General features: G+C 74.6%; 48 protein-coding genes (1 of these 48 only partly in view). 19 read left to right on the top strand and 29 right to left on the bottom strand.

Features of this window, described 5'->3' with window-relative positions; all coding sequences use genetic code 11:
• Positions 1-328 precede the first annotated feature (328 nt).
• Entirely contained in the window at positions 329-2,593 is a 2,265-nt protein-coding gene (locus tag BMY04_RS23600; protein ID WP_198410325.1) for a hypothetical protein, read from the top strand.
• Positions 2,594-2,702: 109 nt separating this feature from the next.
• On the opposite strand, the gene BMY04_RS20955 is transcribed toward BMY04_RS23600, so the two are convergent.
• From BMY04_RS20955 to BMY04_RS20935, 5 genes are read right to left on the bottom strand one after another with little or no spacing between them, the layout of a single operon-like run.
• Complete coding sequence (locus BMY04_RS20955) at positions 2,703-3,194, bottom strand: EVE domain-containing protein (RefSeq protein WP_091186435.1); 492 nt, start codon at positions 3,192-3,194, stop codon at positions 2,703-2,705.
• Between the two features lie 40 nt (positions 3,195-3,234).
• Entirely contained in the window at positions 3,235-3,924 is a 690-nt protein-coding gene (locus BMY04_RS20950; protein WP_091186431.1) for a DUF11 domain-containing protein, read from the bottom strand.
• A gap of 29 nt (positions 3,925-3,953) precedes the next feature.
• Positions 3,954-15,635, bottom strand: coding sequence for a DUF7927 domain-containing protein (locus BMY04_RS20945; RefSeq protein WP_091186429.1), 11,682 nt, complete (start codon positions 15,633-15,635; stop codon positions 3,954-3,956).
• The gene (locus BMY04_RS20940) at positions 15,628-16,668 is read right to left on the bottom strand and encodes a DUF4352 domain-containing protein (protein ID WP_170854260.1); all 1,041 of its coding nucleotides are present in this window, start codon (positions 16,666-16,668) and stop codon (positions 15,628-15,630) included. The genes BMY04_RS20945 and BMY04_RS20940 overlap by 8 nt, the downstream gene beginning before the upstream one ends.
• A gap of 20 nt (positions 16,669-16,688) precedes the next feature.
• Positions 16,689-17,264 carry a hypothetical protein gene (locus BMY04_RS20935; protein ID WP_091186422.1) on the bottom strand — a complete coding sequence of 192 codons (576 nt, stop codon included), beginning with the start codon at positions 17,262-17,264 and terminating at the stop codon, positions 16,689-16,691.
• 220 nt (positions 17,265-17,484) lie between these two features.
• Here BMY04_RS20935 and malQ point away from each other — a divergent pair, with 220 nt between their 5' ends.
• Positions 17,485-19,650, top strand: a complete 2,166-nt coding sequence (gene malQ, locus BMY04_RS20930; RefSeq protein ID WP_091186418.1) for a 4-alpha-glucanotransferase — start codon at positions 17,485-17,487, stop codon at positions 19,648-19,650.
• Between the two features lie 128 nt (positions 19,651-19,778).
• On the top strand, positions 19,779-20,429 hold the full coding sequence (locus BMY04_RS20925; RefSeq protein ID WP_170854259.1) for an NADPH-dependent F420 reductase: 651 nt from the start codon (positions 19,779-19,781) through the stop codon (positions 20,427-20,429).
• 540 nt (positions 20,430-20,969) lie between these two features.
• Here BMY04_RS20925 and BMY04_RS20920 read toward each other — a convergent pair.
• Positions 20,970-21,833 (bottom strand): DUF3097 domain-containing protein, encoded by an 864-nt coding sequence (locus BMY04_RS20920; RefSeq protein WP_091186505.1) that lies wholly within the window; start codon positions 21,831-21,833, stop codon positions 20,970-20,972.
• A 131-nt stretch (positions 21,834-21,964) separates the two neighbouring features.
• Positions 21,965-22,987, bottom strand: coding sequence for a LacI family DNA-binding transcriptional regulator (locus BMY04_RS20915; protein ID WP_170854258.1), 1,023 nt, complete (start codon positions 22,985-22,987; stop codon positions 21,965-21,967).
• Between the two features lie 131 nt (positions 22,988-23,118).
• Here BMY04_RS20915 and BMY04_RS20910 point away from each other — a divergent pair, with 131 nt between their 5' ends.
• Together BMY04_RS20910 and BMY04_RS20905 are read left to right on the top strand one after the other, a co-directional pair.
• Positions 23,119-24,330, top strand: coding sequence for a Gfo/Idh/MocA family protein (locus BMY04_RS20910; protein WP_091186502.1), 1,212 nt, complete (start codon positions 23,119-23,121; stop codon positions 24,328-24,330).
• A 165-nt stretch (positions 24,331-24,495) separates the two neighbouring features.
• Positions 24,496-25,110 (top strand): LON peptidase substrate-binding domain-containing protein, encoded by a 615-nt coding sequence (locus BMY04_RS20905; RefSeq protein ID WP_232506553.1) that lies wholly within the window; start codon positions 24,496-24,498, stop codon positions 25,108-25,110.
• A 114-nt stretch (positions 25,111-25,224) separates the two neighbouring features.
• Here BMY04_RS20905 and BMY04_RS20900 read toward each other — a convergent pair whose 3' ends face one another.
• Together BMY04_RS20900 and BMY04_RS20895 are read right to left on the bottom strand one after the other, a co-directional pair.
• Positions 25,225-26,265: a LacI family DNA-binding transcriptional regulator gene (locus tag BMY04_RS20900; RefSeq protein ID WP_091186408.1), complete on the bottom strand. Its 1,041-nt coding sequence runs from the start codon at positions 26,263-26,265 to the stop codon at positions 25,225-25,227.
• A 93-nt stretch (positions 26,266-26,358) separates the two neighbouring features.
• Entirely contained in the window at positions 26,359-26,700 is a 342-nt protein-coding gene (locus BMY04_RS20895; protein WP_091186404.1) for an SHOCT domain-containing protein, read from the bottom strand.
• 159 nt (positions 26,701-26,859) lie between these two features.
• Here BMY04_RS20895 and BMY04_RS20890 point away from each other — a divergent pair, with 159 nt between their 5' ends.
• The gene (locus BMY04_RS20890; RefSeq protein WP_198410323.1) at positions 26,860-28,137 is read left to right on the top strand and encodes a sensor histidine kinase; all 1,278 of its coding nucleotides are present in this window, start codon (positions 26,860-26,862) and stop codon (positions 28,135-28,137) included.
• A complete protein-coding gene (locus tag BMY04_RS20885) occupies positions 28,134-28,826 on the top strand; it encodes a response regulator (protein WP_269766242.1) in 693 nt (230 codons plus the stop codon). The genes BMY04_RS20890 and BMY04_RS20885 overlap by 4 nt, the downstream gene beginning before the upstream one ends.
• A gap of 15 nt (positions 28,827-28,841) precedes the next feature.
• On the opposite strand, the gene BMY04_RS20880 is transcribed toward BMY04_RS20885, so the two are convergent.
• From BMY04_RS20880 to BMY04_RS20840, 9 genes are all read right to left on the bottom strand, one after another.
• A complete protein-coding gene (locus BMY04_RS20880; RefSeq protein ID WP_091186393.1) occupies positions 28,842-29,258 on the bottom strand; it encodes a DUF3592 domain-containing protein in 417 nt (138 codons plus the stop codon).
• Positions 29,259-29,496: 238 nt separating this feature from the next.
• Positions 29,497-30,342, bottom strand: coding sequence for an SDR family oxidoreductase (locus BMY04_RS20875; protein ID WP_091186389.1), 846 nt, complete (start codon positions 30,340-30,342; stop codon positions 29,497-29,499).
• 41 nt (positions 30,343-30,383) lie between these two features.
• Entirely contained in the window at positions 30,384-31,097 is a 714-nt protein-coding gene (locus BMY04_RS20870; protein WP_139210063.1) for an anti-sigma factor, read from the bottom strand.
• Positions 31,085-31,822, bottom strand: a complete 738-nt coding sequence (locus tag BMY04_RS20865; RefSeq protein WP_232506550.1) for an RNA polymerase sigma factor — start codon at positions 31,820-31,822, stop codon at positions 31,085-31,087. Before BMY04_RS20865 ends, BMY04_RS20870 begins: the two co-directional genes overlap by 13 nt.
• Positions 31,819-32,517 (bottom strand): sortase domain-containing protein, encoded by a 699-nt coding sequence (locus BMY04_RS23175; RefSeq protein ID WP_198410322.1) that lies wholly within the window; start codon positions 32,515-32,517, stop codon positions 31,819-31,821. The genes BMY04_RS20865 and BMY04_RS23175 overlap by 4 nt, the downstream gene beginning before the upstream one ends.
• A gap of 45 nt (positions 32,518-32,562) precedes the next feature.
• Positions 32,563-33,402, bottom strand: a complete 840-nt coding sequence (locus BMY04_RS20855) for a DUF4397 domain-containing protein (protein WP_091186386.1) — start codon at positions 33,400-33,402, stop codon at positions 32,563-32,565.
• A gap of 91 nt (positions 33,403-33,493) precedes the next feature.
• Positions 33,494-34,078: a GAF domain-containing protein gene (locus tag BMY04_RS20850; protein WP_091186381.1), complete on the bottom strand. Its 585-nt coding sequence runs from the start codon at positions 34,076-34,078 to the stop codon at positions 33,494-33,496.
• Positions 34,075-34,311: a hypothetical protein gene (locus BMY04_RS20845; protein ID WP_091186377.1), complete on the bottom strand. Its 237-nt coding sequence runs from the start codon at positions 34,309-34,311 to the stop codon at positions 34,075-34,077. The genes BMY04_RS20850 and BMY04_RS20845 overlap by 4 nt, the downstream gene beginning before the upstream one ends.
• Before the next feature lie 126 nt (positions 34,312-34,437).
• Positions 34,438-35,358: an MBL fold metallo-hydrolase gene (locus BMY04_RS20840; protein WP_170854257.1), complete on the bottom strand. Its 921-nt coding sequence runs from the start codon at positions 35,356-35,358 to the stop codon at positions 34,438-34,440.
• Positions 35,359-35,454: 96 nt separating this feature from the next.
• Between BMY04_RS20840 and hrcA the strand changes: the two genes are divergently transcribed.
• The 3 genes from hrcA to BMY04_RS20825 are packed head-to-tail and all read left to right on the top strand — an operon-like array spanning position 35,455 to position 38,463.
• Positions 35,455-36,450, top strand: coding sequence for a heat-inducible transcriptional repressor HrcA (gene hrcA, locus BMY04_RS20835; RefSeq protein ID WP_232506549.1), 996 nt, complete (start codon positions 35,455-35,457; stop codon positions 36,448-36,450).
• A 58-nt stretch (positions 36,451-36,508) separates the two neighbouring features.
• Positions 36,509-37,678, top strand: coding sequence for a molecular chaperone DnaJ (dnaJ, locus tag BMY04_RS20830; RefSeq protein ID WP_091186369.1), 1,170 nt, complete (start codon positions 36,509-36,511; stop codon positions 37,676-37,678).
• A 53-nt stretch (positions 37,679-37,731) separates the two neighbouring features.
• On the top strand, positions 37,732-38,463 hold the full coding sequence (locus tag BMY04_RS20825; protein ID WP_091186365.1) for a 16S rRNA (uracil(1498)-N(3))-methyltransferase: 732 nt from the start codon (positions 37,732-37,734) through the stop codon (positions 38,461-38,463).
• Between the two features lie 34 nt (positions 38,464-38,497).
• On the opposite strand, the gene BMY04_RS20820 is transcribed toward BMY04_RS20825, so the two are convergent.
• From BMY04_RS20820 to BMY04_RS20810, 3 genes are read right to left on the bottom strand one after another with little or no spacing between them, the layout of a single operon-like run.
• On the bottom strand, positions 38,498-39,466 hold the full coding sequence (locus tag BMY04_RS20820; RefSeq protein ID WP_091186362.1) for an ABC transporter ATP-binding protein: 969 nt from the start codon (positions 39,464-39,466) through the stop codon (positions 38,498-38,500).
• Positions 39,466-40,317: an ABC transporter permease gene (locus tag BMY04_RS20815; protein ID WP_091186358.1), complete on the bottom strand. Its 852-nt coding sequence runs from the start codon at positions 40,315-40,317 to the stop codon at positions 39,466-39,468. The genes BMY04_RS20820 and BMY04_RS20815 overlap by 1 nt, the downstream gene beginning before the upstream one ends.
• Positions 40,314-41,120 carry an ABC transporter permease gene (locus BMY04_RS20810; protein ID WP_091186356.1) on the bottom strand — a complete coding sequence of 269 codons (807 nt, stop codon included), beginning with the start codon at positions 41,118-41,120 and terminating at the stop codon, positions 40,314-40,316. The genes BMY04_RS20815 and BMY04_RS20810 overlap by 4 nt, the downstream gene beginning before the upstream one ends.
• Positions 41,121-41,247: 127 nt before the next feature.
• Between BMY04_RS20810 and BMY04_RS20805 the strand changes: the two genes are divergently transcribed.
• Positions 41,248-42,477 (top strand): ROK family transcriptional regulator, encoded by a 1,230-nt coding sequence (locus BMY04_RS20805; protein WP_198410321.1) that lies wholly within the window; start codon positions 41,248-41,250, stop codon positions 42,475-42,477.
• 235 nt (positions 42,478-42,712) lie between these two features.
• On the opposite strand, the gene BMY04_RS20800 is transcribed toward BMY04_RS20805, so the two are convergent.
• The 6 genes from BMY04_RS20800 to BMY04_RS20775 form a co-directional block, all read right to left on the bottom strand.
• Positions 42,713-44,098: a GH1 family beta-glucosidase gene (locus BMY04_RS20800; protein ID WP_091186351.1), complete on the bottom strand. Its 1,386-nt coding sequence runs from the start codon at positions 44,096-44,098 to the stop codon at positions 42,713-42,715.
• 99 nt (positions 44,099-44,197) lie between these two features.
• Complete coding sequence (locus BMY04_RS20795) at positions 44,198-45,160, bottom strand: aldo/keto reductase (protein WP_170854256.1); 963 nt, start codon at positions 45,158-45,160, stop codon at positions 44,198-44,200.
• A complete protein-coding gene (locus BMY04_RS20790; protein WP_091186348.1) occupies positions 45,157-45,966 on the bottom strand; it encodes a VOC family protein in 810 nt (269 codons plus the stop codon). The genes BMY04_RS20795 and BMY04_RS20790 overlap by 4 nt, the downstream gene beginning before the upstream one ends.
• A 119-nt stretch (positions 45,967-46,085) precedes the next feature.
• The gene (locus BMY04_RS20785) at positions 46,086-46,985 is read right to left on the bottom strand and encodes a carbohydrate ABC transporter permease (protein ID WP_091186346.1); all 900 of its coding nucleotides are present in this window, start codon (positions 46,983-46,985) and stop codon (positions 46,086-46,088) included.
• Entirely contained in the window at positions 46,982-47,950 is a 969-nt protein-coding gene (locus BMY04_RS20780; RefSeq protein ID WP_139210059.1) for a carbohydrate ABC transporter permease, read from the bottom strand. The genes BMY04_RS20785 and BMY04_RS20780 overlap by 4 nt, the downstream gene beginning before the upstream one ends.
• 4 nt (positions 47,951-47,954) lie before the next feature.
• Positions 47,955-49,328 carry an ABC transporter substrate-binding protein gene (locus tag BMY04_RS20775; protein ID WP_091186339.1) on the bottom strand — a complete coding sequence of 458 codons (1,374 nt, stop codon included), beginning with the start codon at positions 49,326-49,328 and terminating at the stop codon, positions 47,955-47,957.
• 203 nt (positions 49,329-49,531) lie between these two features.
• Between BMY04_RS20775 and BMY04_RS20770 the strand changes: the two genes are divergently transcribed.
• Entirely contained in the window at positions 49,532-50,644 is a 1,113-nt protein-coding gene (locus BMY04_RS20770; RefSeq protein WP_198410320.1) for a Gfo/Idh/MocA family protein, read from the top strand.
• Positions 50,645-50,722: 78 nt separating this feature from the next.
• Here BMY04_RS20770 and BMY04_RS20765 read toward each other — a convergent pair whose 3' ends face one another.
• Positions 50,723-51,826 carry a carboxylate-amine ligase gene (locus BMY04_RS20765; RefSeq protein ID WP_091186336.1) on the bottom strand — a complete coding sequence of 368 codons (1,104 nt, stop codon included), beginning with the start codon at positions 51,824-51,826 and terminating at the stop codon, positions 50,723-50,725.
• A 38-nt stretch (positions 51,827-51,864) separates the two neighbouring features.
• Here BMY04_RS20765 and BMY04_RS23170 point away from each other — a divergent pair, with 38 nt between their 5' ends.
• Positions 51,865-52,335 carry a DUF5709 domain-containing protein gene (locus BMY04_RS23170; protein ID WP_232506548.1) on the top strand — a complete coding sequence of 157 codons (471 nt, stop codon included), beginning with the start codon at positions 51,865-51,867 and terminating at the stop codon, positions 52,333-52,335.
• Complete coding sequence (pip, locus tag BMY04_RS20755) at positions 52,332-53,360, top strand: prolyl aminopeptidase (protein WP_091186334.1); 1,029 nt, start codon at positions 52,332-52,334, stop codon at positions 53,358-53,360. The genes BMY04_RS23170 and pip overlap by 4 nt, the downstream gene beginning before the upstream one ends.
• 62 nt (positions 53,361-53,422) lie before the next feature.
• Here pip and BMY04_RS20750 read toward each other — a convergent pair whose 3' ends face one another.
• Entirely contained in the window at positions 53,423-53,974 is a 552-nt protein-coding gene (locus tag BMY04_RS20750; RefSeq protein WP_091186330.1) for a dihydrofolate reductase family protein, read from the bottom strand.
• 255 nt (positions 53,975-54,229) lie between these two features.
• On the opposite strand from BMY04_RS20750, the gene BMY04_RS20745 reads away from it, so the two are divergent.
• The 5 genes in view from BMY04_RS20745 to era are tightly spaced (at most 25 nt apart) and all read left to right on the top strand, a layout consistent with a single transcriptional unit that may run on beyond the window.
• Positions 54,230-55,165: a PhoH family protein gene (locus BMY04_RS20745; RefSeq protein WP_232506552.1), complete on the top strand. Its 936-nt coding sequence runs from the start codon at positions 54,230-54,232 to the stop codon at positions 55,163-55,165.
• A gap of 25 nt (positions 55,166-55,190) precedes the next feature.
• Entirely contained in the window at positions 55,191-55,679 is a 489-nt protein-coding gene (ybeY, locus tag BMY04_RS20740; protein ID WP_091186323.1) for an rRNA maturation RNase YbeY, read from the top strand.
• The gene (locus BMY04_RS20735; RefSeq protein ID WP_091186320.1) at positions 55,676-57,001 is read left to right on the top strand and encodes a hemolysin family protein; all 1,326 of its coding nucleotides are present in this window, start codon (positions 55,676-55,678) and stop codon (positions 56,999-57,001) included. Before ybeY ends, BMY04_RS20735 begins: the two co-directional genes overlap by 4 nt.
• Positions 56,998-57,378: a hypothetical protein gene (locus tag BMY04_RS20730; protein ID WP_091186317.1), complete on the top strand. Its 381-nt coding sequence runs from the start codon at positions 56,998-57,000 to the stop codon at positions 57,376-57,378. The genes BMY04_RS20735 and BMY04_RS20730 overlap by 4 nt, the downstream gene beginning before the upstream one ends.
• Positions 57,375-57,671, top strand: partial view of a GTPase Era gene (era, locus tag BMY04_RS20725; protein ID WP_091186313.1) — the 5' portion only. 660 nt of this gene lie beyond the right edge of the window; only the first 297 of its 957 coding nucleotides appear in the window; the start codon lies at positions 57,375-57,377; the stop codon falls past the right edge of the window. The genes BMY04_RS20730 and era overlap by 4 nt, the downstream gene beginning before the upstream one ends.

The following is a 57,671-nucleotide window of genomic DNA, read 5'->3' as shown; positions in this document are numbered from 1 at the left end:
TGGTCGCGAAGGTTCTCGGAGTTGACGAGGCCGCAAATTTGGTGAGCGCAGAAGACGTATTGCTTTTCGGGCCCTTCAACAACTCTCGGGGTGGGTCGTGAACGTCCTGGTCACCTGGGCCGACGGCGCTTGCGGTGCACCCGTCCCGCATCCGCCGAGGAGCTCGGACCGGGTGAGCGACGCCGTGCGCTGATGTCGAACGACGCGCAGCTGGGGGAGAGGCAGGGACGACGCGCACGACGTCGTGGTGCCTTCCGCCGGGCGGGCGTCCACGTCGAACCGTCGAGGGAGGCGCGCAAAGGCGATCGCGTGGTGGACTAGGTGGACGATGTCACCGTCTCAGCCGAAGTCGCCCCGACCGCAGAAGTCCGCCCAGCCCAAGGACCCGTACGCCGCCCAGGCGAAGGCTTTGGCGTCGCAGGTGCAGCGGCTGCGCGGATGGCTGAGCACCGACGCGAGCCGGCTGCCCGAGCTCGTCGACGCGCTCAACGCGCTGGTGGCCCATCGGCTCGACGGTCACGCGTACGCCGCAGCGGGGGCCGAGGCGCAGGAGGCCGTGAGGCGGTCGGCCGACCAGCTGTTGTCCACCGGGCCGATCGGTCCCTACAGCAACGCCGCCGACGCGGCCCGTTGCGGGACGGCGCTCGTCCAGCTCGCTGCTCTCCAGGCCGGCATCGGTCTCGTCGGGGCGGCTGGAGAGGCACTGACCTCGTGGGACGGGATCCTTCAGCAGGTCTCCGAGGCGGGTACGCGGGTGGAGCTGGACGCGGGGCCCGGCCGACGAGCCCTTCTCGTCGCGGCCCGGGTCAGCCTGGAGGAGGGCGACGCCGCCCTCGCCAACGCCTACGCCGACGCGGCACTCGCGGTGCCGGTCGACGAGACGGACAGCGGCGAGCTCGTCCGGGTGGACCTCGAACGCGCCGCGTCCGACGCGCGCTGGGCCGGCGGCCTGCCGGAGCAGTCGCTGGGTTTCCTGCACAGCGCCAAGGAGGCGTACGAGCGGGTGGCCGGCGAGCGCCTGTCCGAGCCCGGCCGTCTGGCGCCGGCCCTCGCCGAGCGCCTGGTCGAACCGCTGCCCGCGCTCTACCGCGACCTCGCCGACCGGCTCGGGACCCTGGGCGAGGTCGACCTCGCGCTCGCCAACCGGCGCCTCCTGGTCGACCGTCTCCGCGCGCTCCTCCCGCGCGTGGAGAGCGTCCGCCCGGCGCTGGTGTCCGCGCTGTCCGACCTCGCCGCCGACCTGCTGAGGGCCGGTCGTGCGGAGGAGGCGGCCGGGGTGGCGACCGAGGCGGACTCGCTGGCGGCGGACCGTTCGGTACCGTCCGCCGCGCGCCTGCTCGCCGCGGCCGCGCTGGCCCGGACTTCGCTCGCGGCCGGCCGTCCGACACCCGCCGGGCCTCTGCGTGGTCTGCTCGCCGCCGAAGGTGACGCCGCCGGTCCGGACGTACGGGGGGTGGCGTCGGGCGTCCTCGCCGAGGTCCTCGCGGTCGAGGGGCTCGAGGAGGCCTCGCGGTCGGCCCGGGAGCAGGCGGTCGGGTCCCAGGACCGCGCGCGCGGCGTCGTCAGTCGCGGGACCACGCCGGTCACCTGGGTCCCGCTCGGTGCCGACCGTGCGTACGGGGCACCGCTGGGGCAGGCCGACGACGTCGCCGTCGCCCCGCCCACGTGGCTCGAGCAGGAACGGGCCGAGGCCCACCGCGTCGAGGCGCTGCGGGCCGAGCAGGCGCGCGCCGAGGCGGAAGCCCAGGCGGCTGCGGCAGCCCGCGCCCAGGAGGCGGCGCGTGCGGAAGCGGCGGCCCGTGCGACGGCCGAGGCCGAGGAGCGGGAGCGAGAGGAGGCCCAGCGACTCGCCGCCGAGCAGGACGAGCAGGCCGAGCGCAAGCGGCGTCGTGAGGAACGCCTCCGCCAGCACCAGGCGGAGGTCGACGCGCGCGATCGTGCCGCCCGCGCCGCGCGCCGGGACGAGATCGACGCGCGGCTCGCGGAGCTCGACGCGGCCGAGGAACCGGAGCGCGACCGGCTGCTCGCCGAGCGGGACGCGCTCGACGAGGCCGACCTCACCGTCACACCGGCCGAGCCCGCCTCCGCGGTCCCCGACGCCGAGCCCCAGCCGGAGCCTCAGCCCCAACCGGAGCCGACCCCGGAGCCGGAAGCCGAGCCTGAACACCAGCCCGAGCCCGAGCCCCAGCCCGAGCCCGAACTCCACCCCAAGCCCGAGCCCGAGCCCGAACTTCAGCCCGAGCCCGAGCCCGAGCTCGGGCCCGAACTTCAGCCCGAGCCCGAGCCCCAGCCGGACCCGACCTCCGAGCCGGAGCCTCAGCCCGCGCCGGAGCCTCAGCCCGAGCCCGGACCCGACGAGCTCGACCAGGCCGAGGAGGCCTGGGCGGCAGCGCGGGCGTCCGGCGGGCGGCGGGAGGTGCGCGCGGCGGCGGAGCGGGTGGTCGAGCTGCTCAGGCCTCGCGTCGCGGCCGACCCGGCGGCGTACACGGGCCGGCTGCGGACCGCGCTGGAGAACCTGGCCGCGGCGAGGCTGCGGACGGGCGACCTCTTCGGCTCCCGCTCCGCGACCCGCGAAGCCCGCAACCTCGGCTGACCTGGCGGCCTCTTCCGCACGTGGCACTCCCGCCGTGCGATCCACGGTCGGCCGCCTCGGGGCGGCCGCTTCCGGGGAGGAGCGGCGCGGGAGAGGAAGACCAGAGGGGTCAGGACGGGGGAGCGGGCCACGGCGGGAGCAGGGGCTCCAGCGCGGCGAGCTGGTCGCGCGAGATCCACGAGGGGTTCGAGCCCTGGGCGACGCGCTGCACCTCGAGGTCGGTGACGCCCGCCGCACGGAGCTCCGCGGCGGGCAGCGGGTCGTCGAGCAGCGGGACGTGCACCTCCACCCTGGCGTGCAGCGCCCGGCGCGCGTCGTCGTCGAGCCACCACCCGCGTTCGTCGTCGGTCCAGGGCTCGGCCTCGGCCGTGACGTGCCCGAGGCCCCAGATCCCACGGACGATCCCGCCCGTCCCGGGGCCCGACATCCACAGCACCATCCGGTCGCCGGGCCGCATCAGCGCGCTGCGGTAGCCGGTGCGCACGGACCACGAGGTGATCTCCCGGTGCCCGTCGGCGAGGAAGCGCCGGACGTCCCACACGGCCGGGTTGCCCTTGAGCAGCCACGCACCGAGGGTCTCGCGGGTGACCGCCCGGACCATCCCACCACCTCCTGGTCGGGCAGCCTAGGCGAGCACCTGCTCAGCCGTCCGCGCCCGGACCCGTTCCGACCGTGGTCTCCGAACCGTGGGCCCGCCGACCGCTCGGCCGCCCGGCGCGGAGCCGTGCGACGACCGGCACCAGGACCGTGACCAGCAGGACGGCCACCGCGCCGAGACCGACGGGCAGCAGCCAGGACGGCCGGCTCGACGCCGCCGGGGCGTCCAGCCGCTGCTGCTGCTCGGCGGCCGTCGCCCCGGCGGGGAGCTGGTCGGAGTCGGAGGCGCAGACGGTGGGCGCGGCCTTCGGCGCGGTCCGGGCGCAGACCACGGTGGCCAGGCGGAGCAGGTCCGCGGGCAGGTCGTCGGCGAGCGCGACCGAGCTCCGCAGCGTGACGCTGCCGCCGGCAGGCACCTCGACCGTCCACCGGACCCCGTCCGCCGTCCTGGCGCCGCCCTTGCTCGACGAGGCGAGCGTCGTCCTCGGCGGGAGGGTCTGGGTGACGGTCAGGTCCCGCACGCGGCTGCCGCCGAGGTTGGTGAGGGTCAGGCGGTACCCCAGCTCTGCGCCGCCCTCGACCTCGGTCCGCCCGTCGTCCACGGCGATGCTCAGCTGGGGCGTGCTCGCGTCGGCGCTCGCCGACGCGCCGGTGCCGGCCACGCCGAGCAGGCCCAGCACGGCCGCAGCGACGAGGGTCAGGCTCCGGGCGAGCGGTCGTCGTGCGGTCGTCATGCGTCTCCTTGGACTCCGTGAGGCAGCGGTCACCGGGCGGTGGCCACGTACTCGAGGGTGGTGCCGTACTCGGCCGCGTCGACGAACGGGATGTCCACGCGGTAGTCGTTGCTGACGGCGTCCCCGCCGGGCGCGGACGGACGGTCCTGCGTGTGGACCTGGACGGCCTGGTCGGGGTCGACCGGGGTGAACGGTGCGGCGCCGTCGCCGCTGGGCCGGACGCCGAGCCGCTGCACCGGGATGGTGTCGCGGGTCCCGGGAGCGGTGAGCCGGTCCGCGGCCGCCTGGACGGACACGGAGTAGCCGCCGACGCTGTTGGTGGTCACCGTGAGGTTCACGGCCTCGTCCTGCTGGACGGTGTCACCGGGCAGCCCGGTCAGGCGGAACGAGGGGGTCACGCCCGACAGGGTCAGCACGTCCGCGTCGACCCCGGTCGTGGTGCGGCAGCCCGGCGCCGGGGCGTCGGCGGGGCAGGTGCTGCCGAGCGTCGGGGAGGTGACCGTGTTGACCAGCCGCCGATCGCCGCGGTCGGCCGGGTCGACGGCGACCGTGTACGTCAGCACCACCGTCGCGCCGCGGGCGAGGGGCCCGGTCCAGGTCAGGACCCCGTCCGCGTACGCGACCGAACCGCCGGTGCCACCGGCGTCGCCGGCGTAGCGGGCGTCGTCGAGCACCCCGGCGAGGTCGTCGGAGAAGGAGGCCGAGGCGTAGTCGGCCTGGCCCGTGTTCGTCGCGGTGACGGTGTAGCCGAGGCTCCCGCCCGCGACCACCGACGTCGCGCTGGCGGTCTTGCTGATGTCGAGCGCCGGGACCAGGACGTCCACGGTGCTCCGGCAGCGGGCCCGGGTCGTGCCCGGCACGCAGCTCGAGCCCGGCGACTCCGAGACCGCGGTGTTGCGGAGCACGTGGTCGCCGTTCGCCGGGAAGGTCGTCACGACGGAGTACGTGATCGTCGCCCGGGCACCGACCGCGAGCGGCCCGCTCCAGACGAGGGTGTCGCCCGTGCGCTCGACCGTGCCGCTGGTCGCCGTCGCGTCCCCGGCGTCGGTGGCGTCGTCGAGCACGCCGGCCAGGTCGTCGCGGAACGTCGCCGGGGCGTACGCGGTCTGGCCCGTGTTCACGACCGTGACCGTGTACTGCACGGTGCCGCCCGCGACGACGCTGCTCGTGCTCGCCGCCTTGGTGATCTGCAGCGCCGGCACGAGCACCTGGACTTTCGCGCTGCACCCCGCCGCCGTGCCCGCGGGCGGGCAGGTGCTGCCCGGCGCGGACGACACGACGCTCGTGCTCAGCTCCCGGTCACCGGTCGCCGGGCTGTTCACGCCGACGGAGTAGGTGATGCTCACGCCGGCACCGACACCCAGGCTGCCGGTCCACGTCAGGGACGGCGCGTCGTAGGCGAGGGTGCCGCCGCCGGTGACGCGGGCGTCACCGGCGTACGTGGCCTCCGCGAGCAGCCCCGCGAGCGAGGTGCTCACCGTGACGTCGTCCTGCGCGGTCTCGCCGTCGTTGGTGATGGTGGTGGTCCAGGTGACGACGCCGCCCGGGGTGGTGGTGGGGCGGTCGGCGGAGGTCCGCACGGCCAGGCTCGGCACCAGCACGGCGACCGACACGCCGCAGAGGCCGTCGCTCCCGCCGGCCGGGCAGCTGCTGCCGGCGTCGTCCGAGACCGCCGTGGCGACCAGGCGGTGGTCGCCGAGCGCCGAGGCGGGTTCGACGACGACCGTGACCGTGATGGTCGCGGTGGCGCCGACGGCGAGGCCGCCGCTCCAGACCAGGTCGGTGCCGGCGAGGGCGACGCTGCCCGTCGACGCGCTGGGCGTCCCGCTGACGCGGGCGTCGTCGAGCACGTCCGCGAGCGCGGTGGTCACCGTGGCCGCGGGGTACGCCGTCTCGCCGCTGTTCGTGACGGTGATCGTCAGGCGGACCTCGTCGCCCGGGGTCGCGCTGGCTGCGCTCGCCGCGGTGGTCACGGTCAGTCCGGGCAGGAGCACGTCGACCGTGGCGCTGCAGCCGGGCGCACCCGTGCCCGAGCCGCAGCTGCCGCCGGGCACACGGGTGTCGAGCGCTGCGACCAGGTGCCGGTCGCCCGTGGGCGGGCTGGTGGCCGTCGTGCTGAACGTGACGGTGGCGGAGGCGCCGACGGGGAGGTCGCCGGTCCAGGTCAGCGTGCTCCCGGCGAGGGCCACGCCGCCGCTGCTGGTGACGGCGTCGCCGGCGTACGTGGCGTCGTCGAGCACGTCGGCCAGCAGCACGTCGACGACGGCGCCGCCGGCGTCGGTCTCGCCGGTGTTGGCCAGCGCCACCGTCCAGGTCACGACGCCGCCCGGCGTGGTGCTGGTGCGGTCCGCGCTGATGCTCGTGGCGAAGGCCGGCACCAGGATCCGCACGGTGCTGGTGCAGGCGGCCGCCGGGGTGCCGCGGACGGGACAGGTGCTGCCGACGGCGTCCGACGTGGCCCGGGTGACGAGCAGCTTGTCGCCGAGCGCGGGTGAGCTGACCGTGACGCTGAACGTCACCGTCACGGTCTGCCCGCGGGGCACGTCGCCGGCCCAGCGCAGCGTGGTCCCGTCCAGGGTCGCGGTGCCGCCGCCGGCCGTGGCGTCGGCGTCGAAGGTGGCCTCGTCGAGGACGCCGCCGAGGGCCTGGTCGACCTCGACCCCGACCTGGTCGGTCTCGCCGGTGTTGACCAGGGTGAGCGTGTAGGCGACGCGGCCGCCGGGGGAGACGGTCGCGGTGTCCGCGGTCGTGCGGACGTCGAGCCCGGGCTCGAGGACGCGGACGTCGGTGCGGCACACGGGGTCGCTCGAGCCGACGGCGCAGTTGCTGGCGGAGGCCGCCGTGCTGAGCACGGTCACGAGGCGGTGGTCGGCGCGGTCGGGGTCGCGGACCGTCACCGTGCCGGTGACCGTGACGCTGGCGCCGACGGGGAGGTCGCCGGTCCAGCTGATGATGCCCGAGCCCGGGACGGCCACCAGCGAGCCCGAGGTGGCCGTCGCGTCGCCCCCGTAGACGGCGTCGTCGCCCGTGCCCACGAAGCTGTCGTCGACCGTGAGCCCGTAGTACGGCACCTGTCCCGTGTTCGTGAACACGCCGGTGAAGGTCACGACGCCCCGGGGCTGCGTCGTCGCCACGTCCGCGGCGTTCGTGATCCGCAGCCCGCGCAGGGCCACGTCCGTGGTGCACGCCGGGCCGCCGCCGGCCGGCGGGCAGGTGGAGCCCTGGTTGGTCGAGACGAGGGTCTGGTCGAGCCGGAAGTCGCCGGTGACCGGGTCGGCGACGACCACGTCGAGGGTCACGGTGGCGGACTCGCCGGGGGCGAGGCCGCCGGTCCAGGTCAGGGCGGACGCGGTCCGGGTGACGGTCCCGCGGGTCGCGCTCGCCGGGCCGACCGCCGCGTCGTCGAGGAGCCCGGCCAGCGGTGCGGTGAAGCTCGCCGCCCGGTAGGTCGTCTGGCCGGTGTTGGTCGCGACGTAGGTGTAGGTGACGGTGTCGCCGGGGCTCGCGGTCGTCCGGCTGGTGCTCGCCTCGAGGGTCAGGGCCGGGGTGAGCACGGAGACCATGGAGCGGCAGGCCGCGCCGCCGCCGCCCGGGGGGCACGTCGAGCCCGGTGCGTCGCTGCTCACCGTGTTGACCATCGTCTTGTCGCCGTTCGCCGGACGGTTCGCGGTCACGGCGTAGGTGATGGTGACCGAGGCGCCGACCGCCAGGTCACCCGTCCAGGTGAGGTCGGGCGCCGTGTAGGCGAGCGTGCCGCCGGTGGCCGTGGCGCCGCCCGCGTACGCCGCGTCGTCGAGGACGCCGACCAGGCTGTCGGTGACGCTCGCGCCGGCGTACGCGGTCTCGCCGGTGTTGGCGACCGTGATGGTGAAGCGCGCGGTCCCGCCGGGCGTGACGGAGGTGGCGTCGGCGGTCTTGGTGATGCTGAGCGCCGGCAGCAGCACCGGCAGGCGCGCGGTGCAGGCCGGGTCGGTGCTGCCCGCGCCGCAGCTGCTGCCCGGCGCGTCCGTCACCAGGGTGCCGGTGAGGAGCCGGTCGCCCTGGTCGGGGTCGCGGACGGTGAGCGTGCCGGTGACGGTCACCGTCTGCCCGACGTCGAGGTTGCCGGTCCAGCTGATCCCGCTCGACGTGAGCGCGAGCGTGCCGCTGGTCGCGGTCTGGTCGCCGGTGGGGTCCGCGTCGTCGACGGTCCCGGCGGAGGGGCTGAGCACGGTGACGCCGGTGTAGGGGTACCGGCCGGTGTTGGTGAAGGTGGCCCGCAGGTGCACCAGGGACCCCGGCGTCGTGCTGGTCTCGGTGTAGGCCTGGGCGATCTGGAGGCGGGCGACCGCCAGGGCGGTGGTGCAGCGGGCGTCGGTGCTGCCGGGGACGCAGTTCGTGCTGGAGCGGTTCGTGGTGGAGACCACGTGATCGGCGAGGAGCTGGTTGCCGGTGATCCCGGCGCTCACGGTGACCGAGTAGGTGAGGGTCACGCTGCCGTCGGTGGGCAGGCTGCCCGACCACCGCACCGCCGACCCGTCGAAGGTCGCCGTCCCCGTGCTGGCCGTCACGTCGCCGTCGTACGCGGCGTCGTCGAGCACGTCCCCGAGCGGGTCGGTCACGGTCGCCGTCTCGATCGTGCGGGCGCTCGAGTTGGTCGCGGTGAGGGTGTAGGTCAGCTTCCCGCCCGGCACGGCGTACGCGGCGTCGGCCCGCTTGGCGACGGTGAGGGCCACGGTCGGCACCAGGCTGACCGTCGACGTGCAGCGGGCGTCGGTGCTGCTCGTCGCGCAGTTGCTCCCGGCGTCGGGGGACACGACCGTGTTGCGCAGCGCCGTCCCGCTGTTCGGGCTGGCGACGAGCACCCGGTAGGTGACGGTGGCCGACTCGCCCGGCGCGAGCCGGCCCGACCAGGTGAGCGTCGGCGACGTCCAGCCGACCGTGCCCGACGAGGCCCGCGCGTCGCCGGCGTACGTCGCGTCGGTGAGCACCCCGGCCAGGGAGTCGGAGAACGACGCTGCAGGGTAGGTGGTCTGGCCGGTGTTGGCGACGGTGACGGTGTAGACGACGTCGCCACCCTCGGTGGCGTAGGGGACGTCGGAGGTCTTCGTGATCGTCAGCGCCGGCGTCCGGACCGGGACCGTCACGCGGCAGGCCGCGCTGGCGCCGCCCGGGGGGCAGCTCGAGCCCGCGGCGCTCGAGGAGACCGTGTTCACCATGGCCTTGTCGCCGGTGCCCGGGTCGCTGGCCACGACGGAGTAGGTGATGGTGGCGCTGGCCCCGACCTCCAGGTCGCCGGTCCACGTCAGGGTCGACCCGTCCGCGTCGAGGGTGCCGCGGCTGGCGGTCGCGTCGCCCGGGAACGTCGCGTCGTCCAGGACCCCGGCGAGGTTGTCCACCACCGTGGCGCCGGTCTGGGGGGTCTCGCCGGTGTTGGCGACGGTGAGCGTCCAGCGGGCCGTCCCGCCGGGCACGACGAAGCTCGTGTCGACGCTCTTGGTGATGGTCAGCCCCGGCTCGAGCACCGGGATGCGGAACGTGCAGCGCGGGTCGCCGCTGCCGGGCAGGCAGTTGTTGCCGGGGGCGTCGGACGTGATGGTCGCGGTGATCACGTGGTTGCCGGGGTCGGGGTCGCGGACCACGCGGGTGATGTCGACGCGGACGCTGCCGCCGACGGCGATGTCGCCGGTCCAGCGGATCTCGTCGTCGGTGCGGACGAGCGTGCCCGAGCTCGCCGTGTCGGCGCCGGTCGGGTAGACGTCGTCGGCCGAGTCGCCGCGCGGGTGCACCACGGTGATGCGGGAGTACGGCACCTGGCCGGTGTTGGTGTACACGGCGGGGATGTGGATCGTCGAGCCCGGCGTCGCGGTCGTCTCCTGCGCCTGGCGCTCGATGACGAGCCGCGCGACCGGGACCGTCACGCGGCAGCGGGGGTCGCTGCCGCCGGCGGCGCAGGTGCTGCCGGACGCGGACGACGTCAGGGCCACGGTGAGCAGGTCGTCGCCGACGTCGGCCGCGTTCACCCGGGCGGAGAAGGTGACCGTGGCGCGGGCTCCTGGCGCGAGCGACCCCGACCAGCGCAGCACCCCGCCGGAGACGGTCGCCGCACCGGAGCTGGACGACACGTCGCCGACCAGGACGGCGTCGTCGAGCAGCGCGCCCAGCGCACCCTCGACGGTCGTGCCCGCGTACGTGGTGCCGCCGGAGTTCGTCAGGGTCGCCGTGAACCCGACCAGGGCGCCCGGCACGGTCGTGGCGTGGTCGGCCGTCACCGCCAGCGTCAGCTGCGGCACGAGGACGCGGACCACGCTGGTGCAGCGGGCGTCGCCGCTGCCGCTGCGGCAGTTGCTGCCGGGGGCCGACGAGACGACGGTGTTGAGCAGCAGCTTGTCGCCGGGGTCGGGGTCGCGCACGACGACCGTGTAGGCGACGGTGGCGGACTGGCCGGGTTCCAGGCGGCCGGTCCAGGCCACCGTGCCGTCCGCGTACGAGGCGGTGCCGGTGCTCGCGGTGACGGTCCCGTCGAAGGTGGCGTCGGTCAGCACGGCCGCCAGCGGGTCGGTCAGGCTCGCGGCCTGCTGCACGCTCTGCCCGTCGTTGGTCGCCGTGATCGTGTAGGTGACCGGCTGGCCCGGCTGCACCGTGGTGACGCTGGCCGTCTTGGTGAGGGTCAGCCCTGGCAGCAGCACCGGGACCGTCGACGTGCACGCGGGGTCGGCCGACGCGGTCGGGCAGGCGCTCCCCGGCGCGGCGGACACCGCCGTCACCACGAGGGAGCGGTCGGCCGGGTCCGGGTCGCGCACGGTCAGCGAACCGGTCGCCGTCGCGGAGGCGCCGACCGGCAGGTCCAGGGTCCACACCAGGGCCCCGTTCGCGGGGGCCGCCAGGCTGCCCGCGCTCGCGCTGAAGTCGTTGTCGTACGCGGCGTCGTCGAGCGCGCCCGACAGGTCCACGCTCACGGGCACCCCGGTGTAGGCCGTCTGCCCGGTGTTCGTCGCCGTGACGGTGTAGCGCACCGGGGCGCCGGGGATCGTGCTGGCGACGTCGGTGGTGACGGCGAGGCGCAGCCCGGGCACCAGGACGGGCACGGTGCTCGTGCAGCGCGGGTCGGCGCTGCCGGGCGCGCAGGTGGCGAACGGCGTGGTCGAGACGACCGTGCCGGTCAGCGACCGGTCGCCCGCGTCGGGGTCGGCCACGGTGACGGAGTAGGTGACGGTGGCGGTCGCGCCGACCGCGAGGTCGCCGGACCACCGCACCGCCGCGCCGTCCAGGCGGGCCGTCCCGGTGGTGGCCGCGAGGTCGCCGCCGAACGTCGCGTCGTCGAGCACGCCCTCCAACGGGTCGGTGAGGCCGGCGCCGGTGTACGGCGTCTGGCCGGTGTTCGCGACGAGCACGGTCCAGCGCACCACCGAACCGGGGGTGGTCGAGCTGACGTCGCTGGTCTTGGTGATGCTCAGTGCCGGCACCCGCACCGCGACGCGGCTGGTGCACGCGGTCCGGGTGCTGCCGGGCGGGCAGGTGCTGCCCGCGGCGGTCGAGCTGGCCGTCGTGCTCAGCGAGCGGTCACCGGAGTCCGGGTTCGCCACGGTCAGGGTGAAGGTCACCGTGGCCGTCGCGCCGACGGCCAGGTCGCCGGTCCAGGTCAGCGTGCCGCCGTCGGCGTCGTAGCCCACCCCGCCGCTGCTCGCGCTCGCGTCGCCCGCGTACGCCGCGTCGTCGAGCGCGCCGGCCAGGGCGATCGCCACGGCCGTGCCCGCGTACGCGGTCTGCCCGGTGTTGGCGATGGTCACGGTGTGCGGCACGGCCGAGCCCGGCGTCGTCGTCGAGACGGCCGCCGCGTCGGTGATCGAGAGGGCGGGGACCAGCACGGTGACGGCGGCCGTGCACGACGCGGCCGGGCCGCTGCCGGGGCAGACGCTGCCCGCGGTGGGGGAGGTGACGGTCCCGCGCAGCGTCCGGTCGCCGGGGTCCGGGTCGGAGACGGTGACGGTGTAGGTGAGCGTCACGGCGGCGCCCGCCGCGAGGTTGCCGGTCCAGGTCAGCGCCGACCCGGCGAAGCTGACGCTGCCGCTGCTCGCCCGGGCGTCGCCGCCGTACGCCGCGTCGTCCAGCACGCCGGTCAGGTCGTCGGTGAAGGTGGCGCCGACGAAGGCGGTCCGGCCCGTGTTCGTCGCCGTGACCGTGAAGCGGACGGGGGAGCCCGGCGTCGTCGACGCGACGTTCGCGGTCTTCACGATGCCCAGCCCCGAGACGGTGACGGTGGCGGTGCAGCGGGCGTCCGTGCTGCCGCTCGCGCAGTTGGTGCCGAGGGTGCCGGAGGTGACGGTGCCCGCGAGCACCTGGTCGCCGCGCACCGGGTTCGCGACCCGGACCGAGTAGGTGATCGTCGCGGTCGCCCCGGGGGCGAGGGTTCCGGTCCAGGTGAGGGTCGGCGAGGCGTAGGAGACCGTGCCCACGGTGGCGCGCGCGTCGCCGTTGTACGTGGCGTCGTCGAGCACGCCCGCCAGCGGGTCGGTCAGGCTCACGTCGGAGGACGCCGGGCCCGTGTTCGCGACGGTGGTCGTGAAGGTCGCCGTCCCGCCGGCCACCGTCGACGAGGCGTTCGCGGTCTTGGTGATCACCAGGGGCCCGGGGGCGACGGTGCCGGCGAACGTCCGCGACGCGGTCTGGCCGAAGGCGTCGACGACGGTGATCGTCGCGGAGTACGCCCCGGCCGTCGTCGGGGTGCCGGTGAGGGCCCCGGTGCCGGCTGCGAGGGCCAGCCCGGCGGGCAGGCTGCCCGCGCTGACCGACCAGGTGTACGGCCCGGTGCCGCCCGTGACCGGGAAGGTGTTGCTGTAGGCCACCCCGACCTGGGGCGAGGTGCTGCTGCCGACCCCGAGGGTGGGCTGCGCGGCGACGACGACGCCGACGGTCCGGCTGGCCGTCTGGGCGAAGGCGTCGCTGACCTGGACGGTGACGGAGTACGACCCGGCGGTCGTCGGGGTGCCGCGCAGCGCGCCGGTCGCCGGGTCGAGGGACACCCCGGGCGGCAGCGACCCGGCGGTGACCGACCAGGTGAACGGTGCGGTCCCGCCGCTGAGGGTGGGGCTCTGGTCGTACGCGACGCCGACCTCGCCCGAGGCGGGGGTGAAGGTGAGCGTGGGACGGGCGGCGACGACGAGGTTGACCGCGCGGGTGGCGCTCTGGCCGCTGGCGTCGGTCACCTGCACGGTGAAGCTCGCGGTGCCGGCTGCGGTCGGGGTGCCGCTCAGCAGGCCGGTCGTGGTGTTCAGCGTGAGGCCGGCCGGTAGCGCACCGGCGGAGACCGACCACGTGTACGGGCCGGTCCCGTCGTTGACGGTGAGCTGGCGGCTGTAGGCCACGCCGACCTCGCCGGACGGCGGGGCGGCGAAGGTCAGGCTGGGGGAGGCGTTCGGGGTGACCGCGGCGGAGGAGGCCGACGCCGGACCGGTGCCGGCGGCGTTCACCGCGGCGACCCGGAACGTGTAGGCGGTGCCGGGCGTCAGGCCGGTGACCGTGCGGGTGGTCGTCGTCCCGCTGAACGTGGTGGGGGTCTGGGCGACGGTGCCGACGTAGGGCGTGACGACGTAGCCGGTGAGAGGCGTGAACCCGGTGCCCGACGGCGCGGTCCAGGTCAGGGTCGCCGAGGACGTGCCGGCCGACACCGCGGTCACCGTGGGCGCGTCCGGCAGCGTGTAGGGCACGACCGCGGAGGAGGCCGGGCTGGCGGCGGAGGTGCCGTAGGCGTTCGTCGCGGCGACGGTGAAGGTGTAGCTGCCGCCGGCCGTCAGCCCGGTCACCGTCCGGGTCGTCGAGCTGCCGTCGACGGTGACCGGGGTCTGGGCGACGCCGCCGAGGTAGGGAGTGACCACGTAGCCCGTCACCGGGCTGCCGTTGGGGTCCGGGGCGGTCCAGGTGACGGTGGCGCTGGTCGTGCCCGCGGTGGCGCTCGGGGCGGTCGGCGTCGCGGGCCGTGCGGCGTACGTGTAGGTCGCGCTGCCCTGCACGCCGAGGGTGACGACCCGGACGCCGACCGCGGCCGGTGCGCTGCGCGCCGGCCAGGAGGAGACCACCAGCGAGCCGCCGCTGACGGTGAAGCAGGCCGTGGTGACGGTGGCCGAGCAGGGCAGCAGGACGACCGGCGTGCCGGCCTGCTGCTCGGCGGTGGTGCCGATCTCGATCGCCGTGGCGCCGGAGACGTTCGTGCCGCTGATCGTCACCGTCCCGCCGCCGGTCGTGGCCCCGGAGGTGGGTGACAGCGTGAGGCCCGACGGTGCGGTGGGCAGGGTCCCGGGCGTCGTGACCGTCGCGCTGGCGGGGTTCGCGTTCTCCGACGACACCGCCGAGGTGGAGCCGTTCTGCACGGTGCTGGCCGTGACGCCCGACCCGGTGACCACGGCCACGACGGTGATCGCCGGCAGCGTGGTGCCGTTGGTGAAGGCGCTCGCCGTGGTCGTGCAGGTGATCGTCTGGCCCGTCGGCTTCGCGCAGGTCCACCCGCTGCCGTACGCGCCCAGCGGCGTCACGCCCGCCGGGACCGTCTGGGTCATGGTGACGGGCCGGTTGACGTCGACGCCGCTCTGCACGCTCGGGGTCACGACGTAGCTGACCGGCTCGCCGGTCGCCGGGGTGGGCGCCACGTAGCTCGTCGAGGTGACGGCGAGCTGGGCGACGGCGTTGAAGGTGACGACCTTGACCTCGTCGGCCTCGTGGTAGTCGGTGACGCCGCCGGTGGAGCCGATGAAGCCGAAGGCCAGCTGCTTGGGGTAGCCGTTCGCGTTGAGCCAGGTGCTCGAGCTGTAGAGCGAGGTGGGCACGGTCGGCAGGGTGCCGCTCTGGATGTTCTTGGTGGTGCTGCCGACGGGGGTGAAGATCACCTTGTACGTGCCGGCGGCGACGGTCTGGCCCGTGTCGGAGGTGAACGTCGTCGTGCCCGGGTTGATGAGGACCTGCACCGGGACGACGGAGGCCGAGCGCGTCGTGGCCCGCAGCGTGACCCTCGAGGCCGTGGTGCCGGCGTAGCTGGTGCTCAACCCGCAGTAGCCGACCGTCCCGTTGCCCGGGCCGCGCACGACGACGGCGCCGGGGACGGACGCGGTGATGTTCGTCCTGCTCGTGCAGCCCGTGCCCTGCCAGTCCGGTGCGCTGTAGTTGCCGTACACGTCGAGCCCGACGCCGAGGTAGGCGTTCGGCAGGCCCGCGACCCCGCCGTTCGGGGAGTAGCCGAGCGAGCCTCCCCCCTGCCCGATGGTCGTCGGCGGCGCCGGGTTGGTCGGGTCGACCGCCGCCAGCACGAAGGACATGCCGTCCGCGCCGCCGCCGCCGTACTGGTAGGCGTTGAAGGTGACGTCGAGCCCGCTCGACGTCGGGAAGCTCGTGGCCCCGTACACGCCGCCCAGCTGGCTGCCCGCGGCCGCGGTGAGTCGCAGCTTGCCGCTGCCCTGGGCGTCGGTGGCGCTGGTGCAGCTGAGCAGCGGCGGCGTGCTCGTGTTGCCGCTCGCGGACAGGCAGGCGGTGTTCGTCGAGCCGCTGATCAGCGCGGGCTTGGTGGCCGCCCCGGTGCCGTCCACCGTGCGGTTGTGGAAGCCGTTCTGGAACAGCACCGTGCCGGCCGCCATCGCCCGGACCGGCGCGACGACGGCCAGCATCCCGCCGAGGAGGGCGACGCAGAGGAGCAGGACGAGCGGGCGGCCGGAGCGGGGGCGGACCCGGAGGGACGCGTCACCCATGCCCGGCGGCGAGGGGTCCGAGGTCGTCGGGCGCCGTGCCCGCAGTCACGCCGGCACGCGTGGACCGGCTGCGCCGCCGCAGCACCACGCCCCCGACGACGAGCACGACGGCCAGGAGGCCGGCGAGGACCCACCAGGGCAGCACGACCACCCGGGCGGTGGCGGTCTGGATGACGCCGTCCGCGTTCGTCACCGTCACGGTCGGGTGGCACACGCACAGCAGCGGGGCGTGCCAGGTCGTGCTGACCGTGCGGTCGGCACCGCGGGAGACCGTGAAGTCGGGGAAGCGGCCGGGACGGTCGGTGCCGATCACGCCGAGCGCGGCCGGACCGCGGAAGTCGCGGTGCACGGTTCCGGTGCTGGTCAGGCTGGCGGTCAGCGTCGGGTTCCCGCGGAAGGACCAGCCGGGGCCGGACAGCCCGTTGAGCCGGACCGAGTCGTCGACGGGACCCGGGACGGTCACGTACACGGGGGCCCCGATGCCGCGGTTGACCTGGATGTTGCCGTCACCGCGGCCGGCGGGGGCCAGGAAGACGAGCGCCACCTGGTGGTCGCCGGGTTCCGGCTCGTCCGGCACCTCGAACGTGACGGCGACCTGCCGGCTCTCGCCGGGGGCGAGCTCGAGGTGCTCCGGTGACACGTGCACCCAGTCGGCGGCGCCGTACGGGGCGTCAGGCTGGTAGCGCAGACCGCCGTCGGGCTGGGCCACGAAGTCGCGCTCCTGCACCGTCAGCGACACCTTCTGCTCGCCGCGGTTGACGACGGTGAAGGGGTGCGTGGTGCCGAGGTCGTCCTGGGACACGTTCAGCCGCGCCGGGCTGACGGTGACCGAGAACGGCGCGTCGCTCGTGGCGTGCCGCGTCGACATCGAGGGCGTCGGCAGCGCCGGGGCCGCGGTGGCGGCCCCGGCGCTGGACGACGGGTCGGGCGTGGGGGCCGCGGTCGCGAGGACCGGCTGCGCCGTGCCGGCCCAGGCCAGCACGCACAGCCCCACGATGCCGGCGCGCAGGCGACGGCGAGCAGAAGTTCCCACCCGAGTCAGGAGCTTCCGACCTAGGAGGCCGTGGCGATGTAGTTCAACGTCACCGAGTAGGTGTCGTCCGCCACGAACGGGATGTCGATCTGGTAGTCGTCGGCGTAGTCGTCGCCCTCGACGTCGGACCGCGTCCCGCTGCCGTGCAGGGTGATCGGGCTGGTCGCGCTCACGGCGGTGTAGGCGCCGCCGCTGCCGCTGGGACGCACCGCGAGGTTGCTGACCGGGATGGTGTCGGCCGACGTGCCGGCCGGCGTGAGCGCCGGGGCGTCGGCCTGGACGGTGACGTTGTAGCCACCGACGTTGTTGGTCAGCACGGTGTAGGCGACGGCGCTGAGCTCCGCCACGGTGTCGCCGGGCAGACCGGTGAGCGTGAAGGACGGGGTCAGCCCCTGGAGCGTGATCGCCGAGCTCACGGCGACGTTCGCGACCGTGGTGTCGGCCGACTGGTCACCGGGCGCGGCGGACGCGGGCAGGGCCCCGGCAGCGGCGGCGAGCAGGCCGACGACGGCCGCGGCGGCCAGGCCGCGGGTGCTCCGACGGCTGCTGACGCCGGTGGCGAGGGGAGGGTGGGTGGTGCCGAGCAGGGAGGACATGAGGTGGATCCTTTGGGTCCGGGTGGGTACCTGGGCCCCCGAGGAGAGGAAGGCTAATCGACGTCGAGTACTTTCACACGCGAGTGAACATATTTATCCTCGAACGATCCAGGCTTTTCTTGCAGGGCTAGGAAAATTCCTCGGCGCCGAGATCGGCTGCTCGTCGTCGCGCGGCTGCCACCCGCCACGCCGGCGGTCGCGGACGGCATGATGGTGGCCCGTGAGCGAGCCCGAGCAGACCCCGGACCCGACGCTGCAGGCCCTCGCCGACGCGTACGGGATCGCGACGGAGTACTGGGACTGGCAGGGCCAGCACGTCGTCGTCGGTCGCCAGACCGTCGAGGCCGTCCTGGCGGCCCTCGACGTCGACGCGAGCACCCCGGAGGCCGCGGCGCAGGCCCTGGCCGCGCGCGAGCTCGAGCCGTGGACCCGCATGCTGCCGCCGGTCCTCGCGCTCCGCTCGGGCCGCACCGGCCACGTGCACGTCCACGTCCGCGACGGCGACGCGCTGGAGGTCTGGATCGACCTCGAGACGGGCGGCGTGTGGGAGCACCTGCACCAGCTCGAGAACTGGAGCCCCGCGCGGCACGTCGACGGGCCCTACCCGGGCGGCGGGACCGTGGGCGAGGCGACGTTCGAGGTCCCGGCCGCGCTCCCGCTCGGCTACCACACGCTCCGCGCGCGCAGCACGGGCGCGGCGGGCGACGTGCACGAGGCCGCCATGGCGCTGATCGTCACCCCGAGCTGGCTGGGCTTCCCGGCGTCGGTCGGGGAGCGGCGGGCCTGGGGCGTCGCCACCCAGCTCTACAGCGTCACGTCGGCGCAGTCGTGGGGCGTCGGCGACCTCGTCGACCTCGAGGACCTGGCGGTGTGGTCGGCCGCCAGCAGCGGCGCGGACTACGTGCTCGTGAACCCGCTCCACGCGGCCGAGCCGGTCCCGCCCCTGGAACCCTCGCCCTACCTGCCGACGTCGCGCCGCTTCGCCAACCCCCTGTACCTGCGCGTCGAGCGCATCCCCGAGCACGCGACCGCGCCGGACGCGGTGCGCGCGCAGACCGCGCGGCTGCGCGACGACCTCGACGCCCGCCTCGCCGGGGTCGACGTCATCGACCGGGACGCCGCGTGGACGGCGAAGCGCGCGGCCCTGCGCGCGCTGTTCGCGGTGCCGCGCACCCCGGGGCGCGAGGCGGCCTTCGCCGCGTACCGGGCCCGCGAGGGCGACGGACTGCGCAACTTCGCCACCTGGTCCGCGATCGCCACCGAGCACGGCCCCGACCACCGGACCTGGCCCGAGGACCTGCGCCACCCGGAGGGCGCGGCCGTCCGCGCCTGGGCGCAGGAGCACGACGACGAGGTCGGCTTCGAGTCGTGGCTGCAGTGGGTCCTCGACGAGCAGCTCGACGGCGCCCAGGCCGCCGCGCTGCGCGCCGGCATGCGGCTGGGCGTCATGCACGACCTCGCCGTCGGCGTGAACCCGCGCGGCGCCGACGCCTGGAGCCTGCAGGACACGTACGCGCGGGGCATCACGGTCGGCGCCCCGCCGGACCCCTACAACCAGCACGGCCAGGACTGGAGCCAGCCGCCGTGGCGCCCCGACCGGCTGGCGGAGGCGGCGTACGAGCCGTGGCGGGCGATGGTGTCGACGATCCTGCGGCACGCCGGCGGGATCCGGGTCGACCACGTGATCGGCCTGTTCCGGCTGTGGTGGATCCCGCAGGGCCTCGGGCCGAAGGCCGGCACCTACGTGCGGCTCGACCACGAGGCGATGGTGGGCATCCTCGCCCTCGAGGCGCACCGTTCCGAGGCGCTCGTGGTGGGGGAGGACCTCGGCACGGTCGAGCCGTGGGTCCGCGAGGACCTGCGCGGGCGCGGGATCCTCGGCACCTCGATCCTGTGGTTCGAGTTCGACTTCGACGGCGACGGCAGCCCGCTGGCGCCCGAGCTGTGGCGCGAGTACTGCCTGGCCTCGGTGACGACGCACGACCTGCCGCCGACAACCGCCTACCTCGCCGGCGACCACGTCCGTCTGCGCGAGCGGCTGGGCGTGCTCACGCGGCCCTTCGAGGAGGAGCTCGCCCTCGACGAGGCGGAACGGGCGGCCTGGCTCGACGCGCTCCGCGCCCACGGCGTGCTGGCCGAGGGCGCCGACGTCGAGGAGACCGTACGGGCGCTGCACCGCTACCTCACGCTGACGCCGTCCCGCCTGCTGAACGTCGCGCTCACCGACGCCGTCGGCGACCGCCGTGCCCAGAACCAGCCCGGCACGACCAACGAGTACCCGAACTGGCGCGTCCCCCTGACCGACCCGGAGGGCCGTCCGGTCCACCTCGAGGACGTGTTCGTGAGCCCCCGGGTCCGTTCGCTGCTCGCGGTCTTCGAGGGCTGAAACCCGCCGCGCCGCGGACCCGTGTGCTCCGGCCGGCCCCGCGGGAACAAGCCGGTCCCTCATGTAGTTGAATGATCAACTGCAGGGGCCGTCCGGGCCTCGTGCGCAGGCAGACCGCAGGAGGACACGTGAGCGTCGTCGCCGTCGTCGGGGCAGGCAAGCTGGGTTCCGCGCTCGCCCGCCGTGCCGTCGCCGCGGGGCACCGCGTCCGGCTGGCGGGGCGGGACGACTCGCCGGCCTTCCGCGCCCGGGTCGCCGCGCAGGTGCCCGGGGCCGTCGCCCGCACCCTCGAGGACGCCGTCGACGGCGCCGACCTGGTCGTGCTGGCGCTCCCGCTCGCTGCGCACCGTCAGCTGGACCCGGCGGTCCTCGCCGGGCACGTCGTCGTCGACGCGATGAACGACTGGCCCTCCGGCGGCCCGTCGGCCGCCGACGCGTCGCGGACCAGCAGCACCCGGGTGCAGCGCCACCTGCCGGGCGCGCGGGTGGTCAAGGCGCTCAACCACGTCGGCTACCACGACCTCGACGACGAACCGCTCGTCGGCGCCTCGCCGCGGCGAGCGCTGGCGGTCGCGGGTGACGACCGGAGCGCCGTACGCACGGTTGCCGCGTTCGTCGACAGCCTCGGCTTCCAGGCGGTCGACGCGGGGCCCCTGGCGCGGGGGTCCGCCTTCGCCCTGGGCACGCCCGTCTTCGACGGGGCCCTGGACGCCCGTGCCCTGCGCCGGCTCGTCGCCCGGCCGGCCGCGGACCGTTCGCGGGCGCTCGTCGCCGCCTGAGGTCGTCCGCGCCTGGCGGTTTGAGGCCGTCGATGCGGGGTATGCGCGAAGCGGTGCTGTCGGGGGGTCCGAGGGCAACCAGCCGGGGCCGGGACGCACGTCCCGGCCCCGGTGTGCCTCCGAGGCCACCTGCCTGGTGTCCTCTTTCGGACATGACCGCCAGATGACAGCCGATGTCCTGCCGAATAGCCGGTCGATGCGGTTTTCTTGTGTCGACCAGGCGGGGCGCGATGAACCCCCGAGCGTCCGTCCCGCCTGGCCCACCTCGTGCCCGACCCGTCCCTCGTGGGACGGCCGGTCGAGCCTCCCCGGAGCCGCACCTCGAGCGGTGCCCAGCCCCGCCGGCGCGACCGCGGTCGGCGGCGGGACCGGGCCCACGAGGATCCGTCCCGGGCGGGGAGGGGCACCCGGGACGGAGTCGTCACCGGCGCGCACGCCGGTGGCGAGAAGCCTGGCAGCCCGGCTCGTCCGACGCGGCAGGCGTGGGGAAGTTCCGCGGGCGACGGCGCCCGCGTCATTCCCAGCCGACAAGAATTGGTCTCAGGTGTCGGTCTGCACGTGGTCCGCGGTCACGAAGTCGATGAGCTCCTCCACGCAGGTGAGCAGCGGCCGCTCGAGGTCGTTCCAGCTGCGGACGCGGCCGAGGATCGCCTGCCAGGCGCGGGCGATGTCGGCCTGGTCGGCATGGGGGAGCCGCAGCACCTCGCAGATGCCGTGCTTCCACTCCACGTCGCGCGGCACGTCCGGCCAGCGCTTGAGGCCGACGCGCTCCGGCTTCACGGCCTGCCAGACGTCGACGTAGGGGTGGCCGAGGACCCGGACGTACGCGCCGTACCGGCCCCGTTCCACGGACTGGGCGATCCGCGTCTCCTTGCTGCCGGGCACGAGGTGGTCGGCCAGCACGCCGAGCCGGCGGCCCGGACCCGGCGCGAACTCCTCCACCACGCCCGCGAGGTCGTCGATGCCGCCGAGGTACTCGACGACGACGCCGACGTGACGCAGGTCGTCGCCCCAGATCCGCTCCACGAGCTCGGCGTCGTGACGGCCCTCGACGTAGATGCGGCTCGGCAGGGCGACCTTGGCCTTGTCGCCGCCGGGCGTCGTGACGGACCCGGACGCCGTGCGGCGTGCGGCCTGGGCGGGGGCGCGCACGGGGGCCTGGAGCGTCACCGGACGCCCCTCGACCAGGAAGCCCGGGCCGAGGGGAAAGCTGCGGATCTTGCCGCGGCGGTCCTCCAGGACGACCAGGCCGTTCTCCCAGCGCAGCACGGCCCCGACGAAGCCGGACGTCGGCTCCTCCACCACGAGCCCGCGCTCGAGGGTCTGCGGCGCGCTCACGGGCTTGCGTGGCGCGTTCCACCCTGCGCTCAGGACGTCGCCGGCGTAACGGTCGTGAGGACTCACCGCGGCAGCGTAGGAGCGCACCCGCGGCCGGGTCGGGAGCGGCGCCGCGCGAGTCCGCCGAACTTCTGTGCGGTTGACCACCCCAGGGGTGGTCAACCGCGCAGAACTTCGGCCGATCCCGTCGGCGCCGCTCAGGTCGTCGCCGTGCAGCCGCAGGACTGGCGCACGACGAGGTCCAGGCCGAAGAGCGCGTGCCCCTCGCCGGGCCCGCCCGGCTGCTCGAGGGCGTCGAGGGCGGCCTCGGCCATGGCCAGCACCGGCTGGTGCGCCGTGGTCAGGGGAGGGGCGGCGTACGCACCGTCCTCGACCCCGTCGAACCCGCCGACGGCGACCTCCTCCGGCACCCGCACGCCCGCCGCGCGCAGGCCGTGAAGCAGGCCGAGCGCCTGCGCGTCGGACGTCGCGAAGACCGCGGTCGGCCGCGCCCCGGCGCCGAGCAGCGCCTCCACCGCGGCGCTGCCGCCGGGCCGGTCCCAAGCCACCCGCACGACGGGGCCGGGTCGCGCGCCGTGCTCGGTGACGGCCTGCTGCCACCCGAGCTCGCGCGCCCCCGCGGTCCGGGCCCCCGACTCGCCGGTGACCAGGGCGACCGAGCGGTGCCCGTGCACCCCGAGGAGGTGGTCGACGACCAGGCGGGCGCCCTGCGTCGCGTCCGGGCCGACGGCGGCGCACCCGGGGACGGCGAAGGGGGCGTTCAGGTAGACGGTCGGCAGGTCGGGCCGTACGGGCGGCGCGGTGTCGTGGTGGCCCATCACCGTGGCGACGACCAGCCCGTCGACGCCGTGGCGCGGCAGGGTCTGCAGCAGCCGGCGCTCGACGCCGAGGTCGTTGCCGGAGCCGGCGGCGAGCACGGCGAGCCCGCGGCGCTCGGCGGCGGCCTGCACCGCCTCGGACAGCTCGGCCATGAACGGGTTGGCCACGCGCGGGATGACCAGGCCGACGATCCCGGTCGTCCCGCGCCGCAGGGCCCGGGCCGCGCGGTTGGGCCGGTAGCCGAGCCGGCGCACGGCCTCGCGCACCCGCTCGGCGGTCGCCGGGGCCACCTTGCGGGGCCCGTCGTTGACGACGTAGCTCACCACCGCGGGGCTCACCCCGGCGAGGCGCGCGACCTCCGCGGCGGTCGCCCGCCGTGCGGGGTCCTGCGTCGCGGCCACGGCGCCCACCCTCTCCTGCCTCGGTCCGGCACGACACGCAGCCCGCGAGGTGCGGTCGGCGTCTAATCGTTTAGATTGTGCACCGGCGCAGCAGCGGCGGCGTCGGGGACCACGGGTGGAAGGACGGGCGCGTGAAGATCGGCGTCATCGGGACAGGGCAGTTCGCGGGGAGCTTCATCGGGCTGTGGCAGCGCCACCCGGGGGTGGGGGACATCTACGTCACCGACCTGGTGCCCGAGCGGGCGGCCTCGCACGTCGAGCGCTACGGCGTCGCCGGGTCGTACCCCGACGCCGACGCCCTGATCGCCTCCGACGTCGACGCGGTCGCGGTGTTCACGCAGCGCTGGACGCACGCCGAGCTCGTGCTGAAGGCGCTCGACGCCGGCAAGCACGTCTACTCCGCCGTGCCGATGGCGCTGAAGGTGGACGAGATCGAGGCGATCGTGCGCAAGGTGGAGGAGACCGGGCTCGTCTACATGATGGGCGAGACCAGCTACTACAACCCCGCCGTCGTGTGGGCGCGGCAGCAGAACGCCGAGGGGGCGTTCGGGCGCGTCTTCTACTCCGAGGGCGACTACGTGCACGACATGGACAACGGCTTCTACGCCGCGTACCAGTTCAGCGGGGGCGAGGGCTGGAAGGCGACCGCGTCGTACCCGCCCATGCTCTACCCGACCCACGCGGTCGGCGGCGTGCTCGGTGCGCTGCCCACCCACGCCACCTCGGTGTCGTGCATCGGCATCAAGGACGACCGTGGCGACGGCGTCTTCGACGCCGAGGTGTCGCTGTGGGGCAACGAGTTCAGCAACATGACCGCGCTCTTCGGGCTGGCCGACGGCGGCACGATGCGCACCAATGAGTTCCGTCGCGTCGGACACCCGGGGCGGGTGCACGAGTCCCGGTTCCGCTTCTACGGGACCGACGGCGTCATGGAGCAGACCTCGACCGGCGCCTCCTGGAGCACGCGCGACGAGATCTCCGACATCGGCGAGCTGTTCCGGACCTACACGCACGGCGGCCGCGCGATCGACCCCACCGTGCTCGAGGGCCTCGACCCCGCGCTGCGGCACAGCTTCGAGTCCGGGCTGGCCGAGGTGCACGACACCAGCCGGCTGCCCGCGGAGTTCGAGGGCGCGCCCAACGGTCACGAGGGCAGCCACCACTTCCTCGCCGACGACTTCGTCCGCGCGGTGACGACGGGCACGCAGCCGCCGGTCAACGCCTGGCGCGCGGCGCGGTTCACGCTGCCGGGCATCGTCGCGTGGGACTCCGCGAACGCCGACGGCGTACGGCTGCCCGTGCCCGACTTCGGCGACGGCCCGGCCGACCCCGGCTGGGGCTGAGCCAGCGGCACCCTTCCCACGAAACGCTGAAGGACGACAGCGGTTCGACGCGATCGGCCGTCGTCCGTCAGCGTTTCGCGGAGAAGGGGCGGAGGTCGGGGGAGCGGTTGACGGCCCGCACCGTCGCGGCCGTGCGAGGGCTGGTTGGGTGGACCCGTGGTCGCGATGGCGATGTTCCCGCTCGGCTCGGTCCTGCTCCCGGCGATGCCGCTGCACCTGCGGGTCTTCGAGGAGCGCTACCTGCTGATGCTCTCCGAGCTCGTGGCCGCCGAGGACGCCCGGTTCGGGGTGGTGCTCATCGAGCGCGGCTTCGAGGTCGGCGGGGGCGACCACCGCTTCGGCGTGGGCACCGTCGCCGACATCCTGCAGGTGGCGGCCGAGGACGGCGTCGTCGGCCTCGCCGCCCAGGGCGGGCGGCGCTTCGAGGTCGAGGGCTGGCTCGAGGGCACCCCGTACCCGCGGGCGGAGGTCCGCGAGCTGGACGACCTGGTCTGGGACGAGGCGCTCCTGCCGCTGCTCGCCGAGACCGAGCGGGTCGTGCGGAGCACGCTCGCCCAGGCGTCGGAGTTCGCCGCGACGGGCTGGTCGCCCGACGTCGAGCTGGCCGACGACCCGCTGCCGCGCTGCTGGCAGCTCGCCGGCGTCGCGCCGCTGGGGGACCTCGACCGGCTCACCCTGCTGCGCTCCGCCTCCGCCGAGGAGCTGCTGAACCGCACCATCGAGCTCACCCGCGACGCCGCGGTGCAGTTCTCGGCGCCCTGGCCCGACGCGGAGGACTGAGCGCCTGCCCGGCGCGCGTCCGACGAGCCGCCCAGCCCCCGCGAGCGGTAGGTTGCCGCGCTCGTGACCGGCGTGTCGCGCCCGGCGACCTACCGGTCGGCGAGGGTGGGGAGGTCAGCGGGCGGAGCGCGCGGGACCGGAGCTGGTGCGGACGACGAGCTCGACGTCCATGAGGACCTGGCGGGGCGGTTCGAGCGGGTCGAGGAGCATCCGACCGATCTCGCGGCCGCGCTCGGTGATCGGCTGGCGGACCGTGGTCAGGCCGCGCGGTGCGGCCGCCGCGATGTCGTCGAACCCGCACACCGACACCGACCCGGGCACGTCGACCCCGGCCGCGGCCAGGCCCTCGAGCACCCCGAGGGCGAGGACGTCGCTGAGGCCGACGACGGCCGTCGGCAGGGCGTCGCGGCCCAGGAGCCACGCGGCGACCTGCTGGCCGGAGGCGAAGTCGTTCACGCCGGCGGTCACCATCGTGATCCGGCCGCCGAGCGCGTCGGACAGGCCGGCGAGGCGCGCGCTGTAGTCGGCGTAGTCGATCCGCGGCGGGTCGACGAGCGTCACCTCGGTGGCCGAGGGCCCCTCGTCGGTGGGTGCGACGACGAGCACGTCGGTGTGGCCCAGCCCGGCCAGGTGCTCCCCGACGAGCGTCCCCGTGCGCCGGTCGTCGATCGCGACCCAGCTGGCGTCGGGGTCGTCCACGCGGTCGGTCGTCACCAGGCTGATGCCCCGCGCCCGGGCGAGCGCCGCGGCGGGGTGGCTGGCCGGGAGGGAGAGCAGGGCGAGCGCGTCGATGCTGGCCGAGCGGACGACCGACAGGTCCGGCTCGCCGTCCTCGTCGTGCGGGAGCGGCAGCAGCACGATCGAGGTCGTGCGCTCCACCGTCGAGGCCAGCCCGGCGAGCAGCGCGACGGCGTACGGGTCGGAGAAGGCGTACGAGAGGTGGCCGGTGAGCAGCACGCCCACCGCCCCGGAACGTCCCGTCCGCAGCGCCCGGCCCGCGGCGTCCGGCCCCGTGAACCCGAGCTCCGCCGCGACGGCGAGGATGCGCTCGCGCAGCTCGGCCGACAGCTGGTCGGGGCGGTTGTAGGCGTTGGAGACCGTGGCCGGCGAGACGCCGACCGCGGTCGCCACCGTCTTGAGGGTCACCCTGGCCATCCGTCGGACTCTAGCGGCGGCAGGGCCGTCCGGGCGTCCCCGCAGCGCGGGGACGGTCCCGGTGGGACGTCGCGCGGCCCGGGTCCCGGCCGCTCAGCGGCGCTTCGCGCGCGGCGCCGGGAGCGGCTCGACGCCGGGCGTCCAGTTGAGGACGCTGGCCCGCTCGAGGAACTCGTCGCTGGAGATGTCGCCGGTGGCGAACCGGGTCGCGAGGATCTCGCGGGCCTCGTGCTCGGGGCTCTTCGCCCGGCCGGCCAGCGCGGGCCCGCCGAGGCGTCCGCTGCGGCGCAGGTAGAACAGGGTCGCCCCGAGGAGGAGCAGGAGCAGCAGGAACATCAGACCTCCGAGGAAGGGGAAGGGTCCGCCGTGGGCGGCCCACTGGGCGTGCTGGGCGGCGGCGTCGGGAAAGCCGGGTCCGGGTGCGTTCGGTGGCATGTCCCCACCCTGGGTCGTCCGGGCCCGACGCACATCGGGCGGCAGGCGACACCTCGCTTACGCCCGCTGACGTACGCGTCGTACGTGCGGCGGGGGATGTGGACGGGGCCCGTCTCGCCTAGCCTCGGTGGTCGTGGTCCACACCCGAGGAGCAGCGCCGTGAACCGGTCGCGCCGGGTGCTGCTGCTGAACGCGCTGCTCGGGCTGGGGATCCTCGTCGTCTGCTGGGCCGGCGTGCACGTCGGCTGGCGGGGTCCCGACGCCGAGGGCCACGACGTCGACGGACGCTACGGGCCCGGCCCGCGCGGGCCCTGGCAGCCCCCGACGGCTCCCGGGCCCCAGTCGGCCGCGGCCGCCGTCGCCTGGACCGCGCTGCCGGGGCTCGTGCTGCTCGCCGTCGGCGTCGCGCTGCGCTGGCGGTGGCCGCGGGCGGCCTTCGTGGCGAGCGCGGTCGGGGTGGGCGTCTTCTTCGGCAGCGCGACGTTCTCCGCGCCCGCGCTGCTCGCGCTCGGCCTGACCGTCTACCCGATGGCGGTGACGCTGCCGGTGCGGCGCTGGGCGTGGCTGCTGGCCCTGCTCGTGCCGGTGGTGCTGGCCGCGCACCACGCCGAGCCCTACCTCGGCGCGCTCGACCCCGTCCTCTACGCCGAGCTGCTGATGGCGCTCGCCCTCGCCGTGCTGCCGCCGCTGCTCGTGCTGCTGCGCCGCGGGCGGCGCGAGGCCGAACGCCGCGAGCGGGCCGAGGACCTGCGGCGGACCGCGTACGAGGAGCGGCTGCGCGTGGCCCGCGAGGTGCACGACGTCGTCGGGCACAGCCTGTCGGTGGTGACGATGCAGGCCGGCGTGGCGCTGCACGTGCTCGACAAGCAGCGCGCGACCGGCGCCGCGGTGGCGCCCGAGGTGACGGCGTCGCTGGAGGCCATCCGGCGCTCCAGCCGCGACGCCCTGGCCGAGCTGCGGACGACGCTCGGGATGTTCCGGGACCCGGCGGGGGAGCCGCGGACGCCGACCGCCGGGCTCGACCGCCTCGCCGACCTGGTCGGCGCCCTGCGCGCGGCCGGTCGCCGTATCGACGTCGACGGCGTGCCCGTCCCCGGCCCCGCGCTGCCGGCGGCGGTCGACGCGGCGGCGTTCCGGATCGTGCAGGAGGCGCTCACCAACGTGGTGCGGCACGCCGGCGACGCCCGGGCGGAGGTCCTGGTCCAGCGTCGGCCCGACGTGCTCGTGGTCGAGGTCGCCGACGACGGTCCCGGACCGCGCGGGTTCCGCGAGGGCAACGGCGTCCGGGGCATGCGGGAGCGGGCGGCCGCGCTGGGCGGTGGGGTGGAGGTCGGTCCCGGTGCGCGGGGCGGGCTCGTGGTCCGGGCCGCCCTGCCGCTGCCGGCACCGGCCCGGCCCGACGGCCCGCTCGCCGGGCAGCCCGCGAGCGCGTCGTGAGCGGGCCGGACGAGCTCGTCCCCGCCAGAGGGGCGAGGCGGGTCCGGGTCGTCGTCGTCGACGACCAGCCGCTGGTGCGCATGGGCCTGCGCACGCTGGTCGACTCCGAGGACGACCTGGAGCTGGTGGGCGAGGCCGAGGACGGCCGCGCCGCCCTCGACCTGCTGCGCCGCACCCGCCCCGACGTGGCTCTGATGGACATCCGGATGCCGCGGCTGGACGGGATCGAGGCGATGCGTGCGGTCGCGGCCGACCCGGCGCTGGCCGGCGTACGGGTGGTGGTGCTGACGACCTTCGAGACCGACGAGCACGTCTTCGACGCGCTGCAGGCCGGCGCCGCCGGGTTCCTGGTCAAGGACTCCGAACCCGCCGACATGCTCCGGGCGATCCGGCTCGCCGCCGTCGGGGAGTCCTTGCTGTCGCCCTCGGTGACGCGCCGGGTCATCGCGTCCTTCGCCGGCCGGGGTCCGGCGCGGCGCGGTCACGAACGGCTCGGCGAGCTGACCGAGCGCGAGCGCGAGGTGCTCGCCCTCATCGGCGAGGGCCTGAGCAACGACGAGATCGGCGCGCGGCTCGTGGTCAGCCCGGCGACGGCCCGCACGCACGTGAGCCGCGTGATGACCAAGCTCGGGGCCCGCGACCGCGCCCAGCTCGTGGTGATCGCGTACCAGTCCGGGCTGGTGCGCTGAGCGCGCGGTCCGGCGCTAACGCCTGAGCACGAAGGTGCCGACGAGCACCCCGACCACGGCCAGGACCCCGCCGATCACGGCGAAGATGGTGCCGACCAGGTCGCCGCTGACGATGCCGCCGCCGACGACGGCCTCGTGCGGGTCGGCCGGGTTCTCCAGCACGAGCACCGGGCGGCCGACCGGGTTCCGCACGACGGTCGAGGTGAACGAGTTCCAGAACACCACCTTGGTGCCGTCCGAGCGCCGGTAGCCGATCTGGCAGCGCGTCTGCTCGCCGTCGAGCCGGCTCCCGACCACCTCGCCCGGGTAGGAGCGCCACGTCCGGCGCCGCAGCCCGGCCCTGCGCACCGTACGGATGCCCGAGACGAGGAGGTAGCCGCCGAGCAGCAGCATCCCGAGCGAGATCAGCCCGCCGATCTGCGTGAACGTCACGGCACGTGAGCGTACGGTCCCGGCGGGTCCGCAAGGTATGCCGCTGACCCGGTCGACGGTCGAGGTCGAGAACGCTGACCTCTGACGAGGCCCTTCGACGAGCTCAGGGAGCGTTCCTGTGGTCGAGCGCCCGAGGAGGCTCCTGAACCTGTCGAAGGTGCCCGAGGACGCTCCCTGAGCCTGTCGAAGGGCCACGACGTGGTCGGCGTCCGGAGCCTGGTCCCAGGCAGCCTGGGGACTAGCCGACCGGTGCGAACGCCTCACGGTGGTCGGCGGCCCACCGGGCGAAGGGGAGGCCGGGGCGGCCGAGCACCTGCTCGACGGCGGGGAGCACCTGGCCCTCGCGGACGCCGACCGCGCGTTCCTGCATGTCGAGCAGGGAGTCGGCCAGCTGCGCGCTCATCCACGGGTTGCGGAGCAGGTCGGCGCGGGCCTCGTCGCGGTCCTGCTCCTCGAAGCGCACCTCGCGCCCGAGCACCTCCGACAGGATCCGCACGCGGTCGCGCTGGCTCAGCGCCTCGGGTCCCGACAGCTCGTACGCCGCCCCCGCATGGGCCTGCGGGTGCAGCAGCGCGGCCACGGCGACGGCCGCGATGTCGGCCTCGTGCACCGGGGCCGCGACGGAGTCGCCGTAGGGCGCCCGGACCGGTTCGCCGGCGCGGACGGCCGGCGCCCAGGCGAGCGTGTTGGTCATGAACATGCCCGGCCGCAGCATCGTCCAGCCCAGGCCGGAGGCCTCGACCGCCCGCTCGACGTCGGTGTGGCGGCGCTGCAGCGGGCTGTCGGACTCCCAGCTCGCGGACAGCGAGGACAGCACGCTCACGTGGGCGACCCCGGCGGCCTTCGCCGCTGCGACCACCGCCTCGACGCCCTCGGGAGCGGGGAAGAGGTGCAGCGCGCGGACCCCGGTGAACGCCTCCGCCGGCACCCCCTCGACGAGGTCGCCGGCGACGGCCTCCACGCCGTCGGGCCAGCGTGACCGCTCCGGGTGGCGGCTCAGCGCCCGGACCGGCTCGCCGGCCGCCGCGAGCTGCTCCACGACCTGCCGCCCGACGTTGCCCGTCGCCCCCGTCACCAGGATCATGCTCCGGACGATAGCCCCGCCGGTCGGTCCGCTCGCAGGCCTCAGCCCGGCAGCGTCCCGCGGACGAGGCTGTGCTGGGAGTGGACGGTGTCGCCGTCGTCGGGCTCGAGGGAGATGTCGACGGTGGAGTAGCCGTCCAGCTGCTGGCTGAGCGGGCCCGGCAGCCAGTAGCTGGCGTCGCCGGAGGAGGGCAGTGCGCCGAGCGCGTACATCCGCCGGCCGTCGCCGTTGATCAGCCAGACCTCGTGGTAGTCGCTGCCGGGGGAGGGCTGGAGCGCGGCGTGGACCCGCAGCTGGAGCGTGTCGCTGCGCCGCACCAGCTCGGCCGTGCCCTCGCCGGTCTGCCCGGGCAGCGCGGCCAGGTCGGCGCGGGCGACGAGCGCGCCCCCGCCGCCCCCGTCGTCGTCCGCCCGGATCGCGGACACGCCCAGCACCGCACCCGCCCCGACGACCAGGCCGACGGCGGCGGCGACGGCTGCCGGGACCCAGACGCGGCGGCGTCGGAGGGGGGACGCGCCGGACGTGCCGACGGGCGCCGCGTCGACCTCGGAGGTGATGGCCGCCCAGACGTCGGGGTGCGGCGGGCGCAGCGTGGCGGGCCCGAGGTCGCGCACGGCGTGGGCGAGGTCGGCCAGCTCGGCGACGTCGTCGCGGCAGGCGCGGCAGGAGGCGAGGTGCTCGCCCTCGTGGGGCTCCGGCGCTGCCGCCACGTCGGTCGCGAGCGTGGCGAGGCGGTCCGCGCTCAGGTGGTCCACGCGCGTGCCTCCTTCAGCCGGTCCCGCAGGTGCAGGAGCGTACGACGCACGTGGCTCTTGACCGTGCCGAGCGGCAGGTCGAGCCCGTCGGCGACCTGCTGGTAGGTGTAGCCCTCCCAGAACGCCATCCGCAGGATCGTCCCACGCGGGTCGGGCAGCTGGGCGATCTCCGCGGCGAGGACCAGCCGGTCGAGCTCGGCGTCGGCCACCGAGGGCGGTGGGGCGAGGAAGGCGACGGCCGCCTCGTCCTCCAGGGTGCTCTCGAGGCGCTGCTGCCGCTGCTGGCGACGGTGGTGGTCGAGCAGCCGGTGCCGGGTGATGCCGACGAGCCAGCCGGCCAGGCTCCCGCGCCCGGGGTCGTAGTCCGACCGGCTGCGCCAGGCGCTGACGAACACCTGCTGGGTCACGTCCTCCGCGTCGGCGGTGCGGCGCAGCTCGCGGTGCGCCAGCGTGTGCACGAGCGGGGCCCAGCGGCGGTACGCCTCCTCCAGGCACGCCCGGTCGCCGGCGACGAAGCCGCGCGCCAGCCGTGCCTCGTCCAGCCCGACCTCCTCGCCCGCCGTCTGACCCACGCCGCCCGCCCGTCCCTGCTCGTCCGCCCCGTCGCGCTCCGCGCCCGTCGCCGCCCGGCCGGGGGTGCGCCGCCGCACGACGCTCAGCGGGTGGGGCGGCGGGACGACCGGGACCAGGGGCGGCGGCTGCGCGCCCGCGACCTCGGCGCTCACCGTCGCTCCGCGGTGACGACGAGATTGTCCTGGTAGCCGCCGCGCGCCGGGAGGTAGGGACCGCTGCAGGTGATGAGCCGCAGCACCGGCTTCCCCGCTCGGGCGAAGACGTCGTCGGGGGAGAAGTCGGCCTTGCGGATGCGCTGGACCGCGACGACGGCGTACGTGGTGGTGCGGCCCGACGCGTCGCGCACCTCGACGCGGTCCCCGCGACGGAGCTGGGCGGCGCGCACCAGCGGGCCGGTGCCGTACCGGTCGCTGTCGACGTGGCCGGCGAGCACCACGGCACCGCGGCGGTCGGCCGGCGTCGGCCCGAAGCGGTACCAGCCGAGCTGGGTGGGCCGCTCCGGCAGGTCCATCTGGCCGCGCCCGTCCACCCCCTGCGGCACGACGGGCAGGTCGAGCCCGACCGACTGCGCGACCAGCCGCTCGGGCGCCACGACCTTCGGCGCCGGGCGCGGGGCGGCCGAGCGGGTGGGCCACCGCGCGGCCGGCTGCTCGCGGGGAGCCGGCGTGGCGCTCGGCGACGGGGCGGGCGTCGGCTCAGGGTCGGCGACGGCGGTCGAGACCGGGACGTCGGCGGCCACGCCCGGCGGGGCCAGCAGCTGGTGCCCGGCCCCGACGAGCAGGGCTGCGGACACGACGAGGACGGCCGGCCACAGCCAGCCGTCCCGTCGTGGGATGCGCGGTGTCACCGCAGGGTGGACCCGTGGTGGTCCAGCATCGTCGTCCGTCCCGCCTCAGCGACCCGCGGAGGCCTTGGCGGTCCGGCGGGTGAGCCGACCGGCGGCCAGTACGAGGCCGGCGAGCCCGAGGGCGAAGGCGCCGAGGGCCACGGGCGACGCGGCGGCCGCCTGGCCACCGGTGCCGCCGGGGACGCCTCCCGGGTTGCCGCCCATGCCGCCGATCGTCTGGACGGCCAGCTTCAGGTTGTCGTCGTCGGCCGAGCCCCAGGCGTACACGATCGTCGTCGTGCCCTCCTTCAGCTCCACGTCGGCCGGGCCGATGACCGGGTCGCTCTCGCCGGCCAGGACCACGTCGGCCTCGACGGTGCCGGCGTCGAGGTCGGCGCTGTCCTCGTCGGGGTTCTCCAGGCCGCTGAACGCGACGTCGCCGTTCGCGCGGACGTCGACGGCCGGGGCCGCGGCGTCATGGCGTACGACCAGGCGCGCCTTGCCGGCGTCGAGGTCGGAGACGTCGTTGGCGTACGCGGTCAGGCGCGGGTCGCCGGAGGCGTTCAGGTGGGCCACGACGGTGACGTTCGCGCCGGCCGGCACCTTGGCATCGTCGAGCTCGGCCACGGCGTCGCCGTCGGCCCCGTCGCCGGCCTTGACGACCTTGAGGTCGTACGTGCCGGCGGGCAGCTTCTGCGGGTCGGTCAGGGTGCCGGGCTTGAAGTCGCTGAGCAGCTCCTGGCCGTTGGCGTAGACGTCGACGGTGGCGCCGGGCACGGCGTGCAGGATCGAGACCGTCGCGGTGTCGGCCGCGAGGGCGGTCGTGGACGGCAGGAGCAGGGCGCCGGACGTCACGGTCAGGGCGAGCGCACCCCTGACCAGGCGGGAGCGGACGAGCACGGTCATCGGGACCTCCAGGTGAGTGGGCCTACACCTGGTTCTGCGCCAGAGGTCGTGCCGCGGATGCAGCGACTTCGCGGATCCGTCGCGGCAGCGGTCAGCCGCCGGTCCGCAGCGCCGCCTGCACGCCGGCGATCGGGGCGGCGAGGGTGTGGAGCAGGCCGAGGTCCACGTCGGACAGCCGGCCCGGCCGGTCGCCGTAGAGCGTCAGCGTGCCCGAGGTGCGCCGGCCGACGGTGAGGACCACCGCGAGGGCGGAGCCCAGACGCAGCCCTGCGGAGGCCCGGTCGCACCAGCGCGGCCACCGTTCCTCGGTCTCGAGGTCGTGGACGATGACGCTGTGGCCCGTGCGCAGCGCGTGCAGCCCGGGTCCCTCGTCGAGCTCGTCCTGCAGCGCGTCCGCGCGCCGTGCCACCGCGTCGGAGGCGCCGCCGTCGGGCCCGCCGCCGTGCCGGCCGCTCGCGGCGCTGGCGTGGTCGCACCCGGGCACCAGCCGCGGCAGCACGTCGAGAGCCTGCTGGAGCCGGGTCCTGGCGTCCTGGTCGCCGCGCAGGACGTCGAGGCACGCCACGAGCGCCGAGGTCTGAGCAGCACCCGGCCCCGCTGTGCGGCCTCGTCCCGCGTCCGGGATCGCCGGGAGGACGGGCCGCGGCAGGCGGGCCGGGGCCGGGGCTGCCGTCATGCGGCCCTCGCCTCGAGGGCGTCGAGGGCGTCGAGGGCGCGGAGCACGCCGAGCGGGCGCGGCCGCACGAAGTGGTGCACGAGGGTCGGACCGTGCTGCCGGGCCGGCAGTCCGCAGAGCCGGCACCCGACCTGGTCGGCGGGGCCGGGGAGGTCGTCCAGGTCGTCGAGGTCCGGGGAGACGCGGTCGTCGGAGGCTGCGTCGGTCGTGGTGCGCGCGGTGGGTCCGGTCATCGCCGTCTCCCTGTTCGGCAGGGTCGTGGCCTCACCCTGGTCGTCGGAGCGGAGCTGCTTTCCCCTCGTCGAAGGCCCTACCCGGGGCCGGTGGCGCGAAACCCCGAGCCCGGGCTGACGTCCGCGTCAGGCCAGGGGCAGCGTGCGGCGCACGGCGACGGGCCCGAGCTGGGCGAACGCGCGCGGCAGGCCGGGCGCCAGCACCTCCACCGGGTAGGCCCACTCGTCGCTCCCGAGCGCGGCGTCGACGTCGACACCGGTCTCGGCCAGGTGGCGGACCTGCCCGCTCACCGAGGCCAGCCTCCCGCGCTGCTCGTAGACGTACGGCCGGTCGACCGGGTCGCCGTGACCGGGCACCGCGCGCGTGGAGGAGGTCATCAGCCCGATCACGCCGTCGAGGGTGATCGGCCACTCGTGCAGGAACGCGTCAGGGCCCAGCGCCGGCGGCGCGCTGTCCACCGCCGGGGGGGTCGACCCCCCCGAGCCCCCCCGGGCCGACGTCGAGGACTCGACCAGGTCGCCGACCACCACGAGGTCGGCGTCGGGCACCACGACGACCAGGTCGGCGCCGGTGTGCCCGCGCCCGACGTGCGCCACCTCCACCCGCCGGCCGCCGAGGTCGAACGCGGCGGCGAGGACGATCGGGCGGTTCGGCGCCACCAGGTCCGCGGGGTCGACGCCGAGCCGCGCGGCGTCGGCCCGTGCCTCGTCGGAGGTGAGCCAGGCGGCGAGGTCCTCGTGCCCGACCGTCTCGAGGTCGTCGAACGCCGCGAGCCCGAAGGCGTGGTCGCGGTGCGCGTGGGTGACGACGACGACCTCGAGCGGCACGTCGGTCACCGCGGCGACCGCGGCCCGCACCGCGCGGCCCTGGTCGGGGCTCGACCCCGTGTCGACGAGCAGCGCGCGGGCCGAGCCGGCGACGAGGACCAGGTTGACGGTGTCGGGCTCGGCGACCGCACGCCACACGCCCGGCGCGAGCTCCTGCCAGGGAGCGAGGCCCGCGTCCGCCGCGTCCGAGCCTGTCGAAGGGTCTGCAGGGTCGCTCACCGGGCTAGACTGGCACTCACCGTACGCGAGTGCCAACGGACCCCTCCGGCGCTCGGCTCGGTGCTCAACCAGGACGAGGCGCAGGAGGTGACACGCGTGGACGACCGCAAGCTGCAGGTGCTCCGGGCCATCGTCACCGACTACGTGTCCAGCCAGGAGCCCGTCGGGTCCAAGGCGCTGGTCGAGAAGCACGACCTCGGCGTCTCCCCGGCCACCGTCCGCAACGACATGGCGGCGCTGGAGGAGGAGGGCTACATCACGCAGCCCCACACCAGCGCCGGACGCATCCCGACCGACAAGGGCTACCGGCTCTTCGTCGACCGGCTCGGCACGGTCAAGCCGCTCTCGACGGCCGAGCAGCGGGCCATCCAGACGTTCCTGTCGGGCGCGCTCGACCTCGACGACATCCTGCTGCGCACGGTCCGGCTGCTCGCCCAGGCGACGCAGCAGGTGGCGATCGTGCAGTACCCGACGCTCAGCCACTCGACCGTGCGCCACGTCGAGCTCGTCTCGCTCTCGACGACGCGGCTCCTGCTCGTGCTCATCACCTCGACCGGGCGGGTCGAGCAGCGCTCCCTCGAGGTCCCGGAGCTGGACGACTCGGCGCTCGCCGACCTCCGCACGGCGCTCAACGCCGCGGCGGCCGGCCGTACGCCCATCGAGGCGGGCGGCGGCCTCTCCGCGCTGCTCGAGACGCTGCCCGCGTCGTCGGTGCCGCTCGGGCGCACCGTCGTGGCCGCGCTGCTGGAGATGCTCGGCAGCGAGACCTCGAGCCGGATGGTCGTCGGCGGGATGCCGTACCTGACCCGCTACGGCGCCGACCCCAGCACCATGAAGCCGGTGCTCGAGGCGCTCGAGGAGCAGGTCGTGCTGCTGACCCTGCTCGGCGAGGCCACCGCCGACGCGGTCACCGTGCGGATCGGGCAGGAGAACCCGGTCAAGGAGCTCCAGACGACCTCGGTCGTCGCCAGCGGCTACGGCAGCCGTGCCACCCTCGGGGTCGTCGGTCCCACCCGGATGGACTACCCCTCCACGATGGCCTCCGTCCGCGCGGTCGCGCGGTACGTCGGCCGGTTCCTCTCGCAGGGCTGACCTCGACAACAGCGCAGGACCATCCAGACGACCAGGAACAGGACGACCCACCCCAGACATGGCTGCTGACTACTACGAGACGCTCGGCGTCTCCCGCGACGCCTCGCCCGAGCAGATCAAGAAGGCCTACCGCCAGCTGGCGATGAAGCTGCACCCGGACGTGGCCACCGAGCCCGACGCGGGGGAGCGCTTCAAGGCGGTCGCGGAGGCGTACGAGGTGCTCGCCGACCCCAAGAAGAAGGACCTCTACGACCGCGGCGCCGACCCGCTCGGCGGGGGGCTCGGCGGCGGCTTCTCCGGCGGCTTCGGCGCGCAGGGCGGCTTCGACTTCGGCAACCTCGTCGACGCGATGTTCGGCGGGCAGAGCACCCGCGGCCCGCGCTCGCGCGTGCGGCGCGGCCAGGACGCGCTCGTCCGGCTCGACCTGGAGCTGGCGGAGGCGGCGTTCGGCGTGACGAAGCCGCTGCGCGTCGACACCGCCGTGCTCTGCCCGCTCTGCAAGGGTTCCGGGGCGCAGGAGGGCTCGGAGCCCGTGACCTGCCGCACCTGCCACGGGCAGGGCGACGTCACCCACGTGCAGCGCTCCTTCCTCGGCGACATCCGCACCACGCAGCCCTGCCCGACCTGCGGCGGCTACGGCACGGTCATCCCCGACCCGTGCCCGGAGTGCTCCGGCGATGGGCGGGTGCGCTCGGCGCGCTCGATCAACGTCAAGATCCCGGCCGGCGTCAGCACGGGCAACCGCATCCACCTCGCCGCGCACGGCGAGGTCGGCCCCGGCGGCGGCCCGGCCGGCGACCTCTACGTCGAGCTGGTCGTCGCGCCGCACGAGGTGTTCCGCCGCGAGGGCGACGACCTCGAGGTGACGGTCCGGATCCCGATGACGGCGGCGGCGCTCGGTACCGAGGTCGCCGTGCAGACGCTCGAGGCCGACCTGCCCGACACCCACGAGGAGGACCGCGAGGTCCACGTCTCGGTGCCGGCGGGCACGCAGTCGGGCACGCGGGTCGCGCTCGACGGCTGGGGCGTCCCGCGCCTGCGCTCGAACGGCCGCGGCGACCTGGGCGTCACGCTGCTCGTGCAGACCCCGACCCGCCTCGACGACGAGCAGCGCGAGCTGCTGCGCCAGCTCGCCGAGCTGCGCGAGGAGACCGCCGCCGAGGTGACGGTCCAGAAGCAGGGCCGCGGCGTGTTCGGCCGCCTCCGCGACGCGTTCGCCGGGCAGTAGCCGCACACCGCCGCAGTGCTGCCCACCGCGCGACCGCGGCTAGCGTTCGGGGCGTGACCGACGCGCTGTTCCTGCTCGAGAGCCTGGCCGGTACGCGCCCCCAGGTCGGCGACGAGGTCCTGGTCGACGGGTCCGAGGGGCACCACGCGGTGACGGTTCGGCGGCTCCGGGCCGGGGAGCGGGTGCTCGTCGCCGACGGTTCCGGCGGCGGCGTGCGCGGCGAGGTGGTCGAGGCCGGCAAGCCCGGGCTGCGGGTCCGCGTGGACGAGGTGCTCACCGAGGCCCGCCGGCCCGTACGCCTCGTCGTCGCCCAGGCGCTCGCCAAGGGCGACCGGGCCGAGCTGGCCGTCGAGATGCTGACCGAGGTCGGCGTCGACGAGGTCGTCCCGTGGCAGGCGTCCCGCTCGGTCGCGCGCTGGTCGGCCGACCGCGTCGACCGCGGCCTCGCCCGCTGGCGCAGCACCGTGCGCGAGGCGGCGAAGCAGTCACGCCGGCTCCGCGTCCCCGTCGTGTCGGAGCCGGCCGGCACCAAGGCCCTCGCCGCCCGGCTCGCGGCCGCGGACCTCGCGCTCGTCCTGCACGAGGACGCCGAGGTCCCGATCGCCGCCGTCGCGCTGCCCGAGGCCGGCGAGGTCGTCGTCGTGGTCGGTCCCGAGGGCGGCATCAGCCCCGAGGAGCTCGCCGCCTTCGCGGAGGCCGGCGCCCGGACCGTACGGGTCGGCGACCACGTCCTGCGCACCTCCACCGCCGGCGTCGTCGCGCTGTCGGCGCTGCTCAACCGCTGAGCGAGCGAGTTTTTCGGGGCGCGCCCCCGGAACCTCAGCGGCGCGCCGCGTACACGCGCCGGACGACGTCCTCGACGTCGGGCTCCTCGACCGAGAGGTCGACGACCTCGACCTGCTCCGACACCGCGGCCAGCACCTTGGCGGCGGTGGTGACCTCGGCGTCGAACGCGAACCGCTGCCGCAGCCCGCCGCCCTCGCTGCCGAGGTGGCGCGCTCCCGGAACCGTCACCAGGTCCGGCCCCGGCTCGGCGAGGTCGACGACCAGCACGCGCTCGACGCCGACGGTGCGGGACAGCCCGGCCAGCGTCCCCTCGTACGCGAGCCGCCCGTGGTCGACGAGGAGGACCCGCTCGCAGAGCCGCTCGACGTCGCCCATGTCGTGGGTCGTGAGCAGCAGCGTGGTGCCGTGCGCCCGGCGCTCGGTCACGAGGAACTCGCGCAGCCGCTGCTTGGAGAGCACGTCCAGCCCGATCGTCGGCTCGTCGAGGATGACCAGGTCGGGGGAGTGCAGCAGCGCCGCCGCGACCTCGGCGCGCATCCGCTGTCCGAGGGAGAGCTGCCGCACGGGCGTGGTCCAGTACGCGCCCATCTCCAGGCGCTCGACCAGCTCGTCGGTGCGCGAACGTTCCCGGTCCGGCGACAGCCCGTGGATCGAGGCCAGGATGGCGAACGACTCGCGCACCGGGAGGTCCCACCACAGCTGCGAGCGCTGCCCGAAGACCACGCCCACCCGCCGGACGAGGCGGCGGCGGTCCTGGACCGGGCGCAGGCCGCACGTCCGCACCGACCCGCGGGTCGGCACGAGGATCCCCACCAGCATCTTGATGGTGGTCGACTTGCCGGCCCCGTTCGCGCCGATGTAGCCGACCGCCTCGCCCGCCCCGACCCGGACGGACAGCCCGTCGACGGCGACCACCGTGCGGCGGCGCAGCCCGTCGCGCACCCGGAACTCGCGCCCGAGGCCCTCGGTCTCGATCACCGGCTCACCCACGTCCCCCTGCATCAGCCGCCCCCTCCCTGGTAGTGCCGGACCCCGACCCGCCAGGCGAGCAGCGCCAGCGCCCACGCCCAGAGCGCGGCGAGCGGGGCGCACCAGCCGAGCCAGGCCGGCAGCCACGGGCTGCCGGTCAGCCCCAGCAGGCTGACGACCGGCAGGTAGCCGGCGAACGCCACCGGGAAGACGAAGACGAAGGCGGCCTTGACCGGGCGCGACCACACGCTGGCCGGCTGGGTCGAGGCGTAGCGGCCGCCGTAGACGAAGGCGTTGGTCATCTCGGCGCCGTCGACCACGAAGAACTGGATCCCGGCGGCCAGCACGAACATCGCCGCCGACACCGCGACGCCGCTGAGCAGGGCCACGACCAGCAGCGCGACCGTGCGCGGCGTGGGCGGCACGTCGTTGACGAGCAGGCCGGCGACCACGGCCGCCACCGCGACCGCCGCCCGGGCGACCCGCCGCAGGCTGATGTCGCTCGTCACGAGCTGCAGCAGCAGCGGCTGCGGGCGCAGGTAGAAGACGTCGAGGGTGCCCAGCCGGAGCATCGTCGCCAGGTCGTCGCAGTGGCCGAAGGCGAGGTCGGCGACCGAGAAGGCCAGGTCGGCCAGGCCGAAGACGAGCAGCACCTGAGCGAGGTCGAGCCCCCCGATCCGGCCGACGCTGTGGAACAGCACCCACACCTCGGCCAGCTCGACCAGCCCCACGAGGGCCGAGCCGAGCAGGTCCAGACGGAACGACGTGCGATAGCTGCGCTGCGCCCGGACCCGGGAGGCGAGGACGGCACGGTACGGGGCGGTGCGGGCGGCGAGCACGGCCCGCCACGCGGCCCCCGGGCGTACCCCGGTGGTGGCGCTCATCCGCCCTGCACCTCCAAGCGTGCGCGGCCCGCCCGGGTGAGGACGGCTCCCAGGACCACCGTGAGGGCGAGCCAGGCGAGCTGGACGCCGACGAGCCCGGCCGAGGTGGGGAGGTCGACGCGCCCGGACAGCACGTCGACGGGGACCTGGAGCATCGAGGGGAACGGCGTCGCGCCGGCCACCGCCCGCAGCCAGCCCGGGAACAGCGGGATCGGCACGAACAGCCCCGCCAGGAAGCCCGAGAGGACCATGTAGAGCATCTCGACGCCACGGCCCTCGACGAGCCAGAAGCGGGAGACGGCGACGAGGTAGACGGTGGTGCAGGACAGGACGACGCCGAGCAGCACGCTGAGGGCGCCGAGGGCGTACGGCAGCGGCGTCGTCGGCATGCTCATCCCGACGAGCAGCACGCCCAGCAGCACCGACGGGACGCCGCGGGGCAGCAGCGCGAACAGCCGCGTCCCGACCTCGGTGGTCACGCTCGCCGCCTGCACGTCGAGCGGGCGGACGAAGTCGACGGCGATGTCGCCGTTCTTGATGCGGTCGGCGACCGCGGTGCGCCCGAAGAGGTTGACCGAGCCGAGCAGGCCCTGGCTCAGCCAGATGTACGCGCTCATGGTGCCCGCGTCGTACCCGCCGACGGTGCCGCCGCCCGCCTCGACGGTGGCGAAGAGGATGCCGACCTTGAGCAGGCCGAACGTCGCGTTGGCGACCAGCCCGCCCAGCGCCGCGAGCGGGTAGGCCGACCCACGACGGAACCCGGCGGCGAGCAGCCGGAAGTAGGTCCGCAGGGTCGCACGCACAAGCGCGAGAACCTACGCCGCGCGGTGGCCCCGCGACAAGCGGGTTCAGCGGTACGGTCGGCGCCACGACCGGCCGATCGTGCGCGACGTGCTTCCTTAACTTCTGGAATAAAGTTCTGCTGTGACGGTGACGAGACCCCTGCGAGGCGCGACCGCGGCGCAGACCCACAGCGCCGTCCTCGACCTGATCCGCTCCGGCGGCGTGGTCAGCCGCGTGGAGCTGGCCGACCGTTCCGGGCTGACCGAGGCGTCCATCTCGCGGATCGTGCGCCAGATGCTCACCGACGGCCTCGTGGCCGAGATCGGCACGGGCGACCGGACGGGCGGCAAGCGGCGCACGCTGCTGCAGCTGAACGCGGGTTCACGCCACGCGGTCGGCCTCTCCCTCGACTTCGCGCGCGTCACGTACGTCGTCACCGACCTGGGCGGCACCGTCGTCGGCCGCCTCGACGGCGAGGGCATCGGGCTGTCCGCCCCGGGCGAGGTCGTCCCGCGGCTCGCGGCCGAGCTGGACGACCTCGTCGGCTCGACCGGCGTCGACCGCTCGACGCTGATGGGCATCGGCATCGCCGCCGCCGGGCGCCAGGACAGCGCCCACCGGGTGCTGCGCAGCAACCCGCACGCCGAGGACTGGGAGCTCTTCGACCTCGAGGACGCGCTCAGCACCGCGACGGGCCTGCCCGTCGTCGTGGAGAACGACTCGACCTGCGCGGCGATCGGCGAGTACTGGGTGGGCCGCATCCCCGCGTCCGCGGACTTCGCGACCGTCTACCTGGCCACCGGGTTCGGGCTCGGCCTCGTCACCAACGGCGACGTCTACCGCGGCGCCTCGTCCAACGTCGGGGAGATCGGGCACCTCGTGCTCGACATCGACGGGCCGCCCTGCTGGTGCGGCAGCCGCGGCTGCCTGGAGGTGCTCGCGGCGCCGCGGCGCATCGTGGAGCTCGCGCTCGGGCGCGGTCTCGGCGAGGAGCTCGGGCTGCGCGGGCAGCCGGTCACGCTGCGCCAGGACGCCGACCGGGTCGCCCGGGCCGCCGCCGCCGGGCACCCGGAGGCGCTACCGGTGATCGAGGAGTCGGCCCGGCACCTGGCCCGCGCCCTGGTGTCGGTGACCAACCTGCTCGACCTCGACCAGATCATCCTGGCCGGGCCCGGCTTCGCCGCCGCGGGCGAGATCTACCTGCGCCACGCCCGCGAGGACCTGCAGCGGCTGAGCTTCGTCCGGGCGGTGCACCCGACGACGGTCACGCTGTCGAGGTTCAGCGACGTCTCCGCGGCGCTCGGCGCCGCCTCGCTCGTCCTGCACAGCCGGCTCACCCCGCACCAGACCTCCAGCCGCCTGGCCCTCGCGCGCTGAGGCGCGTACGCGACATCCGGGCCGACCACGACCGCTGGACCTGCCGGCCGTCCGCACCCCCTCGGACTCCGCTCGGGTCCCTCGGACTCCGCTCGGGTCCCTCGGACTCCTTGCACCCCTTGTCGCTCCTCGCACCGGGCAGACCGTGTGCGAGGAGCGACAGACGGTGTGAGGAGCGCCAGAGGGTGCGAGGGGCGGGCGGCCCGCCGCGCCGGGTCCGCCCGCCCGCTCGGACTCAGGCCTGCGAGCCCTGCTGCTGCCCGGCCAGGAAGTCGCGGAACCACCACCCGCTGCGCTTCACCGTGCGCTCCTGGGTCTCGTAGTCGACCCGCACGATGCCGAAGCGGCGGCTCTCGCCGAACGCCCACTCGAAGTTGTCGAGGAAGCTCCACGCGAAGTAGCCGCGCAGCGGCAGCCCCGCGGCGACGGCGTCCGCGCAGGCCTGGGTGTGCAGCTCCAGGTAGTGGCACCGGTCCTCGTCGTCGACGGAACCGTCCGGTGCGACCTGGTCGTCGTACGCGGCCCCGTTCTCGGTGATGTAGACCGGCGTGCCGGGCGTGCGCTCGGCGACCATCGCGACGACGTCGAGGATGCCGTCGGGGTGGACCTCCCAGCCCATGAACGTCTTCGGGGCGCCTGTGTCGACGTTCACGACGCGCTCGCTGCCCGGGCTGGCGCTCGGGACCGACGGGTCGCTGAACTGCCCGTCCTCGGGTGCCGCCACCGTGTGGCGGCTGTAGTAGTTGATGCCGACGAAGTCGAGCGGCGCGGCGATCACCGGCAGGTCGTCGGTCCGCTCGCCGAACCACTCCTGCACGCCGGCGTCGGCGAGCACGTCGCGCGGGTAGGAACCGAGCAGGACCGGGTCGAGGAAGAAGCGGTTGCCCAGCCCGTCGCTGCGGCGCGCGGCCTCGGCGTCGGCGGCCGAGTCCGAGGCGGGACGTACGGAGTAGAGGTTCAGCGTGATGCCGATGGTGGAGCCGTGCCCGCTGGCCCGCATCTTCTGCACGGCCAGGCCGTGGCCGAGGAGCAGGTGGTGGGCGGCCTTGAGCGCGTCGCTGCCGACCTGCTTGCCCGGCGCGTGCACGCCGTTGCCGTAGCCGAGCAGCGCGGAGCACCAGGGCTCGTTGAGCGTGATCCAGTGCTCGACGACGTCGCCGAGCGCCTCGTGGGTCAGCGCCGCGTAGTCCGCGAAGGCCTGCGCGGTCTCGGGGACCAGCCAGCCGCCGGCGTCCTCGAGGGGCTGGGGGAGGTCCCAGTGGTAGAGCGTCGCCCAGGGCGTGATGCCGTGCTCGTGGCAGGTCTCCGCGATGCGGCGGTAGAAGTCGAGCCCGGCCTGGTTCACCTCGCCGGTGCCGGCGGGGACGATGCGCGGCCACGCGATCGAGAACCGGTACGCGTTGAAGCCGAGCCGGGCCATCAGCGCGATGTCGTCGGCGTAGCGGTGGTAGTGGTCGTCCGCCCGGTCGCCGTTGGTGCCGTCGGAGATCGCACCCGGGAGGCGGGTGAACGTGTCCCAGATGCTGGGGCCGCGGCCGTCCTCGGCGACCGCGCCCTCGATCTGGTACGACGCGGTGGCCGTCCCCCAGACGAAGTCGGCGGGCAGGGCGGGTGTGGGCATGGGGTGCTCCTGTGGATCGGTCGTGCTGGTCGGCCGGCGGCGGTGCGCCGCGGGCCGGGGTCTGCGTGCTGCCGGGCAGCGTGCCAGGGGTGGACGGGTTCAGCCTCGGGGCGGCTCCAGCCAGTGCTCGGGGGCGGGCCGGAGCCCCTCGAGCGCGTCGAGGAGGTCCTCGGGCAGGTCGGTCGCGAGGGAGTCGAGGAGCGCGTCGAGCCGGGCCGGCGAGCTGAGGCCCACGACCGTCGTGGCGATGCGGGGGTCGCGCACCGAGACCTGGAGCGCAGCCGTCGCGAGGTCGGTCCCGTGCTCGGCGCAGAGCCGCTGCATCGCCTCGATCGCCTGCAGGGTGGCCGGTGCGGCCTCCCGGTACGCGTAGCGCGTCGTGGAGCCCGGCTTGGCCAGGATGCCGCCGCCGTAGATCGCCGCGTTGAGCACGGCGACGTCGGCGGCCGCGGCCTGGTCGAGCAGCGCCTCGGCGCTGTGGTCGACGAGCGTCCAGCGGTTGTGCACCAGCAGCACCTCGAAGCCGCCGAGCGCGAGGTAGCGCTGCATCTCCGGCGCCGTCCCGCCGGCCAGGCCCACGTGGCCGACCACGCCCTCGTCGCGCAGGGCCATCAGGGTCTCCACCGCGCCACCCGGCGCGGACAGGGCGTCGAAGTCGTGGAACTCGGGGTCGTGGAGGAACACGACCGGCAGGTGGTCGAGCCCGAGGCGCCCCTGCGACTCCGCGACGCTCGCGCGGACGCGGGCCCCGGAGTAGTCGCCGTCCTTGGCGTCCACCTTGGTCGTGATGAGGAAGTCGTCGGGCAGCCCGCCGCGCTGCGCCACGGCCCGGCCGATGCGTCGCTCGCTCTCCCCGCCGCTGTAGCCGTTCGAGGTGTCGAGCGCCCGGACGGGGGAGTCGAAGACGTACGCGGCGAGCGCGATGCCGTCGGCCTCGGCGAGCTCGTGGCCGAAGTTCTCCGGCATGCTCCCGAGCGGGGCGCCGCCGACGGTGACGGCGGTGATCTCCAGCCCGGTGCGGCCGAGCGGGCGGCGCCAGTCCGGCGAACCCGGGGTGCTCACGCGGGCACCGGGCCGGCGCTCGTGGCGGCGGTGCGGGCGCCGGCGGCGGCCACCGCGAACGTCAGCCCGTCGGCGTCGGCGAGGACGCGCTCGCCGGTGCCGGTGCCCAGCGTCGTGGCGCCCGCGGGCACGTCGGCGCCCTCGAGGACGACCCAGGCGAAGCCGGGGACGTCGAGCTGGGGGGTGCGGCCGCGCGTGCCGGCATCGTAGGTGAACACCTCCAGAACCGTAGGCCCTGACTTGAGGTAGCCGATGTGGAACCCCCTCGGGTCGTGCGGCTGCTCGATGGTGCCCATCAGGCCGAAGCCCAGCGGGGCGTAGGCGGCGCCGGTCGCGGACCGGTCGGCCACCGTCACGGCGACGTGGTCGAAGCGGGGCCGGTCGGGGACGCCGAGGCCGCGCTCGGCGGCGACGAGGTCGTCGTCGAGGACCTCGGCGTACTGCAGGTCGCCCTCGACGAGCTCGAGCAGGGTGCCGTCCGGGTCGTAGAAGAAGCAGATCCGCACCCCGCCCTCGGCGTCGAGCGGGTCGAGGTGGAAGGCCACGCCGGCCGCCTTGAGGGCGTCGGCGCGGGGGTCGACGCGCTCGACCTTGAAGCCGACGTGGCGGAAGCCGCGCTGCTGGTCGTCGGCGACCCAGTCGCTCGCGCCCACCGCGCCGGCGCGGAGCTCGACGGTGGCGGTGACGAGGTCGAGGACGACGCGCGCGTCGCCCCGCTCGACCACCTCCGCCTCCAGGTGGGTGGTCCAGAAGTCGGTCGACCGCTGCAGGTCGGTGACGTTGACGATCACGTTGGTGATGGGCATGGGTGCTCCTCGGTCGGGGGTGGACGTGCCTGAGCCCGTCGGCGTCCCCGGGCCGGTGGAGGCCCGGCGGACGCCGACGTGCGTGGGTGGGGCGGGGTGCGAACCGGGTGGGGGAGGCGCTACTTGACCGCGCCGAGGGTCATGCCCGCGACGAACTGGTTCTGCATGCGGACGTAGACCACGACGACCGGGATGATCGACAGCACCAGGCCCGCGGTGAGGGTGGGCCAGTCGGTCGAGTACTGCCCGGTCAGGGTGAACAGCACCGGCTGCAGCGGCAGCTTGTCGGTGTCCTGGAGGACCGTGTTGGCCATCAGGAACTCGTTCCAGGTCTGCAGGAACTGGAAGATCACCACCGTCGCGACGCCCGGCCGGGCCAGCGGCAGGACGACCCGGGCGAAGATCGACAGCTCCCCGGAACCGTCGACCCGGGCCGCCTCGATGAGCTCGTCGGGCAGCGTCGAGAAGAACGCCCGCATGAGGAACATCGAGAACGGCGCCGACCCGCTGACGTAGAGCACGAGCAGGCCGACCTGGGTGTTCAGCAGGCCGAGCGACTTGAGCTCGAGGTAGAGCGGGATGATCAACGCCGTCGCCGGCATCATCAGCGTGGTCAGGAGCAGCAGGTAGAGCGTGTTCTTGAACGGGAAGTCGAGCTTGGCGAACGCGTAGCCCGACAGCGTGGCGAAGATCGTCACGCCGACCACGGTCGCCGTGGTGATCCACAGGCTGTTCCAGAAGTGCAGCGGGAACCCGATCGAGGTCCACGCGTTGGCGTACGCGCTGCCGGTGAACGAGTGCGGGAAGAACGGGCCCGAGAACACCGTGTTCCGGTCGCGCAGCGAGGTCAGCAGCAGCCAGACGAACGGGAACACCATGAGCGCGCACAGCGGCAGCAGCAGGAAGGTCACGAACGTCTTGGCGAAGGGCAGCCGCCGTCGGCGACCCGTAGGCCGGCGCTGCGTGGTGGGCGTCGCCCGGACCGCCTGCGTGCTCGGTGCCGCCTCGGTGGCCGTCATCGTTCTCCCCTCCGGGTGATGGCCATCTGCACGACGACGGCGAGGATGCACAGGACCATCACGACGACGCTGAACGCCGAGGCGTACCCGAGCTGGGGGAGCGCGCCGGACGTGGAGCCGAAGGCGAGGTTGTAGAGGTAGGTGCCGAAGACCTCGCTGGCGTGGTTCGGCCCGCCGGCGGTCATCACGTAGATGATGTCGAAGACCTTGAAGCCGTTGAGCAGCCCGAGGCTGACCACGATGCCGGTGACGACGCGCAGCTGCGGCACGGTGATGTTGAAGAACCGCTGGAACGGTCCGGCCCCGTCGACCTCGGCCGCCTCGTACAGCCCGGGGTCGATGCCCTGGATGCCGGCGAAGAAGATCAGCATGTTCATGCCGACGCCGCCCCAGACCGCCACGGCGATCAGGGCCGGGAGCACCGTGGCGCGGTCGGCGAGCCAGGTGTGCTGCAGGCTCTCGAGGCCGATCGAGCCGAGGATCTGGTTGAGGGTGCCGACGTTCGGGTCGTAGATCAGCTTCCACAGCACGCCGGTCACGACGAACGACACGATGCCGGGGATGAAGAGGATCGTCCGCACGACGATGCCGACCTTGCGCCAGACCATGTTCACCAGCACGGCGACGACCATGCCGACCACGGTCTGCAGGATCGTCGTGGCCGCCGTGAACACGAGCGTGACCAGCAGCGCGCGGTGCGCCACCGGGTCGCCGGCCATGCGCGTGTAGTTGTCGACGCCGATGAACGTCTTGGTCCCGAAGCCGGACCAGCGGCTGAGGCTGAGGTAGATCGTCTGCACGATCGGCCAGCCCACGAAGGCCAGGAACAGCAGCAGCGTGGGCAGCACGAAGAGGTAGCCCGCCAGGCGTTGCGACCGCTTGAGCCGGGACCCGAGCCGACCCCCGGAGGAGGTCGGCACGGGTCCCGGAGCGACCACGGGCGGTGGGGTCGCCGTGGTGGTCACCCGCTCAGCCCCGGGCGTTGACGACCGCGGCCTGCATCTGCTTGGCCACGTCGGCCGGGGTCCCCTTGCCCTCGAAGGTCTGCACCATCGGGTCGGCCGCGGCGGTCGTGCCGTTGCCGAAGGGGATGTGCGGGCAGCCCTCGCCGTCGATGAGCCAGGAGGTCATCTGCTTCATCGTCGGGTTCTGGATCGACGCCGCGGCGCTCTTGGTCGCGGGCATCGAGTTCGAGCTGTTCATCGTCGGCGAGTAGTTGGCCTCGTCGTAGAGGAACTTGAGGAAGGTGATCGCGGCGTCCTTGTTCTTGCTCGTCTCCGCGACCGCCAACCCGGCACCGGCCTGGTTGGCCGTCCAGTGCTTGGCCCCGGCCGTGAGCGCCGGGTTCTTCATCACCTTGTACTTCTTGACGAACTCCTTGCTGGCGTTCTGCACGAAGCCCTGCGGGCTCCACGAGCCGTTGAAGAGCATCGCCGACTTCTCGGTGTAGAAGATCTGCGCGCACTGGTCGCCCGACGTGCCGGTCGCGCCGGGCTGGAAGGTGCCCGCGTCGACGATCCGCTTCTGCAGCTCGAGGGCCGCGACGACGGCCGGGTCCTCCCAGGTGAGGCCGTCCTGGGCCTGGTCGAGCTTGAGGAAGAACGTCGGGTCGTCCTTGACCTGCGTGATCAGCGGCAGGAAGAAGTCCATCGCGCTGGTGCCCGGGTTGCAGGAGATCGAGACGCCGTACGTGCCGGCCGCCTTGAACTTGGGCGCGGCGGCGATCAGGTCGTCCCAGGTCTCGAGGGACTCGGGGTCGACCTTGGCCTTGGCCATCAGGTCGGGGTTGTAGAACATGCCGAAGGTCTGCGCCATCCAGCCGATCGCGTACTGCTTGCCGTCCAGCGTGTACTCCTGGTTGGCCGAGTCGAAGACGTCGCCGAGGACGTCGGCCATGTCCGACTTGAGGTCGGCGGAGATGCCGCCGGTGCCGTACGTGAGCGCGCGGGTGTGCGGGGCGAAGATCTCGGGCACGTCGCCGGCGGAGACCGCGGCCTGCAGGGCCGGCAGGTACTGGTCGGGGTTGCCGAAGAGCCGGTTCTCGACCTTGATGTTCGGGTTGGCCTGCTGGAACTTGTCGATGAGCTTGGGCCACTCGTCCTTCTGCTCGCCGTACCAGGTCCACAGCCGGACGGTGGCCGGGTTGCCGCCGGCGTTGCTCCCGCCGCCACCGCTGCTGCCGGAGGAGCTGTCGCTCCCGCAGGCGGCGAGGAACGAGCCGGCGCCCAGGGCGGCGGCGCCGCCGAGGGCGGCCCGGAGGAAGGTGCGGCGCTGGAAGGGGCTGCTGGCGCTCGTGGACGCGCCGGAGCCGTCTGCCTGGGGGGCCGTGGTGGGGTCGGTCATTCTGCGATCTCCTCGTCGAGACGTGCTGCGGGCTGGGGTGCCCAGAGGGGCGGGGCCGGGGTGGCTGCGGAACCGCTAGCCTTCTAACTCACTGTAAGAAGGTTTATCAGAGACGTCGGTCGAAGTGAAGAGACGCGGCCGATCCTGTCCGGACAACCGGCCCCGACCGGGGCCCGAGGAGCGACGTGCCCGACGCTGACCCTGTGACCGCCACCGACGCGACCAGCCCGACCAGCCCGACCAGCCCGACCCGGTTCGCCCTGATCGGCACGGGCTGGCGCTCGGAGTTCTTCGCCCGGCTCGCCCGCCAGGCACCCGAGGCCTTCACGGTCACCGGGGTGCTGAGCCGGCGGGCCGACCGTGCCGCGGAGGTGGCGCGGGAGTGGGGCGTCGCGACCGCCGCCTCGGAGGACGAGCTGCTCGCCGCCGAGCCGGACTTCGTCGTGCCCTGCGTGCCCTGGGGCGAGATGGGACCGACCACGCAGCGCCTGGCGCAGCGCGGCGTCCGGGTGCTCGCGGAGACGCCGCCCGCCGCCGACCTCGACGGCCTGCGCGCGCTGTGGTCGACGGTGGGGGACACCGGGCTCGTCCAGGTCGCCGAGCAGTACCTCCTCATGCCGCAGCACGCCGCGCGGATGGCGGTCGTGCGTGACGGCGTGATCGGCGACGTCACGTCGGTGCAGGTCAGCTCCACGCACCTCTACCACGCGGTGTCGATGATCCGCGGCTTCCTCGGCGTCGGCCGCGGGCCGGTCGAGGTGCGGGCGCAGTCCTTCACGGCCCCGCTCGCGAACCCGCTCAGCCCGTCGGGCTGGTCCGGCTCGGACGCGCCCGAGGACCTGGCGACGACGCTGGCCACGTTCGACTTCGGCGGTCAGCGGACGGGCCTCTACGACTTCACCGACAACCAGTGGTGGAACCCGCTGCGCGCCCGCCGCATCGTCGTGCGCGGCACCCGCGGGGAGATCGTCGACGAGCGGGTCACCCGGCTGGCCGACGCGTTCACGGCGGTCGAGTCCTCGCTCGTCCGCCGTCAGGCGGGCCTCGACCTCAACCTGGAGGGCGTCGACCTGCAGCACGTGAGCTTCGACGGGCGGGTCGTCTGGCGCAACCCGTTCGTGGGCTCGCGGATGTCGGAGGACGACCTGGCCGTCGCGATGCTGCTCGCCGCCACGGGCGCCTGGGCCCGCGGCGAGGCCCCCGCGCCGTACCCGCTGGAGGAGGCGTGCGAGGACCACCAGATCTCGCTGGCGATCCTCGAGTCGGCCCGCACCGGTGCGCCCGTCACCACGACCCGCGAGGGCTGGTCGAGCTGATCGCCGAGACCGGAGCGGATCCCACCGCGTAGTCGCGGTCGGATCCGCTCCGTTCTTGCGACCAGCCCGTCGCGCCGCTCAGACCAGCAGCTCGTCGGCCACCCGCAGCGCGACCCGGCCGAGGTCGCCGTCCTGCTCCGCCCACGCGCGCTGCCGGGCGGCGCCGGTGCCGCGCTCGCGCAGCGCGGCCCAGCCCGCCTCCACGCGGTCGACGTCGCCGGCCTCGGCGAGGGCGTCGTGGACGTGGTCGAGCAGGCTCCGCACGACGTCGGCCGCCCGGCGCGGTCGGTGCGTCAGCGGGTCGACCAGGTCGCCGGCGAGGCCGGACCGGCTCGCCCGCCAGCTCGCCAGCCGCACGAGCTCCGAGCCGACGTCCGGGGCGGGGGCGTGGTGGGTCCAGGACCGGATCGCGGTGTCGACCAGCGCCCGGCACAGGGCGGCGATCAGCACGGCGTCCTCGACCCGCGGGCACACGTCGGCGATGCGGACCTCGAGGGTGGGATAGCGCTGGGACAGCCGGGCGTCGAGGTAGACCATCGCGTGGTCGACCAGCACCCCGCTCGCCACGCTCGTGCCGACGAACGCGTCGTACGCCGCGGCCGACCCGAGCACCGGTGCCGGGCCCGCGCCGGGGAAGCGTCCCCAGGCCTGGTAGCGGTACGACGCGAACCCCGAGTCCTGCCCCTGCCAGAAGGGCGAGCCCGCCGACAGCGCGAGCAGCACCGGCAGCCACACGCGGACCCGGTCCAGGGCGGCCACGCCCTCCTCGCGCGAGGAGACCTCGACGTGCACGTGGCAGCCGCAGGTCAGCTGCTCGGCGGTGGTGAGGCCGAAGTGCTCGACCATCGCCGCGTAGCGCGACTTCGGCGTCACCTCCGGCGTCACGGCCAGGGGCGAGGTGGCCAGCGGGGCGACCCGTACGCCTGCCGCCCGCCCGAGGGCGTCCACCCGGGCCCGCGCCGCGCGCAGCTCGCGCTCGACCGCGTCCAGGTCGGACTGCGGCGTGGTGTCGATCTCGACCTGCTGCTGCTGGAGCTCGGCCTCGACGTTCCCGCCGGCGACGGAGCGCGCGGCGGCGTCCTCGGCCGCGACCCGGCGCAGGACGTCGGCGGCCCGCGCCACGGGTGCGCCCGTCGCGGGGTCCAGCAGGAGCAGCTCTTCCTCGACGCCGACGGTCCGCACGCGGAGCAGTCTGCCGCCCGTCTGGCAGGCTGGGCCGCATGACCAGCACCAACCCGGAGCCGATGAGCGACCCGGCCGACGTCCAGCCGTACGAGCAGACCCCCGAGGGCACCGACCAGATGGACCAGGACCTCATCCAGCCGGAGGAGACCCTGGACGACCGCGGGGTCGCCGACGCGCTCGACGAGGGCTACTCGCCGCCGGAGCGCCCGTCCGCGCTGGTGCGCGAGGGTCCGCACGAGACGCTGGACCAGCGGCTGTCGGAGGAGATCCCCGAGCCCGACCCCTACTCCGACGACGACGTCGACGAGGAGGACAACCTCACCGTCCGCGCCGACGAGGAGAACCTCGACGACGGCGAGGTCGGCGACTTCCGCGCGGGCCGCCTGGTCGACCCCAACGAGGGCATCGGCCTCGACGACGAGTCCGACCTGATCGGCGAGGACGTCGGCATCGACGGCGGGGCGGCGAGCGCCGAGGAGGCGGCCGTCCACATCATCCCGGAGTGACCTCCTCCAGCCTCGAGGAGCAGGGCCCGCTCTACCCGCCGGTCGAGCCGTACGCGTCGGGGCACCTCGACGTCGGCGACGGCCAGCGGGTGTGGTGGGAGGAGTGCGGCAACCCCGACGGCAAGCCCGTGGTGTTCCTGCACGGTGGGCCCGGCGGCGGGATCTCCCCGGGCGTGCGGCGGCTGTTCGACCCGGAGCGCTACCGCGTGGTCCTGCTCGACCAGCGCGGCTGCGGCCGGAGCGAGCCGCACGCCAGCACCGCGGCGTACGACCCGGCGCTCAACACCACCTGGCACCTGGTCGACGACATCGAGCGGCTGCGCGAGGCGCGCGGGATCGAGCGCTGGCAGGTGTTCGGTGGTTCGTGGGGCAGCGCGCTCGCCCTCGCGTACGCCGAGACGCACCCCGAGCGCGTGACCGAGCTGGTGCTGCGTGGCATCTTCACCCTGCGCCGCAGCGAGCTGGACTTCTTCTACGGCGGCGGCGCCGGCCAGCTCGTGCCCGACCTGTACGCGGGCTACCTCGCCCCGCTGCTCGAGCGCGGCCTCGTGAGCGTGACGCCGGGCGGGACGGTCGTCGGGGACCCCATCGCGGGCTACCACGAGCTGCTGTTCGACCCCGACCCCGCGGTGCACGGCCCGGCCGCGGTGGCCTGGGCCTCGTACGAGGCGGCGTCGATCACGCTCGTGCCCGACCCCGAGCTGGTCGCGCAGTTCGCCGACCCGGACTACGCGCTGGCCTTCGCGCGGATCGAGAACGACTACTTCGTCCACGCCGGCTGGTTCTCGACGTCGGCCGAGGGCGAGGGTCAGCTGATCGCCGACGCCGGACGGCTCGCCGACATCCCGGCCGTGATCGTCCAGGGCCGCTACGACCTCTGCACCCCGGCGGTCACGGCGTTCGACCTCCACCGCGCCTGGCCGCAGGCCGAGCTGGTGGTGGCGCCCCACGCCGGTCACGCCTGGACCGAGCCCGAGATCACCGCCGCGCTGGTGGCGGCGACGGACCGGTTCGCCGACCGCTGAACTTTTGCATGGTTGTCCACCTCTGAGGTGGACTCGGTAGCAGAAGTTCGCGGAACCGTGCCTCAGCCGTGCTGCACCCGGTAGCGCAGCAGCGCGAACGGCCCGCCGGGGCGGCACTCCTCGAGCACCAGCGGCGGCGTGACGAGGCGCCGGGGCAGCAGCGGGGCGCCGGCGCCCAGGAACACCGGTGCCACGCCGAGGTGGATCAGGTCGAGCAGGCCCGCGTCGAGGAACATCCCGACCAGCTCGCCGCCGCCGACGAGCCACAGGTCCTGGCCCTCGGGCAGCGTCGCCGCGATCTCGGCGTGCACCGGCTCGACCGGCCCGGAGACGAAGCGCAGGTCCGCACCGGGGATCGCGGGCAGCGTGCGCGAGGTGAAGACCCACGTCGGCTGCGCGTACGGCCAGCGCGACGGGTCGTCGCGGATCTCCTCGCGCAGCAGCCACTCGTACGTCGTCGAGCCCATGACGATCGCGCCGATGCCCGCGACGAAGCCCGCGTAGCGGTCGTCGGCGCCCGGGTCGTCGGAGAACTGGAACAGCCAGCCCAGCGAGTTCTCCTCGTCGGCGATGCGTCCGTCGATGCTCGTGGCCGTGTAGTAGTGCGTCTCCACGAATGCGCCCCGCTTTCTCCCTGTGCCCGTGTGGTCGCACTCACTAGAATGGGACGGTCATGTGCCGAGCGGCACGCAGCACCCCACGTGAGGACCCTCCTGAGCAGGTCAGAGATGAGCAGGCCGGAGCGCGCAGCCCGGACGAGCACCAGCGAGATCCGCGGCGACCGTACGCCGCGCGGGCTCGAGCAGGAGCCCGTCACCGGCAGCGGCCTCGAGGAGCTCCGCCGCGTCACCGTCCCGGTGTCGATCGAGATGGTCAACCTGCTCGGCCCCCGGGACGAGTTCCTGCGCATCCTCGAGCGCGACCTCGACGCCGGCGTGCACGTGCGCGGCAACGAGATCACCCTGTCCGGCTCGCCGGTCGCCGTCGACCTGGCGGTCGACGTCATCACCGAGCTGGTGACGGTGCTGCGCACCGGTCAGGGCCTCACCGCCGACGGCGTCGAGCGCATCGTGTCGATGCTCGCCGAGCGCGAGGACACGCGCCCGGCCGACGTGCTGACCCACAACATCCTCAGCACCCGCGGCAAGACGATCCGGCCCAAGACGCTGAACCAGAAGCGCTACGTCGACGCCATCGACAAGCACACCGTCGTCTTCGGCATCGGTCCCGCCGGCACCGGCAAGACCTATCTCGCGGTGGCCAAGGCCGTGCAGGCGCTGCAGGCCAAGGAGGTGAACCGGATCATCCTGACCCGGCCCGCCGTCGAGGCCGGCGAGCACCTCGGCTTCCTGCCCGGCACGCTGAACGACAAGATCGACCCGTACGTGCGCCCGCTCTACGACGCGCTGCACGACATGCTCGACCCCGACACGATCCCGCGGCTGCTGACGGCGGGCACGATCGAGGTCGCGCCGCTGGCGTACATGCGCGGCCGCACGCTGAACGACGCGTTCATCATCCTCGACGAGGCGCAGAACACCTCGATGGAGCAGATGAAGATGTTCCTGACGCGGCTCGGCTTCGGCTCGCGGATGGTCGTCACCGGCGACGTCACGCAGGTCGACCTGCCCGGCGGCACGACCAGCGGGCTGCGCCAGGCCGAGGGCATCCTGTCCGAGGTCGACGACCTGGCCTTCTGCCACCTCACCGCGCACGACGTCGTGCGGCACAAGCTGGTGGGACGCATCGTGGCGGCGTACGAGCGCCACGACGCAACCCAGCCGCCGCCCATCCCGCGCCGCTGAGCGCCACGAAGCACAGGTAGGACCCATGACGGTCGACATCAACAACGAGTCCGGTCTGGAGGCCGACAGTACGGGCCTGGTCCGGCTCGCCACCTTCGCGCTGGACCAGCTGCGGATCCACCCGCAGGCCGAGCTCTCGATCCTGCTGGTCGACGAGCCGACGATGAGCGCTTACCACGAGAAGTACATGGGCGAGCCCGGCCCGACGGACGTCCTCAGCTTTCCGATGGACGAGCTGCGCCCGCCCGACGACGACGAGGACGAGCCGCCGCTCGGCATGCTCGGCGACATCGTGCTCTGCCCGGCTGTCACCGACGCGCAGGCCCGCGACCACGGGCGCACCGCGCAGGAGGAGGCGGAGTACCTCCTCGTGCACGGGCTGCTGCACCTGCTCGGCTACGACCACGCCGAGGAGGCGGAGAAGGCCGAGATGTTCGGCCTGAAGGACACGATCCTGGCCGCCTGGGCCCGCGAGCGCCCGGACAAGCCCGAGCGGACGGCGGTCGCGCGATGACCGGCAGCGACTGGGGCCAGCTGACGATCGCCCTGGTGCTGGTGGTCCTGGCGGCCCTGCTGGCCGCGGCCGAGGCCGCGCTCAGCTCGATCTCCAAGGCCCGGGCCGACCGGCTCTGCGAGGAGGGCCGACCGGGTGCGGCACGGCTTCGCAAGCTCGCCGACGACCCGCCTGCCTACCTCAACACCGCACTGTTCGTCCGCACCGCGCTGGAGATCTCCGCCGTGGTGCTGGTGACCCTCGTGGTCCTCGGCAACTTCGACGTGACCTGGGAGGGCGGCGCGATCGCCGCCGGCGCCATGATCATCGTGTCGTTCGTGTTCTGGGGCGTCGCGCCGCGCACCCTCGGGCGGCAGCACGCCGACACGGTGTCGCTCGCGGCCGCCGGGCCGCTGCGCCTGCTGACCACCGTCCTCGGCCCGCTGCCGCGGCTGCTGATCATGATCGGCAACGCGGTGACGCCGGGCAAGGGCTTCGTCGACGGGCCGTTCTCCACCGAGGCCGAGCTGCGCGAGCTGGTCGACCTGGCCGAGACGAGCTCGGTGATCGACTCCGGCGAGCGCCGGATGATCCACTCCGTCTTCGACCTCGGCAACACGATCGTGCGCGAGGTCATGGTGCCGCGCACCGACATGGTCTTCGTCGAGGAGCACAAGACGCTGCGGCAGGCCGTGTCGCTGTGCCTGCGCTCCGGCTTCAGCCGCATCCCCGTCATCCGGGAAGGGCTCGACGACATCGTCGGCATCCTCTACCTCAAGGACGTCATCAAGCGGACGTACGACGCCCCGGACGCGCAGTCCAAGGAGCGCGTCGGTTCGATGATGCGGCCGGTGTCCTGGTGCCCCGACTCCAAACCCGTCGACGAGCTGCTGAAGGAGATGCAGCTCAAGCGCGTGCACCTCGTGGTGGTGGTCGACGAGTTCGGCGGCACGGCGGGGATGGCGACGATCGAGGACATCCTCGAGGAGATCGTCGGCGAGATCACCGACGAGTACGACGAGGAGCCGACCGACGTCACGCCGCTCGGCGACGACCGCTACCGGATCTCCTCGCGCCTCCCGCTCGACGAGCTGGGCGAGCTCTACGGGCTCGAGCTCGACGACGAGGACGTGGAGACGGTCGGCGGGCTGATGGCCAAGCAGCTGAACAAGGTGCCGATCCCGGGTTCCGTGGTCGAGCACGCCGGCCTCGAGCTGGTCGCCGAACGTTCCACCGGGCGGCGCAACCGCATCGGCACCGTGCTGGTGACCCGGCAGAAGGACCCCGAGGCCGAGGCGGACGCCGAGGCCGAGACCGAGACCCGTGAGGAGTCGATGGCGTGAGCGCCGACAGCAGCACCCCCGGGGTCGAGGCGCCCACGGACCCGGAGGACATCAAGATCATCACGCTCGCCCGCAGCGCGCTGGCCCGGACCGCGGCCGCGCAGGGGGCCTGCGTCCGCGACACCGACGGGCGCACGTACGCGGGCACCAGCGTCGCCCTCGAGCACCTGACGCTCTCCGCGGTCGCCGTGGCCGTCGCGATGGCGGTCTCCTCGGGCGCCGAGGGTCTCGAGGCGGTGGCGCTGGCGACGGCCGACGAGCCCGACCCGTACGCGCTCGACGCCGACCTCGACGTGGTCCGCGACCTCGGCGGGCCCGGCCTCGGCCTGTGGGCCGTCGACCCGCGCGGCGTGGTCCGCGCCCGGGTGCTGACGTGACCGCCCCCTCCAGCACTGCGGCGCGGGAGGTCCCGGAGGGTCACCGTTCCGGCTTCGCCTGCTTCGTCGGCCGGCCCAACGCCGGCAAGTCGACGCTGACGAACGCGCTCGTCGGCAGCAAGGTCGCCATCGCCTCGGCCAAGCCGCAGACCACGCGCCACGCGATCCGCGGGATCGTCAACCGGCCCGACGCCCAGCTCGTCCTCATCGACACGCCTGGTCTGCACCGGCCGCGGACGCTGCTCGGCGAGCGCCTGAACGACCTGGTCCGCGCCACCTGGACCGAGGTCGAC

Source organism: Microlunatus flavus (assembly GCF_900110855.1).
GTDB classification, from domain to species: domain Bacteria; phylum Actinomycetota; class Actinomycetes; order Propionibacteriales; family Propionibacteriaceae; genus Microlunatus; species Microlunatus flavus.
This window is presented reverse-complemented; position numbering and strand designations above follow the sequence as displayed.

Coding starts and splice junctions, on each gene's coding strand:
- BMY04_RS23600 (WP_198410325.1), top strand. CDS start 329: ATGTCACCGTCTCAGCCGAAGTCGCCCCGACCGCAGAAGTCCGCCCAG.
- BMY04_RS20955 (WP_091186435.1), bottom strand. CDS start 3,194: ATGGTCCGGGCGGTCACCCGCGAGACCCTCGGTGCGTGGCTGCTCAAG.
- BMY04_RS20950 (WP_091186431.1), bottom strand. CDS start 3,924: ATGACGACCGCACGACGACCGCTCGCCCGGAGCCTGACCCTCGTCGCT.
- BMY04_RS20945 (WP_091186429.1), bottom strand. CDS start 15,635: ATGGGTGACGCGTCCCTCCGGGTCCGCCCCCGCTCCGGCCGCCCGCTC.
- BMY04_RS20935 (WP_091186422.1), bottom strand. CDS start 17,264: ATGTCCTCCCTGCTCGGCACCACCCACCCTCCCCTCGCCACCGGCGTC.
- BMY04_RS20905 (WP_232506553.1), top strand. CDS start 24,496: ATGGCGATGTTCCCGCTCGGCTCGGTCCTGCTCCCGGCGATGCCGCTG.
- BMY04_RS20900 (WP_091186408.1), bottom strand. CDS start 26,265: ATGGCCAGGGTGACCCTCAAGACGGTGGCGACCGCGGTCGGCGTCTCG.
- BMY04_RS20895 (WP_091186404.1), bottom strand. CDS start 26,700: ATGCCACCGAACGCACCCGGACCCGGCTTTCCCGACGCCGCCGCCCAG.
- BMY04_RS20875 (WP_091186389.1), bottom strand. CDS start 30,342: ATGATCCTGGTGACGGGGGCGACGGGCAACGTCGGGCGGCAGGTCGTG.
- BMY04_RS20855 (WP_091186386.1), bottom strand. CDS start 33,402: ATGACCGTGCTCGTCCGCTCCCGCCTGGTCAGGGGTGCGCTCGCCCTG.
- BMY04_RS20850 (WP_091186381.1), bottom strand. CDS start 34,078: ATGACGGCAGCCCCGGCCCCGGCCCGCCTGCCGCGGCCCGTCCTCCCG.
- BMY04_RS20845 (WP_091186377.1), bottom strand. CDS start 34,311: ATGACCGGACCCACCGCGCGCACCACGACCGACGCAGCCTCCGACGAC.
- dnaJ (WP_091186369.1), top strand. CDS start 36,509: ATGGCTGCTGACTACTACGAGACGCTCGGCGTCTCCCGCGACGCCTCG.
- BMY04_RS20820 (WP_091186362.1), bottom strand. CDS start 39,466: ATGCAGGGGGACGTGGGTGAGCCGGTGATCGAGACCGAGGGCCTCGGG.
- BMY04_RS20815 (WP_091186358.1), bottom strand. CDS start 40,317: ATGAGCGCCACCACCGGGGTACGCCCGGGGGCCGCGTGGCGGGCCGTG.
- BMY04_RS20800 (WP_091186351.1), bottom strand. CDS start 44,098: ATGCCCACACCCGCCCTGCCCGCCGACTTCGTCTGGGGGACGGCCACC.
- BMY04_RS20790 (WP_091186348.1), bottom strand. CDS start 45,966: ATGCCCATCACCAACGTGATCGTCAACGTCACCGACCTGCAGCGGTCG.
- BMY04_RS20785 (WP_091186346.1), bottom strand. CDS start 46,985: ATGACGGCCACCGAGGCGGCACCGAGCACGCAGGCGGTCCGGGCGACG.
- BMY04_RS20775 (WP_091186339.1), bottom strand. CDS start 49,328: ATGACCGACCCCACCACGGCCCCCCAGGCAGACGGCTCCGGCGCGTCC.
- BMY04_RS23170 (WP_232506548.1), top strand. CDS start 51,865: ATGACCAGCACCAACCCGGAGCCGATGAGCGACCCGGCCGACGTCCAG.
- BMY04_RS20745 (WP_232506552.1), top strand. CDS start 54,230: ATGGTCAACCTGCTCGGCCCCCGGGACGAGTTCCTGCGCATCCTCGAG.
- ybeY (WP_091186323.1), top strand. CDS start 55,191: ATGACGGTCGACATCAACAACGAGTCCGGTCTGGAGGCCGACAGTACG.
- BMY04_RS20735 (WP_091186320.1), top strand. CDS start 55,676: ATGACCGGCAGCGACTGGGGCCAGCTGACGATCGCCCTGGTGCTGGTG.